Origin of the sequence: Mesorhizobium sp. M7A.F.Ca.CA.001.04.2.1, assembly GCF_003998485.1 — a bacterium.
Taxonomy (GTDB): domain Bacteria; phylum Pseudomonadota; class Alphaproteobacteria; order Rhizobiales; family Rhizobiaceae; genus Mesorhizobium; species Mesorhizobium ciceri.
Genome location: NZ_RZQT01000033.1, coordinates 1 through 54,851, shown reverse-complemented (window position 1 = coordinate 54,851; position 54,851 = coordinate 1). Strand labels below are relative to the sequence as shown.

At 64.6% G+C, this 54,851-nt stretch carries 54 protein-coding genes; 28 read left to right on the top strand and 26 right to left on the bottom strand.

Going from position 1 to position 54,851, the window contains the following annotated elements; translation table 11 throughout:
* Nucleotides 1-14: 14 nt before the first annotated feature.
* Complete coding sequence (locus EN955_RS13410) at nt 15-281, bottom strand: hypothetical protein (protein WP_013528900.1); 267 nt, start codon at nt 279-281, stop codon at nt 15-17.
* A gap of 130 nt (nt 282-411) precedes the next feature.
* On the opposite strand from EN955_RS13410, the gene gcvA reads away from it, so the two are divergent.
* Nucleotides 412-1,347, top strand: a complete 936-nt coding sequence (gene gcvA, locus EN955_RS13405) for a transcriptional regulator GcvA (protein ID WP_024505004.1) — start codon at nt 412-414, stop codon at nt 1,345-1,347.
* 139 nt (nt 1,348-1,486) lie between these two features.
* Here gcvA and EN955_RS13400 read toward each other — a convergent pair whose 3' ends face one another.
* From EN955_RS13400 to tsaD, 6 genes are read right to left on the bottom strand one after another with little or no spacing between them, the layout of a single operon-like run.
* On the bottom strand, nt 1,487-1,903 hold the full coding sequence (locus tag EN955_RS13400) for a DUF1761 domain-containing protein (protein ID WP_024503046.1): 417 nt from the start codon (nt 1,901-1,903) through the stop codon (nt 1,487-1,489).
* A gap of 51 nt (nt 1,904-1,954) precedes the next feature.
* Nucleotides 1,955-2,653, bottom strand: a complete 699-nt coding sequence (locus tag EN955_RS13395) for a methyltransferase (protein ID WP_174299057.1) — start codon at nt 2,651-2,653, stop codon at nt 1,955-1,957.
* Entirely contained in the window at nt 2,608-3,033 is a 426-nt protein-coding gene (locus EN955_RS13390; protein WP_024503045.1) for an EVE domain-containing protein, read from the bottom strand. The genes EN955_RS13395 and EN955_RS13390 overlap by 46 nt, the downstream gene beginning before the upstream one ends.
* 38 nt (nt 3,034-3,071) lie before the next feature.
* Nucleotides 3,072-3,368 (bottom strand): YciI-like protein, encoded by a 297-nt coding sequence (locus EN955_RS13385; RefSeq protein ID WP_024503044.1) that lies wholly within the window; start codon nt 3,366-3,368, stop codon nt 3,072-3,074.
* 31 nt (nt 3,369-3,399) lie between these two features.
* Nucleotides 3,400-4,422, bottom strand: a complete 1,023-nt coding sequence (locus EN955_RS13380; RefSeq protein ID WP_024503043.1) for an NAD(P)H-dependent glycerol-3-phosphate dehydrogenase — start codon at nt 4,420-4,422, stop codon at nt 3,400-3,402.
* Complete coding sequence (gene tsaD / locus EN955_RS13375; RefSeq protein ID WP_174299077.1) at nt 4,419-5,504, bottom strand: tRNA (adenosine(37)-N6)-threonylcarbamoyltransferase complex transferase subunit TsaD; 1,086 nt, start codon at nt 5,502-5,504, stop codon at nt 4,419-4,421. Before tsaD ends, EN955_RS13380 begins: the two co-directional genes overlap by 4 nt.
* 102 nt (nt 5,505-5,606) lie before the next feature.
* Between tsaD and hemC the strand changes: the two genes are divergently transcribed.
* The 6 genes from hemC (at nt 5,607) to EN955_RS13345 (ending at nt 11,693) form a co-directional block, all read left to right on the top strand.
* A complete protein-coding gene (hemC, locus tag EN955_RS13370; RefSeq protein ID WP_024503042.1) occupies nt 5,607-6,533 on the top strand; it encodes a hydroxymethylbilane synthase in 927 nt (308 codons plus the stop codon).
* A 1-nt stretch (nt 6,534) separates the two neighbouring features.
* A complete protein-coding gene (locus tag EN955_RS13365; RefSeq protein ID WP_024503041.1) occupies nt 6,535-7,251 on the top strand; it encodes a uroporphyrinogen-III synthase in 717 nt (238 codons plus the stop codon).
* Between the two features lie 109 nt (nt 7,252-7,360).
* A complete protein-coding gene (locus EN955_RS13360) occupies nt 7,361-8,833 on the top strand; it encodes a COG4223 family protein (RefSeq protein ID WP_024503040.1) in 1,473 nt (490 codons plus the stop codon).
* 10 nt (nt 8,834-8,843) lie between these two features.
* Nucleotides 8,844-10,448 carry a heme biosynthesis protein HemY gene (locus EN955_RS13355; RefSeq protein ID WP_024503039.1) on the top strand — a complete coding sequence of 535 codons (1,605 nt, stop codon included), beginning with the start codon at nt 8,844-8,846 and terminating at the stop codon, nt 10,446-10,448.
* 36 nt (nt 10,449-10,484) lie between these two features.
* Nucleotides 10,485-10,964 (top strand): TerB family tellurite resistance protein, encoded by a 480-nt coding sequence (locus EN955_RS13350; protein ID WP_013528912.1) that lies wholly within the window; start codon nt 10,485-10,487, stop codon nt 10,962-10,964.
* 15 nt (nt 10,965-10,979) lie between these two features.
* Entirely contained in the window at nt 10,980-11,693 is a 714-nt protein-coding gene (locus EN955_RS13345; protein ID WP_024503038.1) for a glutamine amidotransferase, read from the top strand.
* Between the two features lie 100 nt (nt 11,694-11,793).
* On the opposite strand, the gene EN955_RS13335 is transcribed toward EN955_RS13345, so the two are convergent.
* The 8 genes from EN955_RS13335 to EN955_RS13300 form a co-directional block, all read right to left on the bottom strand.
* Nucleotides 11,794-12,102 (bottom strand): NIPSNAP family protein, encoded by a 309-nt coding sequence (locus EN955_RS13335; protein ID WP_024503037.1) that lies wholly within the window; start codon nt 12,100-12,102, stop codon nt 11,794-11,796.
* A 51-nt stretch (nt 12,103-12,153) separates the two neighbouring features.
* Nucleotides 12,154-13,392, bottom strand: a complete 1,239-nt coding sequence (locus EN955_RS13330; protein ID WP_024503036.1) for an MFS transporter — start codon at nt 13,390-13,392, stop codon at nt 12,154-12,156.
* Between the two features lie 162 nt (nt 13,393-13,554).
* Nucleotides 13,555-14,655 (bottom strand): pyridoxal phosphate-dependent aminotransferase, encoded by a 1,101-nt coding sequence (locus EN955_RS13325; RefSeq protein WP_024503035.1) that lies wholly within the window; start codon nt 14,653-14,655, stop codon nt 13,555-13,557.
* 224 nt (nt 14,656-14,879) lie between these two features.
* Nucleotides 14,880-15,341 (bottom strand): MucR family transcriptional regulator, encoded by a 462-nt coding sequence (locus tag EN955_RS13320; RefSeq protein WP_013528917.1) that lies wholly within the window; start codon nt 15,339-15,341, stop codon nt 14,880-14,882.
* Between the two features lie 216 nt (nt 15,342-15,557).
* The gene (locus tag EN955_RS13315; protein ID WP_024504767.1) at nt 15,558-16,277 is read right to left on the bottom strand and encodes an ROK family protein; all 720 of its coding nucleotides are present in this window, start codon (nt 16,275-16,277) and stop codon (nt 15,558-15,560) included.
* A gap of 13 nt (nt 16,278-16,290) precedes the next feature.
* Nucleotides 16,291-17,667: a glucose-6-phosphate dehydrogenase gene (zwf, locus tag EN955_RS13310; protein ID WP_024504766.1), complete on the bottom strand. Its 1,377-nt coding sequence runs from the start codon at nt 17,665-17,667 to the stop codon at nt 16,291-16,293.
* A 22-nt stretch (nt 17,668-17,689) separates the two neighbouring features.
* Nucleotides 17,690-18,703 (bottom strand): phosphogluconate dehydrogenase (NAD(+)-dependent, decarboxylating), encoded by a 1,014-nt coding sequence (gnd, locus tag EN955_RS13305; RefSeq protein WP_024504765.1) that lies wholly within the window; start codon nt 18,701-18,703, stop codon nt 17,690-17,692.
* 34 nt (nt 18,704-18,737) lie between these two features.
* Nucleotides 18,738-21,170 (bottom strand): glucan 1,4-alpha-glucosidase, encoded by a 2,433-nt coding sequence (locus EN955_RS13300; RefSeq protein ID WP_024504764.1) that lies wholly within the window; start codon nt 21,168-21,170, stop codon nt 18,738-18,740.
* 325 nt (nt 21,171-21,495) lie between these two features.
* Between EN955_RS13300 and EN955_RS13295 the strand changes: the two genes are divergently transcribed.
* The 9 genes from EN955_RS13295 (at nt 21,496) to EN955_RS13255 (ending at nt 32,432) form a co-directional block, all read left to right on the top strand.
* A complete protein-coding gene (locus tag EN955_RS13295; RefSeq protein WP_024504763.1) occupies nt 21,496-22,776 on the top strand; it encodes a histidine kinase in 1,281 nt (426 codons plus the stop codon).
* On the top strand, nt 22,776-23,498 hold the full coding sequence (locus tag EN955_RS13290; RefSeq protein ID WP_127218946.1) for a response regulator transcription factor: 723 nt from the start codon (nt 22,776-22,778) through the stop codon (nt 23,496-23,498). The genes EN955_RS13295 and EN955_RS13290 overlap by 1 nt, the downstream gene beginning before the upstream one ends.
* A 114-nt stretch (nt 23,499-23,612) precedes the next feature.
* Entirely contained in the window at nt 23,613-24,581 is a 969-nt protein-coding gene (locus EN955_RS13285) for a YihY/virulence factor BrkB family protein (protein ID WP_224618920.1), read from the top strand.
* A gap of 195 nt (nt 24,582-24,776) precedes the next feature.
* Complete coding sequence (locus EN955_RS13280) at nt 24,777-25,667, top strand: SMP-30/gluconolactonase/LRE family protein (RefSeq protein WP_024504760.1); 891 nt, start codon at nt 24,777-24,779, stop codon at nt 25,665-25,667.
* A gap of 96 nt (nt 25,668-25,763) precedes the next feature.
* The gene (locus tag EN955_RS13275) at nt 25,764-26,777 is read left to right on the top strand and encodes an ABC transporter substrate-binding protein (protein ID WP_024504759.1); all 1,014 of its coding nucleotides are present in this window, start codon (nt 25,764-25,766) and stop codon (nt 26,775-26,777) included.
* 48 nt (nt 26,778-26,825) lie between these two features.
* A complete protein-coding gene (locus EN955_RS13270) occupies nt 26,826-28,295 on the top strand; it encodes a sugar ABC transporter ATP-binding protein (RefSeq protein ID WP_024504758.1) in 1,470 nt (489 codons plus the stop codon).
* 1 nt (nt 28,296) lies between these two features.
* Nucleotides 28,297-29,277: an ABC transporter permease gene (locus EN955_RS13265; protein WP_024504757.1), complete on the top strand. Its 981-nt coding sequence runs from the start codon at nt 28,297-28,299 to the stop codon at nt 29,275-29,277.
* A gap of 3 nt (nt 29,278-29,280) precedes the next feature.
* On the top strand, nt 29,281-30,228 hold the full coding sequence (locus tag EN955_RS13260; protein WP_127223425.1) for an ABC transporter permease: 948 nt from the start codon (nt 29,281-29,283) through the stop codon (nt 30,226-30,228).
* 137 nt (nt 30,229-30,365) lie between these two features.
* Nucleotides 30,366-32,432 (top strand): 3-hydroxyacyl-CoA dehydrogenase NAD-binding domain-containing protein, encoded by a 2,067-nt coding sequence (locus EN955_RS13255; RefSeq protein ID WP_024504755.1) that lies wholly within the window; start codon nt 30,366-30,368, stop codon nt 32,430-32,432.
* Between the two features lie 5 nt (nt 32,433-32,437).
* Here EN955_RS13255 and EN955_RS13250 read toward each other — a convergent pair whose 3' ends face one another.
* Nucleotides 32,438-33,244, bottom strand: coding sequence for a LuxR C-terminal-related transcriptional regulator (locus EN955_RS13250; protein ID WP_024504754.1), 807 nt, complete (start codon nt 33,242-33,244; stop codon nt 32,438-32,440).
* A 114-nt stretch (nt 33,245-33,358) separates the two neighbouring features.
* Here EN955_RS13250 and EN955_RS13245 point away from each other — a divergent pair, with 114 nt between their 5' ends.
* The 6 genes from EN955_RS13245 to EN955_RS13220 all read left to right on the top strand — a co-directional run bounded on the left by EN955_RS13245 (nt 33,359) and on the right by EN955_RS13220 (nt 39,205).
* A complete protein-coding gene (locus tag EN955_RS13245; protein WP_024504753.1) occupies nt 33,359-34,495 on the top strand; it encodes an ABC transporter ATP-binding protein in 1,137 nt (378 codons plus the stop codon).
* Nucleotides 34,476-35,639 carry a spermidine/putrescine ABC transporter substrate-binding protein gene (locus EN955_RS13240; protein WP_024504752.1) on the top strand — a complete coding sequence of 388 codons (1,164 nt, stop codon included), beginning with the start codon at nt 34,476-34,478 and terminating at the stop codon, nt 35,637-35,639. Before EN955_RS13245 ends, EN955_RS13240 begins: the two co-directional genes overlap by 20 nt.
* Nucleotides 35,640-35,712: 73 nt before the next feature.
* A complete protein-coding gene (locus tag EN955_RS13235) occupies nt 35,713-36,576 on the top strand; it encodes an ABC transporter permease (RefSeq protein ID WP_013528934.1) in 864 nt (287 codons plus the stop codon).
* Complete coding sequence (locus EN955_RS13230) at nt 36,576-37,388, top strand: ABC transporter permease (RefSeq protein ID WP_024504751.1); 813 nt, start codon at nt 36,576-36,578, stop codon at nt 37,386-37,388. The genes EN955_RS13235 and EN955_RS13230 overlap by 1 nt, the downstream gene beginning before the upstream one ends.
* Before the next feature lie 10 nt (nt 37,389-37,398).
* Nucleotides 37,399-38,160: a glucose 1-dehydrogenase gene (locus tag EN955_RS13225; RefSeq protein ID WP_024504750.1), complete on the top strand. Its 762-nt coding sequence runs from the start codon at nt 37,399-37,401 to the stop codon at nt 38,158-38,160.
* A 301-nt stretch (nt 38,161-38,461) separates the two neighbouring features.
* Nucleotides 38,462-39,205, top strand: a complete 744-nt coding sequence (locus EN955_RS13220) for a hypothetical protein (RefSeq protein WP_024504749.1) — start codon at nt 38,462-38,464, stop codon at nt 39,203-39,205.
* Between the two features lie 147 nt (nt 39,206-39,352).
* Here the strand turns inward: EN955_RS13220 and EN955_RS13215 are convergent, their stop codons facing one another.
* The 9 genes from EN955_RS13215 to EN955_RS13175 form a co-directional block, all read right to left on the bottom strand.
* The gene (locus EN955_RS13215) at nt 39,353-40,861 is read right to left on the bottom strand and encodes an aldehyde dehydrogenase family protein (protein WP_024504748.1); all 1,509 of its coding nucleotides are present in this window, start codon (nt 40,859-40,861) and stop codon (nt 39,353-39,355) included.
* Nucleotides 40,862-41,021: 160 nt separating this feature from the next.
* Nucleotides 41,022-41,366 (bottom strand): cupin domain-containing protein, encoded by a 345-nt coding sequence (locus EN955_RS13210; protein ID WP_024504747.1) that lies wholly within the window; start codon nt 41,364-41,366, stop codon nt 41,022-41,024.
* 23 nt (nt 41,367-41,389) lie between these two features.
* Nucleotides 41,390-41,731, bottom strand: a complete 342-nt coding sequence (locus tag EN955_RS13205) for a cupin domain-containing protein (protein WP_024504746.1) — start codon at nt 41,729-41,731, stop codon at nt 41,390-41,392.
* Nucleotides 41,732-41,748: 17 nt separating this feature from the next.
* Nucleotides 41,749-42,099 (bottom strand): cupin domain-containing protein, encoded by a 351-nt coding sequence (locus EN955_RS13200; RefSeq protein ID WP_024504745.1) that lies wholly within the window; start codon nt 42,097-42,099, stop codon nt 41,749-41,751.
* Nucleotides 42,096-43,370: a glycosyltransferase gene (locus tag EN955_RS13195; RefSeq protein WP_024504744.1), complete on the bottom strand. Its 1,275-nt coding sequence runs from the start codon at nt 43,368-43,370 to the stop codon at nt 42,096-42,098. Before EN955_RS13195 ends, EN955_RS13200 begins: the two co-directional genes overlap by 4 nt.
* A 13-nt stretch (nt 43,371-43,383) precedes the next feature.
* Complete coding sequence (locus EN955_RS13190; protein WP_024504743.1) at nt 43,384-44,457, bottom strand: ABC transporter ATP-binding protein; 1,074 nt, start codon at nt 44,455-44,457, stop codon at nt 43,384-43,386.
* Complete coding sequence (locus EN955_RS13185) at nt 44,454-45,248, bottom strand: ABC transporter permease (RefSeq protein ID WP_024504742.1); 795 nt, start codon at nt 45,246-45,248, stop codon at nt 44,454-44,456. The genes EN955_RS13190 and EN955_RS13185 overlap by 4 nt, the downstream gene beginning before the upstream one ends.
* Entirely contained in the window at nt 45,241-46,083 is an 843-nt protein-coding gene (locus tag EN955_RS13180) for an ABC transporter permease (protein WP_032899498.1), read from the bottom strand. Before EN955_RS13180 ends, EN955_RS13185 begins: the two co-directional genes overlap by 8 nt.
* A 103-nt stretch (nt 46,084-46,186) precedes the next feature.
* Nucleotides 46,187-47,251 carry a spermidine/putrescine ABC transporter substrate-binding protein gene (locus EN955_RS13175; protein ID WP_024504740.1) on the bottom strand — a complete coding sequence of 355 codons (1,065 nt, stop codon included), beginning with the start codon at nt 47,249-47,251 and terminating at the stop codon, nt 46,187-46,189.
* Between the two features lie 238 nt (nt 47,252-47,489).
* Here EN955_RS13175 and EN955_RS13170 point away from each other — a divergent pair, with 238 nt between their 5' ends.
* The 4 genes from EN955_RS13170 to EN955_RS13155 are packed head-to-tail and all read left to right on the top strand — an operon-like array spanning nt 47,490 to nt 52,411.
* Nucleotides 47,490-48,428, top strand: a complete 939-nt coding sequence (locus EN955_RS13170) for a GntR family transcriptional regulator (protein ID WP_024504739.1) — start codon at nt 47,490-47,492, stop codon at nt 48,426-48,428.
* A gap of 10 nt (nt 48,429-48,438) precedes the next feature.
* Nucleotides 48,439-49,722, top strand: coding sequence for a glycosyltransferase (locus EN955_RS13165; protein ID WP_013528948.1), 1,284 nt, complete (start codon nt 48,439-48,441; stop codon nt 49,720-49,722).
* A gap of 5 nt (nt 49,723-49,727) precedes the next feature.
* Nucleotides 49,728-51,107: a glutamine synthetase family protein gene (locus EN955_RS13160; RefSeq protein WP_013528949.1), complete on the top strand. Its 1,380-nt coding sequence runs from the start codon at nt 49,728-49,730 to the stop codon at nt 51,105-51,107.
* 2 nt (nt 51,108-51,109) lie between these two features.
* On the top strand, nt 51,110-52,411 hold the full coding sequence (locus EN955_RS13155; protein WP_024504738.1) for an FAD-binding oxidoreductase: 1,302 nt from the start codon (nt 51,110-51,112) through the stop codon (nt 52,409-52,411).
* 240 nt (nt 52,412-52,651) lie between these two features.
* On the opposite strand, the gene EN955_RS13150 is transcribed toward EN955_RS13155, so the two are convergent.
* A complete protein-coding gene (locus EN955_RS13150; protein WP_024504737.1) occupies nt 52,652-53,422 on the bottom strand; it encodes an IclR family transcriptional regulator C-terminal domain-containing protein in 771 nt (256 codons plus the stop codon).
* A 120-nt stretch (nt 53,423-53,542) separates the two neighbouring features.
* On the opposite strand from EN955_RS13150, the gene EN955_RS13145 reads away from it, so the two are divergent.
* Complete coding sequence (locus EN955_RS13145; protein WP_024504736.1) at nt 53,543-54,400, top strand: CoA transferase subunit A; 858 nt, start codon at nt 53,543-53,545, stop codon at nt 54,398-54,400.
* Nucleotides 54,397-54,851, top strand: a 455-nt coding sequence (locus EN955_RS13140; RefSeq protein ID WP_281034482.1) for a CoA-transferase, incomplete at its 3' end; no start/stop codon positions are given. The genes EN955_RS13145 and EN955_RS13140, both read left to right, overlap by 4 nt.

Here is a 54,851-nt window from a genome sequence, read left to right as displayed (position 1 = left end):
ATTCCCCTATTCCCCTACTCCCCTATTCCCCTACGGCCAGGTCTCTGCCAGCCGATGTCGAGCAGGCCCAGCCGGCCAAGCTCCTTGTCCATTGCGCGAGCGACATCACGGCGCGCGCCGCCGATATCGCGCAGTTGGCGGTCGGAGAGATCCTCGACGTTCTGGTAGGCAGTATCGCGGCGGGGGAGGCGTATCGCGACCCGGGCGTGACGCAACCAGTCGAGGGTTTCGGCCAGCCAGTTCGGACGATGTGCGGACGAATTCAAAACGATGATGGACATGGTGTGCTCCGTTCTCCCCGAATATCAAATCCGGCTTGATGATGTTTCGATGGACAGATCATGCCAGATTGAAATCTCTGTAGGAAACGAGTAGTTTTCTCTCGATCATCAAGTTTTCTTTGAGGATAGGATGGCTCGTCTTCTGCCTGGGACTCGTGCCTTGAGGACGCTGGAGGCGGCGGCCCGGCACCTCAATTTCACCCGTGCCGCCGACGAGCTTGGGCTGACACCGGCCGCCGTCAGCCATCAGATCAAGGAAATCGAGGATCAGCTCGGGCTGGTGCTGTTCACGCGCACCAGCCGCACCATCCGGCTCACCGAGGCGGGAACGGTGCTGTTAGACGCCTCGGCGGACGCGCTCGACCTGCTTGGCCGGGCTGTTTCGCGGGCGCAAAAGCTGACGCGCGGCACCGCTCTTTTGAAGGTAACGCTCGACGCGCAGTTCGCGTCAAAATGGCTGATGCGACGCGTCGACGATTTTCGCAAGCGTCACCCCGATATCGAGTTGCGATTCGACATTGCCTATGAAGTGCGGGATTTCGAACTCGACGACATCGATGTCGGCATCCGTTTTGGCGCCGGCAAATATCCGGGCCTTCGCACCCACCGGCTGTTCGACAACATCCTCATTCCGGTGTGCAGCCCGAGCCTTTTGACGTCCGGTCCGCCGCTGCGCGAGCCGCGCGATCTTTTCAACCATACGCTTGCGCATATCGAATGGTCGCGGCAAGGCGTGACATGGCCGAACTGGCGGATGTGGATGGCGGCGGCCGGCATCAATGATTTCGACGACAGCCGGACCGTCGTGTTCGGCAACTCCACGGATGCTGTCCAGGCAGCGCTCGACGGCAATGCCGTCGCGCTCGCCGATTTCGCCATGGTGGCGAACGACCTTTCCCAGGGCAGGCTGGTGCAGCCTTTCGAACTCGGCCTGCGGGTGGCGCCCGAGTTCGCCTATTTCCTGGTCTATCCCGAGAATACCGCCGACGATCCGCGCATCGTCGCCTTTCGCGAATGGATGCTAGAGGAAGTCGCCAAGACGCGGACCACGGATAAAGGGCAGTAGGGCAGTAGGGCAGTAGGGCAGTAGGGCAGTAGGGCAGTAGGGCAGTAGGGCAGTAGGGCAGTAGGGCAGTAGGGATAGGCGTCGGTGCCGTCTGCTCCCCTATTCCCCTACTGCCTTACTGCCCTACTCCCTTCTTGACTCAGCTTGCCACCGCGCCGAACCAGCCGATCACGGCGCCGATGATCAGCAGCACGCCGAGCCAGTGGCCGCCGTCGATGAGGGTCAGGTCCCAGCCGAAATTCTCGTAGCGATGGTTGACCGAGAGCGTCGTGGCGACGAAACCCAGCCAGAGCACGAAGCCGAAGACAAGTCCGGCGAGCCATGTCGGCTCGCCGCCGGTCATCGCGCCGACGACCAGCGCCATTATCGTGGCCATGACCAGTTCGGCGATGAAGCTGACGACGAAGGGCAGCGGCGACTTCTTCATCGTGGCCGGATCGAGCTTGGCGGCCTTCAGCCACGCCTTGCTCAGGCTCATGTACCAGGCGGCGCCGAACAGCCACGCCACGATTGCGGCAGCGACCACCGCCAGCCAGTTCACTGCTGAAAAATCCATGAGCTCCCCCCTCTGATTTGGATATGATGGAACGCCTGTTCGGCGATCGCGTCAAGCGAACCGCCAGACGGTCGTGCGCTTGACCAGCGCATCCTCCAGCGCCCGCGTGACGGCCACTTCATAGACCGCAAGCGGCTCCAGCCCTGTCTTCGGCAGATACGACCGGCCGGGATCGCCGACAAGGATTTCGGCGCCGCGCGCCTTCAGCGTTGCGAACCATGGCACCAGCCGGTCAGCGAAAGATTTGTCATAGAAAACATCACCGGCCAGGACCACGTCCCAACCTGCATCGGTGCCGATGCAATCCGTGCCGAGGAATTCGGTCCCGATACCGTTGATCTCGCTGTTGAGCCGGATCGCGGTGGCGCAGAACGGGTCGATGTCGGAGGCGATCACCTTGGCGGCACCGGCCTTGGCAGCGGCGATGGCGACAAGGCCGGAGCCGGAAGCGAAGTCGAGCACGTGCTTGCCACGCACCGTGCCGGAATTGTCCAGGACATAGCGGGCAAGGCCCTGGCCGCCGGCCCAGGCGAAAGCCCAGAAGGGCGGCGGCAGGCCGATTTCGACCAGCTCTTCCTCGGTCCGCTGCCACAGGTCATGCGCTTCGTCGGCAAGATGAAGCAGGATCTCCGGCACGTGCGGCGGCGCCATCAGCGCCGTGTTGTCGAGAATGAACTGTTTGGCACTGTTGGGCGTGAGCGCCGTCACGGAGCCGGCGTCAAGCCGCCCATGCGGCAGACTTCCTTCCATTCGGCCGGCGTCACCGGCTGCACGGAAAGCCGTCCGAGCCGCACCAGCGCCATGTCGGCAAGCCTGGGATTGGCCTTCACCTGTTCCAGCGTCGGCGGGTTCGGCACGTCCTGCACGGCGCGGATGTCGACGCATTCCCAGCGCGGATCGTCCGAGGTGGTGTCGGGATGGGCAAGCGCGCAGACTTCAGCGATGCCGACCACGTTCAGCCCCTCGTTGGAATGATAGAAGAAGCCGAGATCGCCGATCTGCATCGCCTTCATGTTGTTGCGCGCGGCGTAGTTGCGCACGCCGTCCCATTGCGTGCCGGCCTTGCCCTTGGCCTTCAGCATCTCGAAGGAGAACTTGAATGGCTCGGATTTGAACAGCCAGTAGTTCATGTCTTTCTCCTCCTTGGAATCGCGCGGGCGACCGGGATTTAACTAGCCGCCGGCTTGTTGAACGTCCAGTTCCACGGGCGGATTTCGACGCTTTCGAAGAGCCCGGCCTTGGCGTAGGGGTCGGCCGCCGACAGAGCCTGCGCACCTGCCAGGTCGGGTGCTTCGACGACCACAAGGCTGCCATTCGGCTTGCCTTCGGTGTCAAGGAACGGACCGGCGAATGCCAGCTTCTTGTCGCCGTTCAACCCCTCGAGAAAGGCAACATGCTCGGGCCGCGTGTCGAGGCGCACCTGCAGGCTTCCGGGCTTATCCTTGCAAATCACAGCAAACAGCATTTTTTCTCCTGATCGTTCAAAGTCGTGGGGATCAATCGTTGGTTTCGGTCTTCAGCGGCCGGGTCATCAACGCCGTCACGGCCTGCCGGACGGTGATGGTGCCATCCAGTATGGCGGCGACGGCGGCAATGATCGGCGCGTCGATGTTGCGCTCGGTGGCAATGCGGGCTGCGATCGCCGCCGTCGGCACGCCTTCTGCCAGCGGCAATCCGGCAAGCGGCTTGCCTTGCCCGAGCGCCAACCCATAGGCGAAATTGCGCGACTGGGTGGACGAGCAGGTCAGCAGCAGGTCGCCAAGGCCGGAAAGCCCCATCAGCGTTTCGGGCCTGGCGCCGAAGGCAGCGCCGATGCGGCGCAATTCGACAAAGCCGCGCGTCACCATGGCCGCCTGGGCGCTGGCGCCGAGACCCGCCCCGGTGACGGCACCTGCGGCAATGGCAAAGACGTTCTTCAAGGCGCCGCCGATCTCGACGCCGATCAGGTCGTCGTTCGAATAGCAGCGCAGATTTTCGGCGGAAAAGCGGGCGGCGAGATCGGCGGCCAATGCCTCGTCGCGGGCGGCGACCACAACGGCCGTCGGCAGGCCGCGGGCGACGTCGGTGGCGAAGCTCGGGCCCGACAAAACGGCAACCGGATTGAGCGGCAGGATTTCTTCGACAATCGCCGATAGCAACGCGCCAGTCTCGCTTTCGATGCCCTTGGCACACAGAACCAGCGGGATACCGGCCGGCATATGGTCCTTCGCGGCCGCCAGCGTCGCCCGCAGCGACTGCGCCGGCGTCACCGCCAGCACGCAATCGGCACCGTCGAGCGTGGCCTGGATGTTGCTCGTCGCCACGATGCCGGGCTGGAGCGTAATGCCCGGCAGGTAGCGTGGATTTTCGCCGCGGTCGATCGCGGCGACGGTCTCCGGATCGCGCGCGTAAAGGCGGACGAAATGGCCGGCGCGCAGCATGGCCAAAGCCAAGGCAGTGCCCCAGGCGCCGCCGCCGAGCACGGCAACGCGCCAGCCGCTTGGCGCGGTGTCTTTGCCGCTCATTGCCACCTCGTTCATGCCTTGGCTCCGCGCCGGCCGGAGCCGACCATCGGCGCCGAGATGCTGTCCAGCGGCCAGCGCGAGCGCGGCACGAAATCGAAGCCGTTCTCTTGCGCCATGCCCTCGCGCAGCCGCTCGATGCCGGCCCAGGCGATCATCGCCGCATTGTCGGTGCAAAGTTTCAGTGGCGGCGCAATGAAGGTGAAGCCGGTCTCGGCGCAGAGCCGCTCCAGCATGGCCTTGATCGTGCGGTTGGCGGCGACACCACCGGCAACGACGAGGGCTGGGTTCCTAGTGCCGGGAAATGTCTCGCGAAAGCGCGTCAGCGCGCGAGAAACACGGTCGGCCAGAGCATCGGCTACGGCTGCCTGGAACGAGGCGCAGATGTCGGCGACGTCCTGGTCGCTCAGCGGCGCAATGGCGCTCGCCGCCTGGCGCACGGCGGTCTTGAGGCCGGAGAAGGAGAAGTCGGGCTGGGCCGAGCCCTTCATCGGACGCGGAAAGGCAAAGCGCGAGGCGTTGCCGGCCTGTGCCGCCTTCTCGACATTCGGTCCGCCGGGATAGGGCAGGCCGAGCATCTTGGCCGTCTTGTCGAAGGCTTCGCCGAGCGCGTCGTCGATAGTCGTTGCCCAGCGCTGGTAGTCGCCGACACCCCGCACGGCGACGATTTGCGTATGGCCGCCGGAGACCAGCAGCAAGAGATAGGGAAAGTCGAGCCCGTCGGTCAGCCTTGCGGTCAGCGCATGGCCTTCGAGGTGGTTGATGGCGATCAGCGGCTTGTTCGCCGCCGCGGCGATTGCCTTGGCGGTCATCAGCCCGACGATCAGCCCGCCGACCAGTCCGGGGCCGGCGGTGGCGGCAATCGCGTCGATATCGGCTAGTGCTGTACCCGAATCGGCAAGCGCCGCCTCGATGATGCCGTCCAGCGCCTCGACATGGGCGCGCGCGGCGATTTCCGGCACGACGCCGCCGAAAGCGGCATGCTCCTCGATCTGGCTGAGCACGATGTTGGACAGGATTTTTGGCGCGGCGTCGCCGTCGATGGCCACCACGCTGGCGGCGGTCTCGTCACAACTCGTCTCTATGCCCAGCACGCGGATCAATTCGTCGCTGTCCCTAAAGATTGTATCATGGGGCTTTCCCCGTTAGGAGAACCCCGGAAAAGCCTCGCTTGCCGGGGGGGTTATCACGGACTGCGCGCCATGCAAACAATCTTGAGAATCGGAACACGCGGCAGCCCGCTGGCGCTGGCGCAGGCGCATGAAACGCAGGCGCGGCTGATGGCCGCGCATGGCATGCCGGCGGAGGCGTTCGAGGTGGTCGTCATCTCGACCAGCGGCGACCGCATTCAGGACCGGCCGCTGTCGGAAGCCGGCGGCAAGGGCCTGTTCACCAAGGAGATCGAGGAGGCGCTGCTGGCCGGCCGGATCGACATCGCCGTGCATTCGTCGAAAGACATGCCGACGCAACTGCCCGACGGCCTCGAACTGTCGGCCTTCCTGCCGCGCGAGGACGCACGCGACGCCTTTGTCGGCAAAGCGGCGAAGACGATCGCCGAACTGCCGCGCGGGGCGAAAGTCGGCTCGTCGTCGCTGCGGCGGCAAGCGCTGATCCGCCGGATGCGGCCGGATCTCGACGTGGTGATGTTCCGCGGCAATGTGCAGACGCGGCTGCGCAAGCTCGACGAAGGCGTCGCCGCCGGCACGATCCTGGCCTATGCCGGGCTGAAGCGGCTTGGGCTCGAGCATGTCGTCACCGACCTGATACCGCTCGATGTCTTCCCGCCGGCGCCGGGGCAAGGCGCGATCGGCATCGAAACTCGTATCGGCGACCGCGATGTCGAAAAGATGCTGGCGGCCGTTCATGATGTGCCGACCGGCCAGGCGTTGGCCTGCGAGCGTGCCTTCCTAGCGGCGCTCGATGGCTCCTGCCGCACGCCGATCGCCGGCTATGCGGCGATCGAGGCCGGAAAGCTGTCTTTTGCCGGGCTGATCATCTCGCCCGACGGCACGCAGTCGCACACGGTCGAGCTGCAGGGATCGGCGCAAGACGCCGCCCGCATCGGCGGCGAAGCGGCCCGGAGCGTGCGCGCCAGGGCCGGCGAAAAGTTCTTCGACGGCTGGCTCTGAAATGCTTCGCGTCCTGGTGACCAGGCCGGAACCGGGTGCTTCGCGCACAGCGCATCGGCTGGAGGAGGCAGGTTTCCAGCCGGTTCTTTTGCCCCTGACCGAAACAAAGGCGTTGCCCGCCGCTGCCGGACTGATCCCGGACGATGCCGTCGCGGTGGCCGTCACAAGCGCCAATGCCATGCGCCATGCGCCGGAAGAAATCATCGCGACGCTCGCCGCCTTGCCTTGTCATGCCGTCGGTAGGCGGACTGCGGAAGCTGCCCGCAAAGCGGGGTTTTTGTCGGTCAGTGAAGGCCCGGGCGATGCCGAGGCGCTGGCCGACGTTCTCGCCGCCGGTTTTTCTGGAAAGACGATTGTCTACCTCTGCGGGCGCGTGCGGTTTCCGGCGTTCGAACAGAGGCTCGGGACGGCGGGCGTTCGGGTCCACGCCGTCGAGACCTATGACACGCTGACGGTGGGTTATCCGGACGAAGTCACCCTCGAACGCCTGTCGGCGCAACCTGCCGACGCGGTATTGCTCTATTCAGCCAAGGCGGCGGCGGCGATGCAGATGTTGGCAAGACGGCCCGCTCTGCGCGGTCTCTTCGAAAAAACATGGGTTTTTGCGCTTTCCACGCGGATCGCCGCAGCCTTCGACGATGCCACCGGCGAAAGGATCCGCATTGCCGCGCAACCTGACGAGGAGGCATTGCTGGCGCTTTTGCAGGCGCCGCGCTGAGCCGCGTCATCACACCGCCCCTTTTCACCGCTTGGTGATGTGCTAGACCCTTTCTGAACCATCATGCGCCGCCAGGCGTTGAGACGAAGCGAATGTGCGGAGCCCAGGCATGGTCAAGACGCCGAAGATGCGACACTCGAAAAGCCGCCGCGAGCCGGTGACCATCGATCTCGAGCCGGGCGCCGTCTCACGCATCGCCGACGAGGACGCCGCCACGCAGGAGGCGCAGACAGACGAGGCGAAGGCCGAGGAAGCAGCGAACGCTTCGCAGCCCGAGGTTCCCGAAGAGCCGGTTCATGCCGACCAGACCGATCTCGAGCCGTGGGAGCATGCCGATGGCGCCGCAGGTGCGGAAGGGCAAGCGCCGGCGGATGGCGGAGCCAAAGCCGCCGAGCCAGAGCTGCCTTATCCCGGTTCGGATGCGCCGCCCAACCGCGCCAAAACCTTCGACTACGGTTTCGACGACGCGTCGGCAGCGCAGACCGACGGCAACAAGGCGAAAGCCGAGACACGGGACGAGAGAACGGCGCCAGCCCCTGAAAAGCGTGGCGGCCTCAACGGCATCGCCGCCGGCATCATCGGCGGCGTCATCGCGCTGGTCGGCGCCGGCGGGCTGCAATTTGCCGGCCTGCTCGGCGCGCCGGGTTCCGGTGCCGGCGTCTCGCTCGATGGCGTCAATGGCGACATCGCCTCGCTGAAGACCGAAATCGCCGGCTTGAAGGACGCCGGCGGCAATGGCGATGCAGCGGCGAAGATGGTCGGGCTGTCCTCGGGCCTGGAGCAGGTCAAGGCCGATGTCGCGGCGCTGAAATCGGCTGTCGAGAAAGGTGGAGCAGGCGACGCGGCCGGCGTCACCGCACTGGGCGACAAGGTCGCGCAGATCGAGACGGCGGTCGCCGCCCTCGGCAAGGCGGGCAGCGCGGCGCCGGTCGATCTTGGTCCGCTCACCGAAAAACTGGCAGGCCTCGACGCGCAGGTGAAGTCGGCCGGCGAGGCGGCGACCGCGCAGGATGGCCGGCTGAAAGCGCTGGAGCAGTCTGTGTCGCAGCTGTCCGGCAAGGTCGAGGCGGCGGCGGGACAGCCGAAGATCGCGCTTGCCATCGCGGCGTCGGCCTTGAAGGCGGCGCTTGAGCGTGGCGGGCCGTTTTCGGCCGAACTCGAAACCCTCGCCGCGATTTCGCCTGATGCGCCGCAGCTTGCGGCACTGCGCCCCTATGCCGAAAAGGGCATTCCAACCCGCGCCGAGATCGCATCGCAGGCTGATGCCGCCGCCAATGCTATGGTCACGGCGGCGACGCCTGTCGATGAGAATGCCGGCTTCGTTCAGAGCCTTCTGTCGAGCGCGCAATCGCTGGTCAAGGTCAGGCCGATCGGCGCCGTCGAAGGCGCCGGCGCACCGGAAACCGTCGCGCGCATGGAGGCGGCGGTCAACCAGGGCGACTACGCCAAGGCACTCAGCGAGTATGAAACGCTGCCCGAGGCCGCCAAGGCCGCGGGCGCCGACTTTGCCGGCAAGCTGAAGGCGCGCATCGAGGTCGAAACCCAGGTCGATGCGCTGATCTCGGGCGCGATGAAGGCATGAGGGCAACACAATGATCCGCCTGCTCGCCTTCCTCATCGTCGTTTTCGCGCTCGGGCTGGGCTTTGCCTGGCTGGCCGACCGGCCGGGCGACATGGTCGTCACTTTCAACGGCTATCAATACCAGGTCAGCCTGATGGTGGCGGCGGTGGCTGTCGTTGCCGTGGTCGCTGCGGTGATGATCCTGTGGTGGCTGCTCAAGGCGCTGTGGAACAGCCCCTACACCATCTCGCGCTATTTCCGTGTCCGCCGCCGCGATCGTGGCTATCAGGCGCTGTCGACCGGCATGATTGCCGCCGGCGCCGGTGATGGCGCGCTGGCCCGCAAGAAGACCAAGGAAGCCGCCAAGCTGATCCGTTCCGACCAGGAGCCGCTGATCCACCTGCTCGAAGCGCAGGCGTCGCTGCTCGAAGGCGATCATGAAGGCGCGCGGCAGAAATTCGAGAGCATGCTCGACGATCCCGAAATGCGGCTGCTGGGTTTGCGCGGGCTTTATCTGGAAGCCGAACGGCTCGGCGACCGCAACGCCGCCAGGCATTATGCCGGCCGCGCCGCCGCTGTGGCGCCGCAACTGGCCTGGGCGGCGGAATCGACGCTGGAAGAGCTGACCGCGCGCGGCGACTGGGACGGCGCCCTGAAACTGGTCGACGCGCAGAAAGCGACACGGCAGATCGAACGCGATGCCGCCAACCGCCGCCGCGCCGTGCTGCTGACCGCCAAGGCGCAGGCGCTTGCCGACAGCGATCCCGCCGCCGCCAGAACGGCCGCGATCGAGGCGAACAAGCTCAGGCCCGATTTCGCGCCTGCCGCCGTGGCCGCCGCGGCCGCACTGTTCAAGCAGAACGATGTGCGCAAGGGCTCGAAGATACTCGAGGCGGCGTGGAAGGCCGAGCCGCATCCGGAGATCGCCGAGCTCTATACCCATGCAAGGCCGGGCGACGCGGTGCTCGACCGCCTCAACCGGGCGAAGAAGCTGCAGGAGATGAAGAAGAACCACGCCGAATCGTCGATGACGGTGGCGCGCGCCGCGCTCGACGCGCAGGATTTCGCGACCGCCCGCCGCGAGGCCGAGGCGGCGATCCGGATGGACCGTCGCGAGGGCGCCTATCTGCTGCTCGCCGACATCGAGGAGGCCGAGACCGGCGATCAGGGCAAAGTGCGGCAGCTGCTGTCCAGGGCGGTGCGGGCGCCGCGCGATCCGGCCTGGGTCGCAGACGGCGTGGTATCGGAACGCTGGGCTCCGATATCGCCGATCACCGGCCGGCTCGACGCCTTCGAGTGGCGCGCGCCGATGGAGCGTCTTGGCCAGTTGATCGACAGCCATGATGACGCGCCAGCGGGTGCGGCACCGGTTATTGAAGCATTGGCAAAGCCGACGAGCGAAAAAAGGCCGATCGAAGTGATCGACGACGCCGGTGGCGAGACGTCGGCGGGCAAGCAAGCTGAAAGTCGCGAAGAAGATCATGTCAGGCCGATCACGGCAGCGGCCTTCGCCGCGGTGCCGAGCGATGCCGAAGGCGTCGAGCCGGCCGAGGAGCTTGCGCGGCTGCCGGACGATCCCGGCGTCGATCCGGACGAGGAAGCGGAGAAATCGCCGCGCCGGTTTCGGTTGTTTTGAGTTGGGCAGGCCGTCAGGCCGTTGGGGTATGGATCTATGTTTGAACGCGTTCTGTCGTTTCTCAGGGATTTGCCGGCCGGTGCCGGCACGCATGCCAGCACGGACGATCCGCGTGTCGCCGCCTCGGCGCTGCTCTACCATGTGATGAACGCCGATGGCGTGCGCCAGGATGTCGAGTGGGAGCGGTTCAAGGCGGTGCTGGCCGAGAGCTATTCGATCAGTGGCGCGGAACTCGAAGCGTTGGCCGCTGCCGGCGAGCGGGCCGACAATGAGGCGATCGATCTCTACGCCTTCACCAGCGTCCTGAAGCGCCATCTCGATGCCGATGCGCGCAAGGCCTTCATCGGCCTGATGTGGGAAATCGTCTATGCCGACGGCGAGTTGCACGAGCTCGAGGACAACACCGTCTGGCGCGTCGCCGAGCTGATCGGCGTCGAACGCCACGATCGCGTCGAGGCGCGCCGCAAGGCGGCGGCGCACGCGCCCGGCGCCACCGGAACATCGAGCGACGAATAGGATCTTCGCCTTCCCATGCCACGCCAGACGAGTTCGAAGCCAAAGATCCTGATCGTGCTGCATCAGGAGAGTTCGAGCCCGGGACGTGTCGGCCATATGTTGCTGGAAGAAGGTTTCGATCTCGACATCCGCCGGCCGCCGCTTGGCGACGCCTTGCCCGAAACACTGGACGACCACGCCGGCACGGTGGTGTTCGGCGGCCCGATGAGCGCCAATGACGACGACGAGTTCGTCCGCCGCGAGACCAACTGGCTGGAAATACCGCTGAGGGAGAACCGGCCATGTCTCGGCATCTGTCTCGGCGCGCAGATGCTGGTCAACTGTCTCGGCGGCAAGGTCGAGGGTCATGGTGAAGGGCTGGTCGAGGTTGGCTGGTATCCCCTGAAGGCGACCGAAGCCGGCAAGCAACTGATGCACTGGCCGGAGATGGTCTACCAGTTCCACCGCGAGGGTTTTTCGCTGCCCAGGGACGCGACGCTGCTGGCGACGGCCGAGACCTATCCCAACCAGGCCTTCCGCTACGGCGACAATGCCTGGGGCATCCAGTTCCATGGCGAACTGACCAGGGTGATGATGCAGCGCTGGGTGGTGCGCGGCGCGCATCGCTTCGAATTGCCCGGTGCCCAGCCCGGCCGCGATCATCTCGGCGGCCGGCTGATCTGGGACATGCATCTCAAGCGCTGGCTGGACGAGTTTTTGCGGATGATCTTCGGCAAGTCGAGCAGATAGCTAAACCGTCGTCTGAACGGATTTCAGGCGACCCGCTTTAGGTCTTTGTCTTCATGCATGTCGTTCTCCCAAAACCGGGGCCACTTTTGGGCGACATGCATTAAGGTTCGAGCACCGGCCGCAGGAAGCTGCGCTCGTAGCTGAGAATGCTGCGATTGCGTTTTTCCATTTCGAACACTTCCTGGCATTCCGGGTCGGCAGCCATCCGTTTGCGATAGTCCTCGTAGTCGGCAAGGCTCGGGAAGCTGAACATGGCATAGGCGATGTTGCTCGCCCCCTCGCTCGGAAGGAAATAGCCGTGATGGTTTCCGCCGAGGCGGTTGACCAGAGCTATCCAGCGACGACCATAATCTTCGAACTCGGCAAGCTTGTAGGGGTCGATGACGTATTTCAGGTAGCAAGTGATCATGAGAGCTCCTGTGGCATGGGCTAGGCATGTCGGCTGTCAACCGTGGGAAGATCAGTTGCGCCCGTTGAGGTGGCGCACCTTGCGCAATTGGGGGAACAGCACCATCCACAGGCCCGCGACGGCGATGGCGCCGATGCCGCCGATCACCACGGCCGGCACCGTGCCGATCAGCGCGGCCATCGTGCCGGCCCGGAATTCGCCGACCTCGTTGGAGGCGCCGACAAAGACCTGGTTGACGGCGTTGACGCGGCCGCGCACCTCGTCGGGCGTCCACAGCTGGATCAGCGTCTCCCTGATGTAGACGCTGAACATATCGGTGGCGCCAAGGAAGACCAATGCCACGATCGACAGCCAGGTGATGGTCGACAGGCCGAAAACCACGGTGAAGGCGCCGAACGAGGCTGCGGCGGCCAGCATGATCATGCCCGCGTGGTTGCGAAGTGGATGCCCGGCCAGCCAGATGGCGACGCAAATGGCGCCGATGCTGGGCGCCGAGCGCAGCAGGCCGAGGCCCCACGGGCCGAGCTGGAGGATGTCGCGCGCATAGACCGGTAGCAGCGCCGAGGCGCCGGACAGAAGCACGGCGAACAGATCGAGCGAGATGGCGCCGAGCACGATCTTCTCGCTCCAGATATAGCTGAACCCGCCGAGCAGGTGCTGCATCGTCGGCTTGTCCGACTCGGTGCGCTGCGACGGCTTCGGGATGGTGAAGATCAGCAGCCCGGACACAAGCATCAGGACAGCGGCGGTTCCGTAGGCCGCTTCCGGCGACACGCCGTAGAGCAGGCCGCCGGCGACGGGTCCGACGATGGTCGCCGTCTGCCAGGCCGATGAATTCCAGGCGATGGCGTTGGCGAAATCCTGAGGCGGCACCAGATTGGCGAACAATGACGCGGAGGCCGGACCGAAGAAGGCGCGGGCGACGCCGAACATGGCAAGCACGCAGAAGATCGGCAGCGGCCCGCTGATGCCGCGCAGCGCCAGGAACAGCAGCGCCAGCGCGCACATCGCCTCCACCACGACCGCCAGCGCCATGATCAGGCGGCGGCCGAAGCGGTCGGCGACGACACCGGTGACCAGCACCAGAAGCAGCGACGGCAGGAACTGGACGATGCCGACCAGGCCGAGATCGAGCGGGTCGCGGGTCAAATCGTACATCTGCCAGCCGACCGCGACGGACACGATCATGGTGGCGAATGTGGTGAGGAAACGCGCCGCCCAATAACTCAGGAAGGAGCGGTGGCGGAACGCGGCATAGCGCTGGTCCGGTGATATCTGTTCGGCGGTCATGATTTAAGAGGCCCCATTGCAGTGGCGTCAGCTGGCGGGGCACTTCCACGATGGGCGCTGGTCCGGCTGGCGGAACTTTTAGCTCAGTTCGCCGCGGATATGCGTCAAAATCAGTGCTGGATCAAGGAATTTTCAGCCTGCTCCATCGCCGGCACGCGGAAGTTACTGCCGCAGCGCGACGGAGATGGCGTCGAGGCCGCCGCGCAATTCGGCTTCCGTCGGCCAGCCAAAGCCGACGCGGAAGAAGCGTTTTTCCATCTCGAACCAGTGGCCGGGTCCGACATAGGTTCCATGGTTCTCCAGCAGGTTCGCATAGAACCGGTCGAGGTCGAAGCCGGGTTCGACATCGAGGCGCGGGAAGCCGACGACACCGCCTTCGGGCCTGATCCAGTCGATCAGCGGTTCGCGGTCGATCCAGGCCTGGACGATGTCGCGGCGCTTGGCCATTTCGGGCAGCAGTGTCGCCAGGAAGGCGTCCCGGCGCTCGAGCATGCCGCGGGCAATGCCTTCGTCGATGACGCTGCCGCAGATGCCGATCTGCTCCTTTGCGGCGAGGAATTTTTCCTGAAGCACCGCATCCTTGGTGATCAGCCAGCCGATGCGGATGCCGGGAATGCCGAAGGCCTTGGACAATGACGAGACGCTGATCGCCTTCGGGCTGAGCGAGGCAGCCGTCGGCAGCCGCCTGCCGTAGGAGAGGTCGCGATAGGTCTCGTCGACCAGCAGATGGCAGCCGCGAGCCTCGGCAAGCGCCACCAGCGCATCGAGCTCGGCTCGGCTCATCATCGTGCCGGTCGGGTTGTGGGGGCAGGTGACGCTGATCAGCTTCGTGTCCGGCCGAATCGCGGCCTTGACGCGTTCGACATCGATGGCGAAGCCTTCCTCGAATGCCAGGTCGACAAAGCTGATGGCGCAGCCGATCGCCCTTGGGGTTTCGATGTTGGTGGCGTAGTTGGGCCGAATGACGACGAGATGGTCGTTGGCCGACAAAAGCGAGGTCGAGATGATGAACAGTGCGCCGGCGGCACCGGCGGTGACCAGCACATCATCCGGCGAAATGCCCGCATTCTGCGCCGATATCAGTGCACGCAATTGCTTGTCGCCGCGATGCTCGCCATAGAAAAGCGTGAGATCGGGCAGCGACAGGCCGATGTCGGAGAGCTTCTGGTCGGCGATCGAGCTTTCGGAAAGATTGAAGCGGATACGGTCGTAGCCGTATTCTTCCGGCGCCTCTTTCTCGATCACCATCCTGGTGTAGTTCATGGCTTACTCCCCCGAGAGCAGTTCACCGTTTCACGGAAACGGCGACCCGCTCTAACTCCTTGTTTTTACGCAATTCCGGACGGAAAACCGTTTCACACTTTTCCTGGAATTGCTCTAGGAACCCGTCCACCTATCCAAGCCATAAAAATAGGAAGCCTGCCAAGGCGGATTCGCCGGCAGGCTTCTGTTCCAGTCGTCCTAACTGTTGGCTCAGGACTGAATGTTCAGGCCGAGGCCTTGGCCTTCCTGCCCTTGGCGGGCGCCTTGACGGGGGCGGCCTTGCGGCCGAGGCCGATCGACTTCGCCAGCAGCGAACGCGAGGCCGCGTAGTTGGGAGCGACCATCGGATAGTCCGACGGCAAGCCCCATTTGGCGCGATAGGCGTCCGGCGTCAGGCCGAAATGCACACCGATGTGACGCTTCAGCGATTTGAACTTCTTGCCGTCTTCGAGGCAGATGATGAAATCGGGCGTCACCGACTTCTTGGGATTGACCGCCGGGACCAGCGGGGCAGCCACCGGGACCGCAGGCTTGCCGAGCCCGCTTATCGACGCGCTGACGCTGGCGATGAGGTCGGCCAGGCCGGAGGCAGGCAAGCGGTTCTTCTCGACGTAAGCGGACACGATGTGGGCGGTCAGCTCGAGCAGATCGATGTCTTTACGGGCACTGTTGCTATCGTCGGTCACTCTATTTCTCCGTCTACAGCGAATGACCTGAAAATCGGATTCGACTTCCGGAAAGGATCATGCGCGAAATCAAAATGCTATGGCGTCCTTCGTGCGTCCACGGGACGAATTGGCGTTGTTGTAGCGCGGAATTCCTAGTCGGCAAATCTGCGTATTGCAACGACTTGATGGCAGGTCACACGTTATTTTGAACAACTATATTAAACAATAACAGTATCAGACTATCAGCGCCTTGTCGCGCCACAAACGAAACCCGCCTTCGAAGGCGCGTGTGTTGTCGCCGCGCCTGGAGTCGGCGGGCAATTCATCGAGCTTGTCGACGTTGCCGCCACCAATGACGACATAGTCAGGCTGCATGGCGGCACGGAGCCGGTCGACGACGTCGAAGACGTATTTGCGCCATTTCTTCTTGCCGCGCTTTTCCAGGCCGCGTTCGCCGACATAATCCTCGAAGCTCTTGCCCTTCTTGTAGGGCAGATGCGCGAGTTCCATCGGTTGGGCGACGTTGTCGGCAATCATCGCCGCACCGAGCCCGGTGCCGAGCCCGAGGAACAGCATGCGCCCGCCCTCGTAGCTGCCGATGGCCTGCATCAGCGCGTCATTGACCACTTTCACCGGTTTGCCGAACGCGCCCGCAAAGTCGAATCCAGCCCAGCCCTTGCCGAGATTGGCGGGGTCGGCGAGCGGCCTGTTGTGGTTGACCGGGCCGGGATAGCCCATCGAGACGACGTCGTAGGACAGGCCTTCGGCGAGCTCCTTCACGGTATCGATCATCTGTTGCGGCGTCAGCCCCGGCCCCGAATCGGCGCGGCGCTCCGCGCCGCCGGCGCTGGTGAGGATCTTGACGTGCGAGCCGCCGATGTCGATCGTGAGCACGATCTTTTCAGTATCTGGCGTCCCGGTGCCCGATGCTGGTTGCTTCACTGCCTTGGCCATCGCGTGGTTCCTCTCACTTCACCGGATCGATCCAGCCATTGGGTGGCCCGAACCCGGCCATGACGTCCGCCGGTCCCCATGTCAGCGGCTCGTAGAGGTGCGGCGGCGTGGTGTCGCCAAGCACCGGGCCGACGATGCGCCAGGCCAGTTCGCTGGCGTCCTGGCGGGTGAACAGCTGGCCGTTGCCGTTCATGGCGTCGCCTATCAAGCGTTCATAGGGCGGCATGTCGCCCTTCGAGTCGTCGAGCGCCGTCAGTTCGACTTGCTCGCCGATCATGTCGTCGCCCGGCGCCTTGCGCTGTGCTCCGATGGCGATCACCACCTGTGGGTCGATGCGGAAGCGGACGTAGTTCTGGTCGGCGGGCTTGATCGGATCGAAGACATCGAGCGGCGGCCGCTTCAGCCGCACCACCACTTCGGTGACATGCACCGGCATGTTCTTGCCGGCGCGGATGAAAAACGGCACGTCCTGCCAGCGCCAGGTGTCGACGAAGAAACGCACCGCCGCGAAGGTCTCGACGGGCGAGTTCGGCGCCACGCCGGGTTCAGTGAGATAGCCGGTGAACTGGCCGCGCACGACATCGTCTTTGGTCAGCGTCCTGATCGCGCGCAGCACCTGCACCTTTTCGTCGATCAGATCGTCGGCAGAGCGGCCGACAGGCGGCTCCATGGCAAGCAGCAACAGGATGTTGAGCAGATGGTTCTCGATGACGTCCCTGATGCAGCCGACATCGTCATAGAAGCGGCCACGTCCCTCGACGCCGAAATCCTCGGCCATGGTGATCTGCACGCTCTCGACGTAGTTGCGGTTCCAGATCGGCTCGAGGAAGGAATTGGCGAAGCGGAAATAGAGCAGGTTCTGGATCGCTTCCTTGCCCAGGTAGTGGTCGATGCGGAAGATCGACTGCTCGTCGAACACCAGATGCAGGACCCGGTTCAGCCAGCGCGCCGATTGCAGATCGTGACCGAAGGGCTTTTCCACCATCAGCCGCGCGCCATGCGCGGTGCCCGACTGCTCCAGCCCCTGGACGACGGTCTCGAACATGGTCGGCGGCACCGCCATGTAGTGCAGCGGCCGCTGTGCGGTGCCGAGCGCGCTCTTCAGCTTCTCGAACGTCGCTCCGTCGCGGTAGTCGCCGCTGACGTAGCGCAGCAGCGAGGCGAATTTGGCGAACGCTTTTTCGTCGATCTTGCCGAGCGCATTGACGATGCCGTCACGTGCGCGCGCCTGCAATTGCTTGAGGTCCCAGGCATCGAAGGCGACGCCGATCACCGGTTCGGTAAGCGTGCCCTTGGCGACCATCTGGTAAAGGGCTGGAAATATCTTCTTGTGGGCGAGGTCGCCGGTTGCCCCGAAGAGCACCAGCGTGTCGGACCGTTCCTGGCTCATGCGCGTGTCTCCCCCGCTGTCCTCACTTGCCGGCCTTCGGCTTCTCGACATGGCCGCCAAAGGCATAGCGCATGGCGGAGAGCAGCTTGTCGGCGAATTCGGATTCGCCCTGCGAGGAGAAGCGGTCGAACAGCGCCGAGGACAGCACCGGAGCCGGTACGCCGGTGTCGATGGCCGCCTTCAGCGTCCAGCGTCCTTCGCCGGAATCCGAGACGCGGCCGCCGAAATTCACCAGGCTCGGATCGCTTTTCAAGGCGCCGGCCGTCAGGTCGAGCAGCCAGGAGCCGATAACGCTGCCATGCCGCCAGACCTCGGCCACCTGGGGAAGGTCGATGTCGAACTGGTAGTATTGCGGGTTTTCCAGCGGGCTGGTCTCGGCGTCCGCCGTCCGTTGCCGCTTGCCTGCATTGGCCGATTTCAGGATGTTCATGCCTTCGGCATAGGCGGCCATGACGCCATATTCGATGCCGTTGTGCACCATCTTGACGAAGTGGCCGGCGCCGCTCGGTCCGCAATGCAGATAGCCGAAGGGCGCGGTCCCGGCATCCCTGGACGGATTGGAGCCGGCATCGGCGCCCGGCGCCAGCGTGGCGAAGATCGAATCGAGGTGCTGCACCGCCACGTCGGGACCGCCGATCATCAGGCAGTAGCCACGCTCCAGGCCCCAGACGCCGCCGCTGGTGCCGACATCGACAAGATGGATGCCCTTGCCGGCCAGTTTCGCGGCCTGGTCGACGGCGTCGTGATAATAGGAATTGCCGCCGTCGATGACGATGTCGCCGGGCTCCATCAGGGCCGCCACCTGGTCGATGATCCTGCCGGTGATCGCCGCCGGCAGCATCAGCCACACACAGCGCGGCTTGGCCAGCTTGCCGATGAATTCTTCCATCGAGGCCGCCCCTGACGCGCCGTCGGTCACCAGGGCCGCGACGCTGGCCGGGTTGATGTCGTAGACGACGCATTCGTGGCCGTCGCGCATCAGGCGCCGGACCATGTTGGCGCCCATCCGGCCCAGTCCCATCATTCCGATCTGCATGGTTTCGTCCCTGTTTTCTAGGAGATTTGCGGGGTTATCGAGGGAAGGTCTGCTGGCTGTCCTGGTCGCCTGAGATGACGGAGAAGTCGACATTCTCCCAATCGCCGGCCCCGGGCCAGAAAAAAGTGAAGGTCAGCGTGCTTCCCTTGGGAAGGCCAGAGACGGCCAGATCGGCAAGATGGATGCCGAAATCGTTCTCCACCGTCTGGCTATCGTGGGCGGTCGCCCAGTTGTCGGTGCTCCAATGGACTGTAGCCGGAGCCAACAGTTCGACGCGCAGTGTCTTGCCGGCCGGGACCGTGCGGATCTTGTTGTTGAACCGCCATGTCCGGAACGGCGACACTGTCTTGGCCTCGATATACCGCTTGACGCCTTGCGGCGGCATGTCGAAGACCGCGCCGTCGCGCAGCGAGCGCAACAGCTTGATATGCTCCGAATGCGCCCAGACCAGCGGCATGGCGCTGCCCGAGGGGCGGCCGTGCAGCAGTTCGCGCTCCGGCATATCGGCGCCGTCCCAGACCTGCTCCGGCAACAGGCCGCCCGGTCCGGCCGAGCCTTCCAGCGCTGCCAGCAGGCTGGCTGCCTTTTCCCTACGCCCGGCCGCCAGCTCATAGTGGGCGCGTTCGCCGGCCAGCAGCGGCCAGGGGCGACCCTGGCCGGTGCCGTCGAAAGGTGCGCCATCTTCATGCTCGCCATAGCCGTCGCCGTTGTAGCGATACCAGAGCGGCCCTTGCGGCAGATCGCAGCGCAATTGCGCGTCGATGACCTTGACCGTGTCTGTCATGCGCGGGTCGTCGGCCGCCCGCAGGCCGAAGCGGACAAGTGCAAGCGCATCCGGACTGACGATTTGCTCGGCCGGCCGGTTGGTGTCGCCGGGTGGCCGGTTCTTGATCGGGACATAGCCGTCCTTCGGCGAACCGGCCTCGGCGCTGTCGGGTGGTGCTATGCGGACATAGTAGCCTTCGACGCCGACTTGACCGCAGATCGCCGTGCCGGTGACGTAGGTCCAGCGCTCGACCTGGTCGTTCCAGACGTCTGATGTCTCGCGCAGATAGGTCGCCGCGTCCGGCTTGCCACAGGCGTCGAGCAGGTCGGCTGCGGCAAGCAGTGCGGCGATTTCGACGGCGAGCGTGAACGGGCTGTAGCCGGCATCCTCTTCCCAGCGGTCCTCGCCGGTGACCGGCCCGTTGCGCACGACGAAGCCGGCGGCGCGCTCGATCATCGGCAGAAAGACTGCGAGCCTGGCGTGCGGCAAATGGCCGGCGCGGTGCAAAGCTTCGGCCAGCAGCAGCGGAAAGGCGCATTCGTCCATCTGGATGCCGGGCCAATAGGCCGATCCGTCGAGCCAGGCGTTCTGCGGCCAGTGGCCATCCGGCTGCTGGATGGAGCCGAGATAGTCGAGGATTTGCAACGCCGAGGCGGCGTCGCCGGCAGCAAGAAAGCCGCCGGCCGTCTCGACCAGATCGCGCGGCCAGACCAGATGGTAGCCGCCGAGGTCGTCGTCGCCCTTGTCGAAGCCCCACGGGATCGACAGGCTGGCGACCGCGGCGCCCGGTGTGGCGATCGACCGGTGCGTCGCCAGTACCGCCGTCGAGACGCGATAGAAGTTGGTCCCGGGCACCGCGTGCCGGTCGAGCGGCAGCAAGCCCTTTTGCCAGTTGCGCCAGTTCTGGAGGTAAGAGTTCGCCGCGGGTTCAAAACCCTGCTTCAGGCTGGCGAAAGCATGTTCCGCAGCCTCCTCGGGCGTCGCGCCAAATCCCAGCGCCAGCAAAGCCTTGGTCCTGGCCGCGGAAAAGCCGATCTCGCCGGTCAGCGCGACATTGCCGTCCTCGGCCCGCTGGTATGCAGCATCGAGCTCGCCTGTGTTGTGCAGTTGCTGCCAACCGTCGGAAAAACCGACATAGCCGGCCGAGCCGGTCCGCCAGGGCAGCGACGAGGCCAGCGCCAGGCAGGAGCCGCGCCCCGAGGCGAACAGCACGGGCTTTCCCTCGTGCTCGCCGACCCAGGCGGTGTTGCCCATGCCGGCATTGACCAGATGCGGCGCCAGAAGCGCGTAGACGCGATAATCGTCAGCGGCGCCCCTCAGCGCCGTGAAGGTGATCTCCTGCAGCAGCGCCGGGCGCGCCGGATCGGCGAGGATGCGCTTTTCGATCCGCCAGGCGCCGTCGTTCGCCGTGTTGACCAGCCGGTAGGCGGGTACGCCGTCCTCGAACGGTTCGATGCTGTGCGTGGCATCGCGCTTCTCTTCCGAGAAATAGCCGGCGGCGCCGGTGACGATCAGGCCGAGGTCGCGGGTGCAGGCACTGTCGACGCGCGAATAGTAGATTTCGTTGAGGATGCCGTGGCTGATCGTGAACCAGATCCGGCCGGCCGGCGAAAGCGACGTTCCGACGCCGCTCTTGGCGCTTGACGTCCAGCGCGCCGGAATTCCCGGGGCGCCCGGAGCAACGTTTGGCGTCACTGGCATTCTGTTTCGGTCTCCTGGCCTCCTCCCTAGACCATGACGCGAACCCTTTACAATCATTGCACCGCAAGTTGATCGGCGGGCCGACGGCAGGGCAACGAACTAGGGCCAACGGGTTTCTTCGGAGCTTTCGCCTGCGCTGACGGAGCAGCAAACGAAAAACCCGCCAGTGCGGCGGGTCACCGGCGCAAATCAGCACCATGGACGAAAATGTACCATAGCTGAGGTCACCGGGTCAAGAAAAAATTCCTATGTCCAAAGGCGCCGTCGTTGACAGCGGCGGCGGCATGCGTCCACTATTTCCCGGCACGGGAGGATCGTGAAAGCAATGGCGGAAGTGTCCCTGGTCCTGATCGACCGGCTGCTGGCGATATCGCGGGCGCTTGCCGGCCATATCGATCCCGGCACGGCGTTCCGCGCGACAGCCATCGAGATCGGCTCGCTCATCCCGCACGACCACATGGATCTGGCGGTGCTGTCGCATGATGGGCGCCGGCACGCCTGTTACGAAGCCGGCTTCCACACCAGCTGGAGCGAGCTTGCCCAGCATCCGCTGCCGACCGAAGTCAGCCCGATCCGCTCGGTGCTGTGGGGCGAAGTCCCCTATCTGCTCGCCGACGACGCGCTGAGCGACGAGCGGTTCCATTTCGCCACCGCTATCGATGGTCCGATCTTCGCCGCCAGGCTGCGCAGCCGCATCGTCGTGCCGCTCAGGGCGCGCGGCGGCATCATCGGCGCGCTCAACATCAGCCGGCACGAGGTCGAATGCTACACGCTTGCCGACGTCGCGGTCGCGCAGCAATGCGCCGACCTGATCGCGCCCTACATCTTCGCGCTGATCCAGACCGAGGAGGCGCGCCGCGCCATGCTGGCCGAGAGCGAGGCGCGAAACCGCGTCGAGCTGCTGCGCGTCGGCGCCTCGCAATTGACCGAAGGCATGGAGCGCGAACGCCGGCGCATGGCCATGGACCTGCACGACCAGACGCTTGCCGATCTCGCCCGGATCGCGCGCCAGCTCTCGGCACTTCGCGGCCAGGGCGTGGCGCGGGCAGCACAGCTTGCCGATCTCGAGAAGGAGGTCGCCGGCTGCCTGACGGAACTGCGCCACATCGTCGACGACATGCGGCCGAGCGTGCTTGAACTGTTCGGCCTGCGCGATGCGGTCGAGGCGCATCTCAACCGCAGCGTCGCCAGGGCCAAGCCGCCGATCGCCGTACGCATCGCCGACACCAGCGACGGCGGCGCCGACACCCTGTCGGAGCCAGTGCGGACCGCGCTCTACCGGATCGTGCAGGAAGCGATCAACAATGCCGTTCGCCATGCCGCGCCGCACCGCATCGACGTGCTGCTGGCGTCGACCGCGAGCGTGCTGCGGGTGATCGTCACGGATGACGGCCAGGGCTGCGGCGCCGTTGACCCGGCCGCGTATGGCGGCATCGGCCATATGCACACGCGGGCAGCCCTTATCGGGGCGCGGCTGCGCATCGGCCAGGCCGGCCGCAAGAACGGCGGCACCCGTGTCGTCGTCGAGATCGACCGCCAGCCATCACGGGAACTGGCGGCGGCTGCAACAATGCCTGGCGAACTCGCCGTATCGGAGGCCATGTGATGCTTGTGATGATCGCCGAGAATGACGGGCTGCACCGTAGCTTCGCGCGGCGAACGGTGGAGCAATTGTGGCCCGGTGACGTCGAGGTGATCGAAGCGAGCGACGGCGAGGACGCCATCAACCTGGCGACTGAGCGCGAGCCACTGCATGTCGTGCTCGATTTGCAGATGCCGAAGGCGACGGGAATCGAAGTTGCCAGGGCGATCTGGAACCGCCGCGCCGGCACGCACATCCTGTTCTGGTCGAATTTCGCCGACGAAGCCTATGTGCGCGGCGTGGCGCGCATCGTCCCTCCCGGCTCTGTCTACGGCTATGTGCTGAAATCGGCGACGGAGGAAGGCATGCGGTCCGCCCTGCGCGGGGTTTTCCGCGAAGGCCACTGCATCATCGACCGCGAGATCCGCGGCATCCAGCATCGCGTTCAGGACAAGTTCGAGGGCATCACCGACGGCGAATATGAAAGCCTGATCGACATCGCGCTCGGCCTGACCGACCGGGCGATCGCGGCACGGCGCGGCCTGTCGATCCGTGGTGCGCAGAGCCGCATCAAGCACTGCTACGACAAGCTCGGCATCGTGCCGGCGGAGGACGGCGCCGGCGATGCTTCCGTGTTCAACTCGCGGACGCGGGCGATCTATCTCGCCATGGCGCGTGGCCTGATCAACATCGACGCGCTGCGCCGCGAACAGGACCGGCTCGATGCCTGGCTGGCGGAGCACTGAAACAGCGGCGGCCACAAGCCGGAACATCGGAAGGTCCGGTGCATTGCTAGTGAACGCCAACTCAACGCCTGCGGTACCGAAGTGCGACCCTCATTTGCAGATTCATGGCACCTGGTGCGTGAAAGCGTCGTCGGTTTCATCGACGACAATGCGCTCAGCCATGGTGCGGCGATGGCCTTTTATGCCGCCACCTCGCTGGCGCCGATCTTGCTGATCGTGGTTGCGATTGCTGGTCTCGTCTTCGGCCACGATGCCGCACAATTGGCCTTGTCCGCGCAGATATCAGGGCTGATGGGACCGGAAAGCGCCGATCTCCTCAAGACTGCGCTGGAAAGTGCATCCGGCAGGCTGTACGGCACCTGGGCCGCGATCATAGGGCTGGTCACCTTGCTGGTGGCCGCGTCTGGCGTCTTCGGCGAAATGCAGCAGTCGTTGAACACAATCTGGAAGATCGAACCGCAAGGCAATTCCCTGTCGCGTCTGGTGAGGGCACGGGCCGCCAGTCTGGGGTTGGTGGCCGCACTCGGGTTCCTGTTGCTGGTCTCTCTCATCGCAAGCGCCGCGATTTCGGCACTGGGCGCTTTCATCAACGCCCATCTGCCGTTCGGAACGATCATACTCAGCGGGATCAACGGCGTCGTTTCGTTTGCGCTTATCGCCGTGATGTTTGCCGCCATTTACAAGGTTTTGCCCGATCGAACCCTGGAATGGCGCGATGTGGCAATTGGCGCTGTCGGGACCGCGGCCCTGTTCACATTGGGAAAATCGCTTATCGGCTGGTATATCGGCACCAGCGCGATTGCGTCGTCGTATGGCGCCGCCGGCGGACTGCTCGTGATATTGCTCTGGGTTTACTACTCGTCGGAGATTTTCCTCCTCGGTGCCGAGTTCACGCGCGCCTATTCCGTTCGCCACGGCAGCCGGTCCGATCTGAAGAGGTTGGTTCACAGCCCTCTGCCCGCGCAGCACGACTCATTTCGCGCAGGGCAAAAATCCAACTCTGCCGGCGTTGTCGTGCTCGTGGCGGTGGCTTGCGCGAGCGCAACCTTGACCGCGCTTTTGCGAAGTGTTCGCCGGCCCTGATCTGACGTCGCCGGTATTCTACGCTCGATAGGCACGGGCGACTGTGCAAATGCACAGTCGCCCGTGCGCTTTGACCCGTATCGGCTCGTCGGGACCGCGCCTACGCTCTGCCCCAACAAGAAGACTGTATCGGGAAGCGCTCATGCCATTCGTCACCATGCGGAGTAGCACGGCTGTTCGCGCCGGGAGCCGATGATGTCGGTGCCGGCGCGTGCGCGTCATTCCGGTTTCGACGACGTCGTCGGCGATGCGACCATTGAGATGGTGGCGAGCGGCTTCGGCTTCCTCGAAGGGCCGGTCTGGCATCCCTATGAGAAATGGCTGGTCTTCTCCGACATTCCGGAAAGCCGGATGTATCGCCGCAGTGCCGAGGGCGAGATCGAGCTGTTCCGCGAGCCGAGCCACAAGGCCAATGGCAACACGCTGGACCGCCAGGGGCGGCTGGTCACCTGCGAGCACGCAACGAGCCGCGTGACCCGCGCCGAGCCCAACGGCAGCGCAACAGTGCTTGCCACGCACCATCAGGGCAAGCAGCTCAACAGCCCGAACGATATCGTCGTTGCCACCGGCGGATCGATCTACTTCACCGATCCGGGCTATGGCCGGAGGGAGTTCTATGGCGTGCCACGCCCGCAGGAGCTGCCGTTCCAGGGCGTCTACCGCATCGATGGCGACGGCGCCCGGCTGACATTGCTGGCCGACGATTTCGGGCAGCCGAACGGGCTGTGCTTTTCGCTGGACGAGTCGCGGCTGTTCATCAACGACACCGAACGCGGGCACATCAGGGTGTTCGGCGTCGAAGCCAATGGCGACCTCAATGGCGGCGCGGTGTGGGCAGTAACCGAGGGCGAGGGGCCGGGAGCGCCCGACGGCATGAAGATCGACAGCCGCGGCAATCTTTACTGCACCGGACCCGGCGGCATCCACATTTTCGACGCGTCGGGCACCATTCTTGGCGTCATCCGGACGCCTGAAGATTGCGCGAATTTCACCTTCGGCGACGACGATTTGCAAAGCCTCTACATTGCCGCGTCGACGTCGCTGTACCGGCTCAGGGTGCGCGTGCCGGGATTGAGACTGTTTTGAGCTCGCGACAATCCGTGCTCAAATCAGAGTTGGGAGTGAGGCCGGGGTCAAAGCCGGTGGGAATGCAGCAGTCAACACATCTGGGAGGATAACGACATGAAGAAACTGTTCGTTCTGGGCGCTCTGGCGGCAATGTTCGCTTCGGGCACGGCGCTGGCCGACACCAGTGGCAAGAAGATTGCTTTTTCCAACAATTATGCCGGCAATTCCTGGCGGCAGGCGATGCTCGACAGCTATGGCATCGTCACCAAGAAGGCGGTCGCCGACAAAGTGGTCGGCGCGGCCGACATCTTCACCACCGCCGACAAGGAGGTGCCGACGCAAGCGGCGCAGGTGCAGAACCTGATCCTGCAGGGCTATGACGCGATCGTCATCAACGCTGCCTCGCCGGATGCGCTCAACGGCGCCATCAAGCAGGCCTGCGATGCCGGCATCGTCGTCGTCTCCTTCGATGGCACCGTGACCGAGCCTTGCGCCTACCGCGTCGTCGTCGACTTCAAGGACATGGGCAAGCAGGAAGTCGAGCAGATGGCCAAGTTCCAGCCCAAGGGCGGCAATCTGCTTGAAATCCGCGGCCTTGCCGGCACCTCGATTGATGATGCCATCCATGCCGGCATCCTCGAAGGCGTCGCCGCCCATCCCGAGTTCAAGATCGTCGGTTCGGTGACCGGCGACTGGGACCAGACGACGGCGCAAAAGGCGGTGGCGACCATCCTGCCGTCGCTGCCCGACATCGTCGGCGTCGTCGACCAGGGCGGCGACGGTTACGGCGCCGCACAGGCCTTCGCCGCCGCTGGCAAGCCGCGCCCGACCATCATCATGGGCAACCGCCAGGACGAGTTGCAGTGGTGGAAGGAGCAGAAGGACAAGGACGGCTACCAGACCTGGTCGGCGTCGATCGCGCCCGGCGTGTCGTCGCTCGCCTTCTGGGTGGCGCAGCAGGTGCTCGACGGCCGCACCGACATCCCGCATGACCTGCTGGTGCCGTATCTGGCCTTCACCCAGGACGATTTCGAGGCCGAGCTGCCAAAGATCCCCAAGGGCGGCGTCGCCAGCCACGAATACACGCAGGAAGACGCGATCGCGGCCATCAAAGCCAACATCAAGTGAGTGTCGGCCAGCGTTGCCGTCCGTATAGCCAAGCGAGTATCGTTGAGCATGCCCAGGGATAACGCTGACATCATCAGACTGAACGGCGCCGAAAAGCATTTCGGCGCCGTTCGCGCTCTGGCCGGCGTGGATTTTCACGTCGGCCCCGGCGAGTGCGTCGGCCTCGTCGGCCACAATGGCGCCGGCAAATCGACGCTGATGCACATGGTGGCGGGCACGCTGGTTCCCGACAGCGGACAGATCGGCGTGCATGGCGCCATCGAGGACAATTATTCGGTGTCGCGGGCGCAGCAGCTCGGCATACGCTGCGTCTTCCAGGAGCTGTCGCTGTGCCCCAATCTCAGCGTCGCCGAGAACACACGCATCAACCACGCGTCGCTGCGCGGCTTCGGTTGGCGGCGAAAGGCGGCGGATCTGATTGCCGCCAAGCTCGACGAGATCTTTCCGGGCCACAGCATCTCGGCGTCGGACATCGTCGCCGACCTGTCGATCGGCCGGCGTCAGATGGTCGAGGTGGCGCGCGCCTTCACGGTCACCCAGGACCGGCTCGACCTCGTCATCCTCGACGAGCCGACATCGTCGCTCGACGCGCACACAGCCGGCCAGTTGCTGGCCTTCGTGCGCCGCTTCGTCGCCGGCGGCAAAAGCTGCATCCTGATCTCGCATGTGCTGGGCGAGGTGCTGCGCAACGCCGACCGCATCGTGGTGATGCGCGACGGCAAGGTGGTTGTCGCCGACGCCGCGGATGCATTCGACCGCGACCGGCTGGTGACGGCGATGGGCGGCGCGGAGGCGCGCCAGAAGATCGCGGCGCAAATCGCTGCCGCCAAGCCCGCCGCCAGTCCGCTGAGGGTCCGGGCGCGGCCCGCCGCGCAAAAGGACGGCACCGATCTTGTCGCATGCGCCGGCGAGATCATCGGCCTTGCCGGGCTTGCCGGACATGGCCAGACAGACCTGCTGCTGGCGATCTTTAGCGGGGCATCGCGCGCCCGGGCCGGCATCGAGGTGACAGCGCCGGTGGCGCTGGTGGCTGGCGACCGCCAGTCGGACGGCATCTTTCCGCAATGGTCGATTGCTGAGAACATCGGCATCCGCTCGCTGGCGCGGCTGCGCAGCGGGCTGCTGATCTCGCCGCAGCGTGAGGCCGAGCTTGCTGCATTCTGGCAGAAGAAGATCGGCATCCGTACGCCTGATATGAACAACAACATTTTCTCGCTATCGGGCGGCAACCAGCAGAAGGCGCTGTTTGCGCGTGCGCTCGGCTCGGATGCACAGATCGTGCTGATGGACGACCCGATGCGCGGCGTCGACATCGGCACCAAGCTGGAGGTCTACGACCTCGTGCGCGAGGAGGCTGCCCGAGGCCGTACCTTCCTCTGGTACACCACGGAAACCGAAGAGCTCGACAATTGCGACCACATCTATGTCTTCAAGAACGGCCGCATCGTCGCCAATCTGCGTCGCGACGAGTTGACCGAAGAGAAGATCATCCAGTCCTCCTTCGGCGACGCGGCCTGAGATGACGGCCGCCAGCCTCGACACCGCTGCCAGGACTTCCGCCGAACGTGGCGCGCTGGCCCGCGCCCGCCTGCTGCGTGGGCTGCTGCCGGCGCTGTCGCTGGCGCTGGTGCTGCTCGCCATCGCCTGGCTCAACCCGCGCGCCATCAGCTATTTCGGCTTCAGCCTGATGCTGAACCTGGCGATCCCGATCGCGCTGGCGACGATCGCGCAGATGTTCGTCATTGCCGGAAACGAGCTCGACCTGTCGATCGGCACTTTCGTCGGCTTCGTCGGCTGTGTCACCGCGACCTGGCTGAAGGACGCGCCGCTCATCGGCGCCGCCATCCTGCTCGGATCGATCGGCGTCTATGCGCTGCTCGGCGCACTGATCCATCTGCGCAACCTGCCGTCCATCGTGGTGACGCTCGGCATGAGCTTCGTCTGGCAGGGGCTCGCGATTCTCGTCCTGCCCAAACCGGGCGGCAAGGCGCCGGACTGGCTGCTCGGGCTGATGGCGTTCAAGCCGCCTTTCGTGCCGTTTCCGATCATCGCCGCGCTGCTGATCGGCCTCATCGTCCATTTCGGCCTGATGCGCACCTCCTATGGCGTGATCTTGCGCGGCTCGGGCGGCAATCCGGCGGCACTCGGTCGCGCCGGCTGGTCGCTGCTCCGAACCAAGATTGTGCTGTTTGCGCTCGCCGGCCTGTTCGGCGTGCTGTCCGGCATGGCGCTGATCGGCATCACCACCTCGGCCGATGCCAATATCGGCAATGGCTACACGCTGCTGGCGATCGCCGGCGTCATCCTCGGCGGCGGCGAATTCGTCGGCGGCCGGGTGTCGCCGATCGGTGCGGTGATCGGCGCGCTGACGCTGGCGCTGGCCGCCTCGCCGCTGCTCACCTTCATGCACATTCCACCCGACTGGCAGGTGGCCGCCAACGGCGCCATCCTGATCATCGTGCTGGCGGCGCGCGTGCTGATCAGCCGCAAGGAGAGGTGAGCGATGACATCGGTGAGATCGCTGCTTACCAAACCCTGGATCTGGTCGTTCATGGGCGCCTTGCTGGTGTGGCTGGCGACGATCGCCTTCACCGGCGGCTATGGCGGGGGTGGCATGGTGACGGCAGCCCTTTCGCTGGCGGTATTCACCGTCATTGTCGGCGTCGGCCAGATGTTCGTCATCACGCTGGGACCAGGCAATGTCGACCTGTCGCTGCCGGCCAATATCGGCCTTGCCAGCGCCGTCGCGATGAAGGTGATGGACGGCAACGATTCCATGATCGCGGTCGGGCTTTTGGCGGCACTTGCCTGCGGGGCGGCGATCGCCGCCGCCAACTACCTGCTGATCTGGGCGCTGCGCATCCCGCCGATCATCGCCACGCTATCGGCCAGCTTCATCATCCAGTCGATCGACATCAGCTATGGCCGCGGGCTGCAGATCAAGCCGCCGCCGGGCTTCGCCGATTTCGCCAACTGGCAGGTGCTGGGCATTCCGGTGCTGGCGATCCTCACGGTATTGTTCACCGTCGGCGCGGCCATCGCGCTGCAGCGTATGATCTATGGCCGCTCGGTGCTGGCGATCGGCCAGAACATTCGCGCGGCGTGGCTGGCCGGTGTCAATGTCGGCCGCATCCGCTTCCTCACCTACACGCTGTCGGGCGCGCTCGGCGGCATCGACGGCGCGCTGCTCGCCGGCTATTTCCGCGGCGCCAATGTCGACATTGGCAACGAATACCTGCTGGCCTCGATCGCCGTCGTCGTCATCGGCGGCACGTCGGTCGCCGGCGGCAAGGCCAATGTCCCCGGTGCCTGGGGCGCGGCTTTGTTCCTGGTGCTGCTTTTGACCATGCTCAACACGTTTGGGGTGAGCGCCGGGGTGCGGTTGCTGCTGACGGGGCTGATCATTGTCGGGGTGATCACGGCGGCGGGCGGGCAGAAGGCGCTGCGGTAGCCTCCGCCTTCGTCGTCCCAGACACCTTCAAGGCCTGTAATCATTGTGCCAGGCCGACATCCGGTTCCCTTCGACGTTATGGCGCTGTAAATCCCGTTCGCGTGGCCACGGCCGCTGAATAATGCTGGGAGGTTTGCGTGTCCGATTTTGTGAAGGTCAGCCGCGACGGCGACGTTGCCGTCGTCACCATCGACAATCCGCCGGTCAACGCGCTGAGCTTCCATGTCCGCGAACCGCTGATGCAGGCGCTGGTCGAATTGCGCGACGATGCGTCGGTTGCCGCCATCGTCATTGCATGCGCCGGCCGGACCTTTGTCGCCGGCGCCGACATCACCGAGTTCGGCAAGCCGATGCAGCAGCCCGAACTGCGCGCCATCGTGGCGACGCTGGAAACCATCGCCAAGCCGACGGTCGCAGCCATCCACGGCACCGCGCTCGGTGGCGGGCTGGAGCTGGCGCTGGGCTGCCATTTCCGTGTTGCCGATGCCGGCGCCAAGCTCGGCCTGCCGGAAGTCAAACTCGGCCTGCTGCCGGGTGGCGGTGGCACGGTACGGCTGCCGCGCCTTGTCGGCGCGGTGAAGGCGTTGAAGATGATCGTCTCAGGTGCGCCGATCGGCGCGACCGAGGCGCACGCCGCCGGTCTCGTCGATGCCGTCTTCGAAGGCGATCTGACCACGCATGCCGTGAACTTCGCTGGGGAAATCGCCCGCAAGGGCGGTCCCTTCACGCCGGTGCGCGATCGCAATGATGGTCTCAAGCAGACTGATCTCGCGGCGTTCGACGCCGGGGCTGCGGATCTTGCCAGGAAAGCGCGCGGCCTCGAGGCGCCGATCGCTTGCGCGCAGTCGGTGCGCAATGCCGTCACGCTGCCGTTCGATGCGGCACTGGCGGCAGAGCGTGCGCTGTTCGTCAAGCTGGTCGCCAGCGACCAATCGCGGGCGCAGCGCCATCTGTTCTTCGCCGAACGTGAGGCGGCAAAGCTTCCAGGAAAAGACGTCGTCAAGCGCAGGATCGCCCGCGTCGGCGTCATCGGCGCCGGTACGATGGGCGGCGGCATCGCCATGGCCTTCGCCAATGGCGGCTATTCCGTGATTTTGCTGGAAACCAGCCACGAGGCCCTGCAACGCGGCTTGGCGACCATCGACAGGAACTACTCGGTGTCCGTCACGCGCGGTTCGCTCAGCGAAGACGCCAAGCGGGAGCGGCTCGCCCAGTTCAAGGGCTCCACCGACTATGCCGATCTCGCCGATTGCGACCTGATCGTCGAGGCGGTGTTCGAGGACATGGCGGTCAAGAAGGAAGTGTTCGGCAAGCTCGAAGCCGTGGCGAAGCCCGGCGCGATCCTGGCCACCAACACCTCCTATCTCGACATCAACGAAATCGCTGCCTCGACCTCGCGGCCGCAGGATGTGCTCGGCCTGCATTTCTTTTCGCCGGCCAATGTCATGAAGCTCTTGGAGATCGTGCGCGCCGAGAAGACCGCGCCCGATGCGCTGGCGACATCAGTCGACCTGGCGAGGCGGATCGGCAAGGTGGCCGTCGTGGTCGGCGTCTGCCACGGCTTCGTCGGCAACCGCATGCTTGCCGCGCGGGGCTCGGAATCGGAAGCGCTTCTTCTGGAAGGCGCAACGCCCAGCCAGATCGACCAGGTGTTCACCGATTTCGGCTGGCCGATGGGGCCGTTCCAAATGGGCGATCTCGCCGGCCTCGACATTGGCTGGCGCAACCGCAAGGCACGCGGCCAGAAAGCCGTGATCGCCGACACGCTGTGCGAACAAGGACGCTTCGGCCAGAAGACCGGTCGGGGTTTTTATCTCTATGAGGCTGGCGCGCGCACGCCAGTGCCGGATCCCGAGGTTGAAGCGCTGATCCGCGACAAGGCCGCCGAGAACGGTATCGCACCGCGTGCGATCAGTGCGGAGGAAATCGTAGAGCGCACGCTTTACCCCCTGATCAACGAGGGCGCCAAGATCCTGGAGGAAGGCATAGCGGCCCGTGCGTCCGACATCGATGTCGTCTGGGTCAATGGCTACGGCTTTCCCATCGGCAAGGGCGGACCGATGTTCTGGGTTGGCCTTGAAGGTCCGGCCAGGATCATCGAGCGGCTCGAATACTGGCATCAACGGACGGGCAAGGATGTGTTCAAGCCGGCGCGGTTGCTGAAGCGGATGGCCGAGACCGGGTCGTGGGAAGCCGGCGGTTAGAGAGCCTACCGGATCCGTGCATCGATGATCTCGACGAAGCGCGCGAACAGGCCGGCCTGCGACTTGATCTTGAGCTTGCGGTAGATGTTGCGGCGATGGACCTTCACGGTTCCCGGCACGATGCGCATGGCGCGGGCGATCGACTCCGTCGAATGCCCCTGCAACACCAGGTCGACGACATGCTTTTCGCGCGGCGTCAGCGACAGGCTCTGCCAGATATGGGCGCGGTCGAACTCGTTGACCATAGCGGCCGTCTCGTCCTGCTTCGCTTCCGCCGTTTCGTCGGCCGGAAGAGCAGGCCAGCGCAACCTGATGAAGCTGATCACCGCGGGAGCCATGTCGCGCAGCAATCTGGCATCGGCGGTGCCGAAAGGGCCTGAAGCGCGCAGCCGCATCAGCGACAGCACCAGCGCATCCTTGCCCGGCAGCGGCACGAAGAAGCCGACCTCCTCGGCCAGCCTGGTCTGGCTGTAATAGGAGCGGAAATACTCGCTGGCATAGAAACGGTCCGGCGCCAGCTCGCGCATGCGCCAGAACCCTTCCTTGCGCTCGACCGCAGCGTGATGGAACGGATCGAGCAGATACGGCCCTTCCTGATAGAGCGCGACGAACACATGGCTCTCGGTGGGCGAGAAGGTCTCGAACAGCAGCGGCGGGCGCGAGGCGCCGCGATAGCCGAAGATCACGCAGTGGTCGAATCTAACGTGCTGCCGCAGCCACTCGACCAGCGCCTGGCCAAAGAGATCGCCGCTGGTCTCCCGCGTCGTCGCGACGAGCGTGGCGAGCCGGCTGTATTCGTCGCTGCGGGACAATGCATACCCCCTTAAACGAGAAAATAGACCAGATATACCACCTGAGAGGTATATACTAGCCGCCATTGGCTCTGGTAGCGTTCCGATATTGTCCTGTTGCTGGAGCCATCAGCCTTGACCGCAGTGCCCGACATCGAGTTTCGCGGCGTCACCAAGCGCTATGGCGCGGTGACCGCGGTCAGCGGCATCGATCTCGCTGTCCCGCCCTCCGCCTTTGTCGCGCTGCTCGGTCCCTCCGGCTGCGGCAAGACCACCTGCCTGCGCATGATCGGCGGCTTCGAACAGCCGAGCGAAGGCCAGGTGTTCATTCGCGGCCAGGACATGGCCGGCACGCCGCCCTACCGGCGGCCGGTCAACATGGTGTTCCAGCAATACGCGCTGTTTCCGCATCTCGATGTCGAGGACAATGTCGCCTACGGGCTGCGCCAGGCGCGGCCAAGGCTGTCTTCGCGCGAGATCGCCTCAAGAGCGGGCGAGGCGCTCGAAATGGTGCGGCTCGCCGGCTATGGCCGCCGCAAGATCCACGAACTGTCGGGCGGCCAGCAGCAGCGTGTGGCGCTTGCCCGCGCCCTGGTCAACAAGCCGGCGGTGCTCTTGCTCGATGAGCCGCTGGCGGCGCTCGACAAGAAGCTGCGCACCGACATGCAGATCGAGCTGCAGAACCTGCAGCGCGAGATCGGCATCACCTTCGTGCTGGTCACGCACGACCAGGAGGAAGCGCTGTCGATGAGCGATTTCGTCTGCGTCATGAATGGCGGCCGCATCGTCCAGCTCGGGCAGCCGAGCGAGATCTATGACGAACCGGCCGACCTGTTTGTTGCCGATTTCGTCGGCAAGACCAATCTCTTGAGCGGTACTGTCGCCGGGCATTCGGGCGATCTGGTGGAGGTGGCGCTCGCGGACGGCACCGTCATTGCGGCGCGCAAACGGACCGCTTTGCAGCAGGGCGAGGTCGTTTCGGTCAGCCTTCGTCCTGAATCGCTCAGTCTCGGCGCCCAGGCAAGCGGCCCATTCAAGGGCATCGTCCGCAACCGGATATTCCTGGGCTCGACGGCGGAATACGCGATCGAGGTCAAGGGCATCGGAACGCTGCTGGCCAAAGCCGATCACCTGATCGGTCACGGCAATCTCTTCAAGCCGGGTGAACCCGTCGCCATCGGCTTTGCCTCCGGAACGCCGCTGGCGTTTGCGGAGATCAAGAACAACGGGGCCAACCAGAGGGTAGATAAACATGTCGAAATCATATCGTGACGGACTGCCGATCAGCCCCGAGAATTTCGTCGACCAGCTGATGCGTTTGAAGCGCGGCTCGATCGGCCGCCGCGACTTCCTCGGCCTCACCGGCCTTGGCATTGCCACGGCGGTGATGGCGCGCGAGATCGGCATCATGCCGACACCGGCCTTTGCCGCGGAAAGCCTTGGCGATCGCATGTCGATCGCCACCTGGCCGAACTATCATGACCCGGCGACCTTCGAGAACTTCAAGAAGGACACCGGCGTCGCCGTCGAGGTCAACGTGTTCGGCTCCAATGAGGAGATGCTGGCCAAGCTGCAGGCCGGCGCCTCGGGCTGGAGCCTGTTCGTGCCGACCAATTACACGATCTCGACCTACAAGAAGCTCGGCATCATCGAGCCGCTGGAGATGGCGAAGCTGCCGAATTTCGACGGCTCGCAAGAGGATCCGCGCTTCACCTCGGAGGGCACGATCGATGGGACGATCTACGCCGTGCCGAAGAACTGGGGCACCACCGGCTTTGCCGTCAACACCAAGAAGCTGACCAAGCCGATGACGAGCTGGAAGGAGTTCTGGGACACCGCCATGGCGGAAGGCGACAGCCGCACCATGGTGCATGACTACCAGCTGACCACGATCGGCAATGCGCTGAAATATTACGGCTACTCGTTCAATTCGCTCAAGCAGGACGAACTGGCCAAGGCGGAGGAACTGCTGCTGAAGGTCAAGCCGCATCTGTTCGCGGTCTCCTCCGACTACCAGCCGGGGATGCGCGCCGGCGACGCGTGGATGACCATGTGCTGGACGAATGACGGCGCGCAGCTGCATCGCGACATTCCCGAGATCGCCTATGTGCTGGGCAAGGAAGGCGGCGAGATCTGGACCGATTTCTATGCCATTCCGAAAGACGCGCCGAACAAGCCCGCCGGTTACGCGCTGCTCAACTACCTGATGAATCCGCAGGTGGCGGTGAAGGAGCATTTGGCCAATGGTGCGCCGTCGACCGATGCGCGCGTCAACAAGCTGCTGCCCAAGGAGGTGCTCGACAACCCGATCCTCTATCCGGCAGCCGACCTGTTGACGCCGCTGGAATTCGGCGCGGCGGCAACGTTGACTGATCCGGGCCGCGCCGAATTGATGGCGCGCTTCAAGTCGGCCTGAGCGACGGCCTCAAATTCGACTCAGATAATTTGACCGGCGGGTTTATGCCCGCCGGCACCGGGGCAATCTTTCCATGCACGGCAGCCGTCTTCGTAGGAATTTTCTGACCGCCATGCTGCTCGGTCCGGCGACCGCGTGGCTGGTGGTGTTCCTGGTGCTGCCGTTCATCGCCATCGCCGTGTTCAGCGTCGGCGAACGCGCACCGGAAGGCGGCTATCAGGCCGCCTTTACGCTGGCGCAATATGCCAATCTTCCGGCGCGGGCGACCGCCTTCTGGAACACCATGGTGCTGGCGCCGGTGGGAGCGCTCGCCTGCCTGCTCGTCGCTTATCCCGTTGCCTACTATCTCGCCTTGCGCGCGCCGCAGCGCTGGCGGCTGATCCTGCTGGCGCTGGTCGTCATTCCGTTCTGGACCAGCCTGCTGATGCGGACCTATGCCTGGATGTACATTCTGGGCGGGCGCGGCATTCCGGCGCTGCTCGCCTTTGTCGGCATCGAGGATGTCAGGCTGATCAACACGCCGGGCGCGGTGCTGCTCGGCATCGTCTATGGCTACCTGCCGCTGATGATCCTGCCGATCTATGTCAGCCTCGAACGGCTTGACCGCAGGCTGCTGGAAGCCTCCGCCGATCTCGGCGCCACGCCATTATCGACTTTCCTGGGCGTGACCCTGAAACTGTCGTTGCCGGGCGTCATGACCGGCTTCTCGCTGGTCATGATCCTGCTGCTCGGCGAATATCTGATCCCGACGCTGCTTGGCGGCGGCAAGGTGTTCTTCATCGGCAATGCACTGGTCGACCTGTTCCTGCAATCGCGCAACTGGCCGTTCGGATCGGCCATCGCGATCACGCTGGTGCTGGTCTCGGTGGTGGTGCTGATTGCCGCCAACCGCATCTCGACCCGGGTTTCGGGCGCGCGCCGGGTGGATCTGATCTGATGCGGGCTTTCGTCATTGCGGTGTTCGCTTTCCTCTATCTGCCGATCGCGCTGGTGGTGCTGTTTTCTTTCAACGCCGGCCACCATGCCAGCGAGTTCACCGGCTTTTCGGTGCAATGGTACGGCAAGGCATTGGCGAACCCGTTCCTGGTCGAAGCGCTGAAGAACAGCCTGTTCATCGCCACCACCAGCGCCTTGCTGGCGGCGCTGTGCGGCACCGCGGCGGCACTCGGCCTGGCGCGCGTCGGCGTGCGGACCCGCGCGGTCTTCGACGCACTTCTGGGCGCCGCGATCGTCGTTCCGGGCGTCGTCATCGGCATTTCGACTCTGGTCGCGCTCGTCCAATTGTTCACCGTCGTCAATCCGTTCCTCGCCTCGATCTGGCCCGACGACCAGCCGCCGCGGCTAGCGCTCGGCTACGGTTCGATCATCGCGGCGCACGGGCTGTTCTCGATGGCGCTGGTGACGATGATCGTCGGCACGCGGCTCGGCAGCCTCGACCGCAATCTGGTCGAGGCGTCGAGCGATCTCTACGCGACGCCGTTGACGACGTTCCGCTCGATCGTGCTGCCGCAGATCATGCCGGCGGTCGTTGCCGGCTTCCTGCTCGCCTTCACCTTCTCCTTCGACGATTTCATCATCGCCTTCTTCGTCGCCGGCGCGCAGACGACGCTGCCGATCTATGTCTTCGCGTCGATCCGGCGCGGCGTGACGCCGGAGATCAACGCCATCGCGACGATCGTGCTCGTCGCTTCCGTGCTGCTCGTGGTGCTTGCCCAATGGCAGTTGCGCCAGCGCAAGCCGTCGAACTGAAAGCCGCATCATGATCCTCAAAGACCGCATCGCCGTGGTGACAGGCGCCGGCTCCGGCATCGGGCGCGCCGGCGCCATGATCATGGGCAGGGAAGGCGCGGTGGTCGTCATCGCCGACAGGGATCAGGCCGCCGGCGAAGCAACGGCTTCGGACATTCGGGCAGCGGGTGGACGGGCCGAGGCGATCAAGACCGATGTCGCTGATGATGCGGCGGTCGAACAGCTCATTGCCGGCACGCTCGACAGGCATGGGCGCATCGACATCCTGCACAATCACGCCGGCATCCAGGTCGGCGGCACGCTGACCGAAGTGGAGGTCGGCGGCATGGATGCCTCGTGGCGGGTCAATGTGCGGGCGCAGTTCCTGGCGGCCAGGATCGTCATGCCATCGATGATCGCACGAGGCGGCGGCGTCATCCTCAACACCGCCTCCAATTCGGGCGTGTTCTACGACCGCGAGATGATCGCCTACGCAACCTCCAAACATGCGGTGGTGGCGATGACACGGCAGATGTCGCTCGACTATGCCCGGCACAATGTGCGCGTCAACGCGCTCTGTCCGGGCTGGGTCGACACGCCGTTCAACGAACCGTTCATCGCCCAGATGGGCGGACGCGGGGCGATCGAAACCTATGTCCGCACCAAGATCCCGATGGGCCGCTGGGCCAGCGCCGATGAGATCGCCGAAGCGATCCTGTTCCTTGTCTCCGACCGTTCATCCTTCATGACCGGCCAGGCGCTGGTAATCGACGGCGGTGAAAGTATCGGCTGAGCCTTTTGCTTTCGCTATCAACTCCCCTGTTTTCAAAGCTTGTCCGATGTACCACGCAAAGACTTTCACCCATGCCGCTGCTTGCCGGCAGGACTATAGTCCTGCCGGCATGGGACTTCAGTGCCATGGCCGTCCAAGAGCGTGAATTTGTGTTTGATATCAGTCGGTTAAGTTTCTGGCCGGGTGCCAGATCGCGTATTGAGACAGCATTTGTCTAAAGTTTACTCTGCACTATTAGCAATTCCTCATAGGACGGTCGCTTAGCGGTCGGGCCAGGGCGACGATTCCCGAGGAGATTACCATGACAAACCGGAAAACTCTGCTGGCGGCGCTTGCCGCATTGGCGCTCCTGGCATCTCCGGCGCTCGCCGGCAATGGGCACGGCGGTGGCGGTGGCAATGCCGGAGGCAACGGGCACGGCAACGGCGGTAGCAATGCTGGCGGCAATGGCAATGGGGGCGGCAACGGCCACAACGGCAGCAATGGCAAGAGCGGCGCTTCGCACGGCAAATCTTCGTCGGCCCCGGGCCGGGCCAAGGCCAAAGCGGACGACACCACGGTCGACACAACCACAAAGGTTTCGTCGGTTCCCAAGGAGAAGAACATCCACGCCAAGCTTGGCCGGCTGAACTCACTGCAGCGCAACATCAATGCCTATATGAACTCGAAGAGCAAGAAATTCGCCGCCCTTCAGGCATTCGTGACGCAGTCCGCCAAAGCCAAGGTCGCTCAGGCCGCCGCCGACGCAGCACAGGCTAAGCTGGATGCGCTGACGTCCCTGACACCCGATCAGATTGCCGCGATGTCGCCCGAAGATCAGGCGGCCCTGCCTGGGAAGATAGCTGCTCTGCAGGCCGAGGTCGCTGCCGACAACGCTGCTGCTGCTGCGGCCGCGGTCGGCACCGATGATGCATCGCTCGACGCGGCATTGGCGGATATGGCCAACAAGCCCGTCGACGCTGCGGTCACGTCCTGGGCTCAAGACGTCCTTGCCGGCAAGATCGACCAGACGGCTGCCGCGATGCAGACGGAAACGACGCCGTAACGAACCGCCGCCGAAACGGTAGTGGTCAGTCAAAGGCAATGCCGCCGGGTTTCACTCGGCGGCATTGCCTTTTCCCGCTCATGGTCGGGCTGGCTATCCAGGGATAGCCACCGAGCTGGCGTCCAGGGATAGCCAGGCTCGAAACACTCAGACATGCTTGCGGCCGCCGGTCTCGCGAAACCAGCTGTCGGGGTAGGGGTACCACCAGTCCTGGATCGCAGGCTTGTGGTCAATGATCACCATCTTGGAGCGGCGGAAAGCGTCGAGGCCCTGGCGTCCGAGTTCGCGGCCGAGGCCGGAGGCCTTCCAGCCGCCGAACGGCAGGGCGTCATTGTCGATCAGCGGGTTGTTGACCCAGACCATGCCGGCTTCGAGCCGTTCCGCTGCCTCGTGGGCTTCGGCCAGATCCGATGTGAACACCGAAGCGCCGAGCCCGAACGGGCTGTCATTGGCAAGCCGGATCGCCTCGTCGAAATCCCTGACCCGGCAGATGGCGGCGACGGGTCCAAAACACTCTTCGCGCACGATCGCCATATCAGGGGTGACGCCGGTCAGGATCGTCGGTTCGTAGAACCAGCCGACATTGTACGCAGGCGGGATACGCCCGCCGGTGACTGCGACGGCGCCATGAGCGATCGCATCGTCGACAAGGCGCATGACTTTGGTCCGCGCGCTTTCGCTGACCAGCGGGCCGATCTCGGTCTTGTCCATGCCGTTGCCGATGCGCAGCGCCCGCGTCCTTTCGGCGAACAGCGCGACGAAGCGGTCATGCACGGAATCGACGACGAAGAAGCGCTCGGCCGAAGTGCAGACCTGGCCGGTGAGGTGGAAGGCGGCGGTGACGCTGCCGGCCGCCGCGATCTCGAGCGGGGCATGCTCGCTTATGATCAGCGGGTCGCTGCCGCCGGCCTCGATGACGCACGGCTTCATGCGTTCGGCGCAGGCCACCGCCACCGCCTTGCCTGCGGCGACCGAGCCGGTGAAGGCAACGGCATGGGTGCGGTCGGAGGCGATCAGCGCCTGCGCTGTGGCCGCTCCGCCGGGCAGGCAGGAGACCAGCCCCTCTGGCAGCGAGCGGAACACGGTCATGTAGTCCAGCGTCGACAGCGTCGTCGCCTCGGCCGGCTTGATGATGCAGGCATTGCCGGCGGCGAGCGATGCGGCGACCGTCCAGCACATCAGCAGGATCGGGAAATTGTAGGGCATGATGTGTACGGAGACGCCGTAAGGTTCGTAGCGCGCATACTGGAACGAACCGGCCTGCGTCGTGCCGGCGATCTTGCCGGCATCGTCGCGCGCCATCTCGGCATAGTAGCGGAAGATCGGCGCGCAATTGGCGATCTCGCCGATCGCTTCGGGGTAGGGTTTGCCCATCTCGCGCACCATCAGCTCGGCGCAACGCGTGAAGTCCGCCGCCTCGATGGCGTTGGCGACGGCATGCAGTTGCTTGGCCCGGCTCTTGGCGTCGAGCTTCTTCCAGGCGGCCTGCGCCCTGGTTGCCGCCGTGAGCACAGCGTCGATCTCGCCGTCGCCGGCGGCGGCAATGGCGCCGACGGTTTCCAGCGTCGCCGGATCGATCACCGGTTTTGCCGCGCCGGCCATCGACCGGTAGTCCGGATTGACGAAGAAGGTTGGCCGGTCAGGAGAGAAATCCATTTTGTCCTTCTCCATTTATGGAGCCTTTTTGAGAATTCGTCCTGCCGAGGCAGATGGCGTGGCTTTCGAGAACCGGAGCGCAGCGGACATTTAGTCCGTGAGCACCGGAAGCGCAGAAAGCCGCGTCAGGTGTCCGGCAGGGCAGAATTATCGAGAAGGCTCAGCGGATCATGTAGACCTTCTTGATTGTCTCATGGACGGTGCAGACGCCCTTCCAGTCCTGCGGGAAGAACGCTGCCGTATCCGGCTCGATCTCGATGACCTCGCCGGATTCATGCACATAGGTGCAGCGCCCTTCGAGGAAATGGCAGAACTCGTCGCGGGTGACATGGCAGTGCCATTTGCCCGGAGTGCATACCCAAAGCCCGCATTCGGAGCGGCCTTCCGGCCCCTTGTACAGCAGCTTGCCCGAGGTATGGGATTGGCCCTCGATCATGGTCGGGATGACGCCCCAGTCGACGAGGTCGGTAATGGTAAGCGGGGATTTCATGATGGGGGTTATCATATCGATTCCTTGGAAATGAGTGCTCAGCGGCACATGAAAGCCTTGATCAGCGTTTGCGTGATGATGGAGATGCCGGTCCAGCCGGCGGGGAAGAATACCAGCGTGCCGGCCTCGACCGCGATCTCCTCGCCGTCGTCATGGACATAGCTGCCGCGTCCCGACAGGAAGTGGCAGAATTCGTCGGCGCCAAAGGTGACCTTGCGCGTGCCCGGCGTGCACGTCCACAGGCCGCATTCGCTCGATCCGTCCGGGTTCTGCGCCAGGATCTTGCCCGAAGCGCGCGGCGAACGGGCGAGCGTGTTGCTGCCCGCGCCCCAGTCTTCCAATTCCACGGCCGAAGCCTTCGGCCAGTGCGGTGTCGACATGTCATCAAGCTCCGTGGTCACGCCAGCATGTAGACGTTGCGCATCGTCTCATGCACGGTGCATTCGCCTCTCCAGCCGGCAGGGAACATGACCACGGTGCCGGTGGAGACTTCTATCACCTCACCGACATCCGACCGGTAGGTCGCGCGGCCGGCGACGAAATGGCACAATTCGTCGCGCGGGATACTGAGGCGCCAGCGGCCTGGCGTGCAGACCCAGATGCCGGATTCCGGCTGGTTGTTCGGGCCTTTGTGCACGAGCCTGCCGGTCGAGTGCGAAGTGCCGCCGAGCGCATCCGGCTGGACGCCCCAGTCGACGAGATCGGTGCGGGTGGAGGCCTGGTGGAGGTGTGGGGCGGAGGAGGTCACAGCAACCCCTCCAGCAATCCTGCCGCCTTCTCCGGCCCATTCTGCGCGTGCATCTGCGCCGATGTCTTCGCCAGCTTGGCTTTCATCGCCGGGTCGGTCAGGCAGGTCTCGATCCTGGCAACCAGCTCGGCATCGGTCCAGTCGTAGCGCGGCATGCCGAAGCCGTGGCCGGTTTCCTCGACGCGGGTGGCGTTGTCGTGGCCGTCCCAGACATAAGGCATGATGATGGCCGGTTTGCCGAAATAGAGGCACTCGGTGAACGAGTTGTTGCCGCCATGGTGGATGACGGCATCGACCTGCGGGATGACCGAGGGCTGCGGAAACCAGCTGTCGACAATGACGTTACCGGGCACGTCCGTGTACTGGTCCTTGTAGCCGCCGACATTGACCAGAGCCCTGTAGCGCGTCTTGCCCAATGTCGCGATGATGCGCTTCAGCAGATCGACATCGCCGGCGCCCAGGCTGCCGAAGGAGACGTAGAGCAGCGGCCCGTCATTGTTCCTGGAGAAGGTCGGCACCGTGTACGGCTTTTCGTGCCGCACGCAGCCTTCGAGATACTGGAATTTTGCCGGGTCGAGCGGATGGCGGCGCTTGAATTTTGCCGCCTCGGGGTAGAGCAGCAGGTTCAAATAGGGCGAGGCTTCGAAGAACTGGCCGACCGGATAGGGCGCCTCGTGGTTGGCGGTGAGGAAGGCGTTGAAGTCGTCATGGATCGGCTTGATCACCGCATTGAAGTGGTCGCGGTAGCGCTGGTGGCCGGCATGGTCGTTCTCGCCGCAGCCGGAGAGATGGGGCGGGATGTCCTCGTCCTCGATCTCGTTTTCCGAACACGAGATGACGCGCACCCACGGCTTGCCGTACTGCTTGATGGCCGGGAACAGGATGACGTTGTCGACGCAGATCACATCCGGCTTGATGGCTGAGAGAACGCGCGGCAGATCCTTCTGCGCCCATTTGGCGCTGTCGACGATCGCCGTCCAGCAATCCTTGACGTAGTTGTCGACCTGGTCGTAGGGCGATTTGCGGAAGTTCGGGATATGGCCGTTGATGAAATCCTCCCAGAATTTCGCCATCTGCTCGGGCGGCATCGGCTCCGACAGGTTCACCGGATGCGCCTCGAAGCCGTAGCCCTTGTAGACATCGACGAAGCCGGGGTCGGACAGGAACACCGCCTTGTGGCCGCGCGCTTCGACTGCCTGGGCGATGCCGACGGAATTGAGCGCCGGGCCGTAGGCGGCTTCTGGAAAAAACGCGATCGTCTTCTGCGCCATCAGGCTTCTCCTGTCATTCTGCGAAAATTCTGACATCGGCGGCATCCCAGCCGAGTTCGACCTGGTCGCCCGACGAGACCGGCCGGCGGTCGGCGGCATCTGCGGTGACGCGCACCAGGAACGGCTTTGGCGACAGGGGCGTGCGGACATGCAGCTGCAGGTCCAGCCCCTGATAGGCCAGCGCCTCGACCGTGCCGGTGATGCGGTTGGCGGTTTCCGCCGATGGGAATAGCCGGATGCGCTCAGGGCGCACCGAAGCGACAGCGGATGCGCCGGGCGAGAGCGTTGCCGGAACCTTGCCTGATATGCGTGCGCCATTCGTGGCTACAACGCCATCGACGGCGGCTTGGCCCGGCACGAAATTCATCACGCCGATGAAGTCGGCGACGAAGCGATCGGCGGGGTGTTCGTAGATCGCGTGCGGCGTGTCGCATTGCAGCAATCTGCCGTCTTTCAGCACCGCCATGCGGTCGGCCATGACGAGCGATTCCTCCTGGTCATGGGTGACGATGACGAAGGTGATGCCGACCTCGTGCTGCAGGCGCTTCAATTCCAGCTGCATGGCGCCGCGCAGCTTCTTGTCGAGCGCGCCGAGCGGCTCGTCGAGCAGCAGCAGGCGAGGCCGCTTGACCAGCGCGCGGGCAAGCGCGACGCGCTGCTTCTGGCCGCCCGACAATTGCTCCGGCTTGCGGTCGGCGAAGGGGACGAGCTCGGTCGTCGCCAGGATGGCATCGACGCGGGAGCGGATTTCAGCTGTTGGCAAACGTTCCATCTCCAGGCCGTAGGAGACATTGGCGCGAACGCTCATATGCGGAAACAGCGCATAGGATTGGAACATCAGATTGACCGGCCGCTTGTTGGGCGGGGTTTTGGCGATGTCACGTCCGTCGAGCAGGATGCGCCCGTCATTGGGCGTCTCGAAACCGGCCAGCATGCGCAAGAGCGTGGTCTTGCCGCAGCCGGACGGGCCGAGCAAAGCGAAGAACTCGTTCTCGCGGATGTCGAGCGAGATGCCGTCGACGGCCATCACCCTGCCGAAATTCTTCGACACATGATCGATGGCCAGCAGAGTGCGGGGTTCGCTCATTGGCCGATGATCCCACGGTTGAGCCGCTGCGACAGGGTCAGCGCGGTGATCGAGACCGCCATGACGATGGTCGCCAGCGCGTTGATCTCCGGCGTGATGCCGAAGCGGATCATGGCGTAGATCTGCATCGGCAGCGTCGTCGAGGCGCGGCCGGCGCCAGCGGTGAAGAAGGCGATGATGAACTCGTCGACCGAGAGCGTGAAGGCGAGCAGCGCCCCTGCAATCACCGCCGGCGCGATGACCGGCAATGTCACCCGCCGGAAGGTGGTGAGCGCGGAGGCGCCGAGATCGGCGGAGGCCTCGACGATCGACCAGTCGAAACTCTTCAGCCGCGCGCGCACCACCGAGCAGACGAAGGCGAGGTTGAAGACGACATGGGCGAGGATGATGGTGTGCAGGCCCATGGTTAGATTGAGCATGGAGAAGAACGAGAGCAGCGCGATCGCCAGCACGATGTCGGGAATGATCATCGGTGCGAAAATCAGCGCTTCGAGAGCCTTGCCGTATTGCCGGCGCATCTCGATGCCGATCGCCAGCAGCGTGCCGAGCAGAGTGGCGATCGCGGTCGAGACCAGCGCCACGATCAGCGTGTTGAGGGCCGCGGACAGGATCGCCGAATTGCCGGCCAGCGAGGCGTACCATTTCAGGGAGAAGCCCGACCACGCCGTCGGCAGCCCGCCTTCGTTGAAGGACAGCGCCACCAGCACGGCGATCGGGATGTAGAGGAAAGCGAAGACCAGGCTGAGCACGAGCCAGAGCGTGCGCCGCGTGGCAGGGGAGCGCTCAGCCATCGGTGTCTCCGCCGGCTTGCGTGACGTGACCCGAGGCGCGATTGGCGGCCAGCGCTTGCGCCATCAGTACCAGAAGCATGATGGCAATCAGCGCCATCGCCAGTGCCGCCCCGAAAGGCCAGTCGTTGGCGGTCAGGAACTGGTCGTAGACGAGGTTGCCGATCATCTGGAAGCGGCCGCCGCCGAGCAGCGCGGGCGTGACGAAATTACCGATCGACAGCACGAAGACGAAGACCGCGCCGGCGGCGATGCCCGGTACGGTCAGCGGCAGGATGACACGACGGAACGTGGTGGCTGCCGAAGCGCCGAGATCACGCGAGGCCTCGGCGAGTTCCGGGTTGAGCCGCGACAGCGGCGCGTAGCAGGCGAGGATGACGAAGGGCAGGTAGTTATAGACCAGGCCGGCGATAACCGCGCCTTCGGTGTAGAGCATCGACGGCGGCTCGCCGGTGTAGCCGAACCAGCGCAGCAGCTGGGTAATCAGGCCTTCGCGGTTGAGCAGCACGATCCAGGCATAGGTGCGGATCAGATAGTTGGACCAGAACGGCAGCACGGCGACGAACAGGAACACTGGCTGCCACCGGCGCGGTGCCGCCGATATCGCGTAGGCGGCGGCATAGCCGATCACCACAGCGATTAGGGTCGCGGTGCCGGCGATGCGCGCCGAATTGAGGAAGATGCCGGCATAGAGCGGGTCGAAGACCAGGCCGAAATTCTCCAGCGTGAAGGTGTATTCGATGCCGCCATAGATGCCACGCCGGAAGAAGGCGAGCGCCAGTACCAGCGCGCACGGCACCACCATCAAGGCCGCGAGCCAGGCCAGCGCCGGGGCCATCAGCAAGGAGGAACGAAGTCTGGTTGAGGACACGATTGGGTACCGCATTCAGCGGCCGACGGCGGAAACCCGCCGTCGGCCGTGGTCTCTGATGTGCCGCCGCTTACTGCGCAGCCTTGATCTCGCTGACGATCTTCGAATAGTCGCGCTGGGCGTCGCCGACGTCACGCAACTGCTCGAACTTGACGAGATCGGCCACCGGCATCGCCATGTTGGGGAATTTTGCCAGGAAATCGGCCGGCAGGCTTTCCATCGCCGGCTTGTTCGGCACCTTGTAGTCGATGTTCTGCGCCGCCCAGGCGTGGTTCTTGGCGTCGAGCATGAAGTTGATGAACTGGAAGGCGGCGTCCTTGTTGGCGGAGGCCTTCATCACCACCATCGTGTCGACCCAGAGGTCCGAACCTTCCTTGGGAATGACGTATTTGATCTCCGGCTTTTCGGCGATGCCGTAATTGCACCAGCCGTCCCAGGCCTGCACCATCAGTGCCTCGCCGGACACCAGCTTGGAATAGAAGGTGGTGTCGTCATAGGCGAGCAGGGTCTTCTTGGCCGAGATCAGCAGATCCTTGACCTCGGCCATCTTGGCCGGATCGGTTTCGTTGACCGAATAGCCCTTGTCGAGCTGGCCGGCGGCCAGCAGCCAGCGGTCGGTCGCCAGCATGGTGGTCTTGCCCTTCAATTCGTCGGAGGGCGCGAGCAGGTCGCTCCAGCTGGCCGGTGCGACCTTCATCAGATCCGAGCGATAGCAGAGGCCGGTGGTGCCCCAGGTGTAGGGCACCGAGAAGGCATTGCCGACATCGTGCGGCAGCTTGGCTGCTTCCGGATAGAGGTTGGCGAGGTTGGGGATCTTGGCGTGGTCGATCGGCTCGGTCAGGCCGAGCTTGTTCAGCACCTCGGCGAAGGGTGAGGAGACAAAGACCACGTCATAGCCTTTGCCGCCGGCGGCGATCAGCTTGCCCATGATCTCTTCATTGGTGGCATGCACCACCACTTCGCCCGAAACGCCGGTTGCGGTCTTGAAGGTGGCCATGGCGTCGGGTGCCATGTAGCCGTCCCAGTTCGAAATGACGAGGTCGGCAGCCGTCGCCGGCGCGGACAGCGCCAAGGCCAGGCCAAGTGCGATCGAAGATGTTTTCAGCGCACGGCGCCGCAGGCTGGTAGCGGTCATGACAGACTCCCATTCGGTTGATCGTCGAATTTCATTCGCCGGACCAACGCTTGCGACCCTTGCCGCTGCCTCGATCCTGTTCCCTCGGTCTTTTTCTCGCCGATTGTGTTGACAGTACTATTGCAGAAAAAAGTACGTCAATCCATAATTTGCCAAACGACCGAGGAAACTGGCCGATTGCGTCCGTTCGGGCGATCGGTCAAATCAATGCGGTCATCCGTTTTCCGCTGGACCAGCCATGCAAGCCGCAGCCAGACGACCCCGCACCAACCATCTTGATCTGGCGCAGCGCATCCTGGATGTCGCGCGCCAGCGCGGCTTCGAGCCCGGTGCACGCTTGCCCGAGCAGCAGATCGCGTCGCTGTGCAATGTCTCGCGCACGCCGGTGCGGGCGGCACTCGGCCTGCTCGCGGAACGGGGCGTCGTGCGCTGGGAGGCTGACACCGGTTATCATCTGGCCATCGACCTCACCGCGCAGGCTTCGGTCGCCACGGAATTGCCCGCTGCCGAGGAGGACGAGTTGGCCGAGGCGATCCTGCGCGACCGCTCGGCGCGGCGACTGGACCAGACGGTGACCGTCGCGGGATTGATGCGGCGCTACAGTGCCGAGCGCAAGACGGTATTAAAAGCGTTGAACAAACTGACCGAAGAGAATCTGCTGGATCGTGCGCCTGGCCAGTCCTGGCTGTTTCGGCGCACGCCCGACGATCCGGAAGCGCAAGGCGACAGCTACGAGTTCCGCTTGCTGCTCGAGCCCGCGGCCATCCTGACGCCCGGCTTCAGGCTAGACGGCGCGCGGGCGGCGACGTTGCGCCAGGCTATGGAAGCGCTGGTGACGCTGCCGGACGCCGCCTTCGACACACGCGAGTTCCAGCGGCTGGACATCGATTTTCACGGCATGCTCGCCGAGGGCAGCGCCAACCGCTTCATCGCCGACGCGCTCGCCGATCACCTCAGGCTGCGCCGGCTGCCGGGCATCTATACCGGCGTCAACGTCTTCCGATTGCGGCAATCGCTGCGCGAACACCTTGTCATACTCGACCATCTTGAAAGCCTGCAGTATGAGGTGGCTGCCGATCTGCTTCGCATTCATCTGCGGCTCTCCCGCAACCAGCGACCGCAAGCGGCCAGCCGCGGGGCTCCCGCGCTGTTCGGCACGATCAGCCGGCCGGAATGACGAGGATTAATTGACGCGTAAAGCCAGCCCGACCATCGCGCTGTTTCCCGAAGCAAGCTTCGGCGCGGCGTTGAATTGCGTCGGCATCGCGCAGGCGCTGCGTGCGAAAGGCGCCCGGCCCGTCTTCATCTGCCATGCCGGTTTCTCCGGCGTCTTTGCCGATTATGGTTTTCAGGAATACCAGCTGCCAACCGACGAGCCGCTGAGCGAGAGCCAACGCCAGAGCTACTGGCAGGCTTTCGTGCGCCGGCACCTGCCGCATTTCAGGCTGAGCCCGATCGACCAGCTTGAGACCTATGTCGCTCCGACCTGGCAGGCCATCGTCGACACCGCGGTCAATGCCGAGGCGCCGCTGCGCCAATTGCTGGCACGGCTCAAGCCGGATGCCGTGGTGCTCGACAATGTCATCATGTTCCCGGCGATCGCCGCCGCCGGCTGTCCGTGGGTGCGCGTCGTCTCCTGCGCCGAGACCGAGCTGCCGGACGCCAATGTGCCGCCCTATCTGTCGGGGCTTGGGGTGGACGACCCGCAACGTGCGGCGTTCGAGGCCAGGTATCTGGCGGCTTGCGCGCCGGCGCATGACCGCTTCAACCGCTTTCGGGCGGATGCCGGACTGGGGCCGCTGCCGAAGGGTCAGTTCCTCGAGACGTCGCCCGATCTCAACCTGCTGCTGACGCCGACGATCGTGCGCCGCGAGCGTGCCGAGCCGCTCGACCCCGCGCGCTTCGTCTATCTCGAGGGCTGCGTGCGTTCTGAAGGGCCGTTCGAGGTGCCGGTGTTCCCGCGCAATGGCGGGCCGCTGGTCTATGTCAGCTTCGGCAGCCTGGGTGCCATGGATGTCGGCCTGATCGAGCGCATGCTGGTGGTGTTCGACAGGCTGCCGGCGCGCTTCATCGTCAATGCCGGCGGCCTGCGCGACGCTTACCGCGCGGTGCCGGACAATGTCTATCTCGACGCCTGGTTTCCGCAGCCCTCGGTGGTGGCGAAGTCGGATCTGTTCATCCATCACGGCGGCAACAACAGTTTTTGCGAAGCGCTGCGCTTCGGCGTGCCGTCGCTGATCATGCCCTATTGCTGGGATGGACACGACAACGCGCAACGCGCCGAAGAGACCGGCACCGGCGACCATATCGGCCGTGACGGCTGGACCGAAGGAGTGTTGGAGAAAGCCATTCTCGGCCTGCTGGCCGACGATGCCATGCGCGCCCGCCTGAAGGACAATGCAGCCCAAATGGCGCTGAAACCCGGAACGGATGCGGCCGCGCAAGCCATACTCTCTCTGATACGGATTTGAACGAAATGCCTGACAACAACACGAACATCTCGCTCTCCAGCGGCACCGATGCCAAGGCCTGGCTGACCCGGCACGGCATCAACGAAGTCGAGTGCCTGGTGCCCGACATGAACGGCGTCCTGCGCGGCAAGGCCTTGCCGACGGCCAAATTCCTCCAGGCGCTTGAAGACCGCGCGCTCTATCTGCCGAGCAGCGCTTTCCTGGTCAGCATCGACGGCCGCTATTCCGGCTCGATCGACGAGGGTTTTGCCTATTCGGATCCGGACATGCGCATGGTGCCTGATGTATCGACGCTCTGCCTGGCGCCGGGTGCCGCTCCCGGCAAGGCCTATGTCTTTGCCGATGCCTTTCATATGGACGACCGGCCCTGGATGGCCTCGCCGCGCCATGTGCTGCGCGCCGTGCTCGACCTCTACGCCAAGCGCGGCTGGCGGGCGGTGGTGGCGCCCGAGGTGGAATTCTATCTCACCGCGCCCAATCCGGATCCGGACCGGCCGCTGACCGCCCCGGTCGGCGCCAATGGCCGCGCCGAGACCGTGCAGCATCCCTACGATATGGCCGGGCTCGAGGAGTTCGAGCCGGTGATCCGCCGCATTTACGATTATGCGGCGGCGGCCGGCCTGCCGCTCGACACGCTGATCCATGAGTCGGGAACCGCGCAGTTGGAGATCAACTTCCTGCATGGCGATGCGCTGCCGCTGGCCGACAAGGTGCTGCTGTTCAAGCGGCTGACGCGCCAGGCCGCGCAGCAAAGCGGCATGCACGCCACCTTCATGGCCAAGCCGATCGCCGCACAGGCCGGCAGCTCGATGCATCTGCACATGTCGGTCATCGACGAGGCCGGCAGGACTTTGTTTGCCGGCAGCGACGATGCCGACACCGCAATGTTCGGCCACTTCATCGGCGGTCTGCAGAAATATGTCCCCGAAATCATGCCGCTGTTCGCGCCCAACGTGAACTCGTTCCGCCGCATCAGGCCGAACCACAGCGCGCCGGCCAACATCGAATGGTCGCATGACAACCGCTCCTGCGGCCTGCGCGTGCCGGCCGGCGGCCGCGCGGCGCGGCGGGTGGAGAACCGGCTTCCGGGTGCGGATTCCAATCCTTACCTGGCGATCGCCGGCTCGCTGCTTGCCGGCTATCTCGGCGTCGAGCAGAAACTGGCGCGCTCGCCCGAGGCGTCGGGCAATGCCTACAAGATCAAGAGCACGCTGCCGAAGACGATGGAGGAGGCGCTCGATCGTTTCGAGGCTTGCGGCCCGGTGCGGGAACTGCTCGGCGAGGATTTCTTCCAGACTTATCTGCGCGTAAAGAGCGTCGAGCTCGACCTGTTCCAGGGCGTGGTGACGAGCTGGGAACGCGACCACCTTCTGCTGAAGGTGTGATCATGGCTTCCAGTTCAACGGGCTTCAATTCGGGCCTCGATATCGCAAAATCCTATTATGTCGCCACCGCCAATCCGGCGCCGGACCATCCGGCGCTGGTCGGCGACGTCGACACCGACCTGGTTGTCGTCGGCGGCGGCTGCACCGGCCTGTCGGCCGCCCTTCACGCCGCCGAGCGCGGGCTGAAGGTGGTGCTGCTCGAAGGCGGCAAGATCGGCTGGGGCGCGTCGGGCCGCAATGGCGGCCAGATGATCCCCGGCCTGCGCAAGGGCGCCAAGGGACTGGTCAAGCTCTATGGGCCTGAGCGGGCAAAGGTACTGTTCGATCTTGCCTTCGAGGCGCGCGGGCTGGTGCTCGACATCATCGAGCGCCATGCCATCGATTGCGATCTCAGGCTGACCGGCCATCTGGTCGGCGCGGTCAACGGTTCCGACCTCAAGGATCTCGAGGAAGAGGTCGAGTGCCTGGCTACGGTGATGAAGTTCCCGCACGCCGAAATCCTGTCGGCGGCGGGAGCCCGAGCCAAGGTCGACACACCCTATCATGGCGCGATGTATGAGCCGCTCGGCGGCCACATGCATCCGCTGAACTACACGCTCGGCCTTGCCCGCGCGGCGATTGCTGCCGGCGTCGTCATCCATGAGAATTCGGTGGCGGTGAAGCTGGAGCGTGAGCCTTCGATCCGGATCTCGACGGCAAAGGGATCGGTGCGTGCAAAACATGTCGTGCTGGCCGGTGACGCTCTGCTCGATGGGCTGGAGCCGCGCGTCAACAGCCGCATCATGCCGGTTGGCAACTACATCGTCGCCACCGAGCCGCTGGAGGGCAAGCGCAATGTCATCCCGGCCAATGTCGCGGTGTCCGACACACGCTTCGTCGTCAACTATTACCGGATGTCGGCGGACGGCCGGCTCCTGTTCGGCGGCGGCGAGCGCTACACGCCGTCACCGCCGGCCGATATCGCCGGCTTCGTGCGGCCGCATATGGAAGCCACCTTCCCGCAACTTCAGAGCTGCCGCATCGATCACGCCTGGGGCGGGCTGGTGTCGGTGACGACATCCAGGCTGCCGCATGTCGGGCACTATGGCGAAGTCTATTTCGCGCATGGCTATTCCGGCAAGGGCGTCATCCTGTCGACGTTGTCCGGCAAGCTCCTGGCCGAAGCGATCACCGGCGACGCCTCGCGGCTCGATTTGTTCTCGACGCTGACCCCGATGCCATTCCCCGGCGGCACGGCGCTGCGCGGTCCGCTCTATGTGCTGGGCATGCTGTGGTATGCCATGCGGGATCGCATCAAGCATTGAGGGTCGGCGGGGCGGCGGCGAATTGCAAAACGCCGCGATCCTTCGCGCCCCCCTCAGTCCTGCCGGACATCCCCCCTCAAGGGGGGAGATTGGCAGATTGGTGGCTTCGCCCATTCCTGCGTCGTTGGAGATTGGCGAAAGCCGGCGTGACGTCCGATCTCCCCCCAAGAGGGGGAGATGCCCGGCAGGGCAGAGGGGGGCGCTGTCCCGCCGACGGTGAAGGTTGTTGGAGAAGGCCTCTTAAACCACAAAAAAATCTTCAATCCGCTGCCTGGCCTCCAGCAGCACCGGCAGAATCTCCCGTTCCATCTCCGCGACCGAAAACCGCGCCGACTGCGTCGAGACGTTGATGGCCGCGACCGTGCGCTCTGCCCGGTCGCGGATCGGCACGGCGATCGAGCGCAGGCCGAGTTCCAGTTCCTCGTCGACGATGGCAAAGCCGTCCGCTTTCGCCTTGCCGATGGCGTTGGCTAACAAACGCCTGTCGGTGATCGTCTTCGGCGTCCGTCTCTCGATCGTCGCCTGGCCGAGGAATGCGTCCAATTCCTGAAGCGTCAGACCGGCAAGCAGGATGCGTCCCATCGAGGTGCAATAGGCCGGCAGCCTGGTGCCGACATCGAGCGACACGCTGAGGATACGGCGGCCGGGAATACGGGCGACATAGACGACATCGGCACCCGACAGGATCGCCGCCGAACAGGCCTCGTTCAGCTGTGCGGCGACAGCGCGCATGATGGGTGCGGCGAAGGCCCAGAGCGAGGCGCCGCCGAGCCAGGTGCGGGCGATCGTCAGCAAGCGTGGCGACAGCGAGAACACGCGGCCGGCTTGCGTTGCATAGCCGGTGGCGGTGAGCGTCAGCAGAAAGCGGCGGGCGCCGGCGCGGGTCAGGCCCGCTTCCTCGGCCATTTCGGTCAGCGTCATGCCCGAGGGATGCCGAGCCAGGATCTCCATGACGGCAAGGCCGCGCTCGAGCGAGCCGACATGATCACGGGAAGCGGCTTCTTCGTCCATCTCAACTCCGCGGAACGCCATCGATGCCAGGATTGACTCCTCGCCCTCCTTCAGCGTACGAAGTATCGCATATAAAACATATGTTCGCAATACGAACTTTCTGAACCCGGAGCCGATGCGATGGTCAAGTTCCTGCCGCTCAAACAGGCCGTTGCGGAGAATTTGAACGATGATGACACGGTCGCCTTCGAGGGTTTCACCCATCTGATCCCGACGGCGGCGGCGCATGAGGCGATCCGTCAGGGGTTTCGCGACCTGACCCTGGTCCGCATGACGCCGGACCTGATCTACGACCAGATGATCGGTATGGGCATGGCGAAGAAAATCGTCTTCTCCTATGTCGGCAATCCCGGCGTCGGCCTGCTGCGGCGCGCCCGCGACGCCATCGAGAACGGTTTCCCCAGATCGATCGAGATCGAGGAGCACAGCCATGCCGGCATGGCCAATGCCTATGAGGCGGGCGCGGCCGGTCTGCCCTGCGCGGTGTTTCGCGGCTATCGCGGTGCTGGCCTCGCGGCGGTCAATCCGAACATCAAGTCTGTCACCTGTCCGTTCACCGGCGAGGTGCTGGCGGCTGTTCCTTCGATCAGGCCTGACGTCACCTTCATCCATGCGCAGAAGGCCGACAGACAAGGCAATGTGCTGGTCGAAGGCATCATCGGCATCCAGAAGGAAGCGGTGCTGGCGGCCAAGCGAGCGGTGGTGACGGTGGAGGAAGTGGTCGATAATTTCGACGATCTGCACCCCAATCTGACCGTGCTGCCGCGCTGGACGATCGCGGCGATATCCGTCGTGCCAGGCGGCTCGCACCCGTCCTACGCACATGGCTATTATGCGCGTGACAATGCCGCCTATCTCGAATGGGACCAGATCGCCGCCGACCGCGAGAAATTCCAGGCGTGGATGCAGGCCAACGTCATCGAGAAGAGCGCCGGCGATTTCGCGGCCCGGGTCGAGCATTTGAGGAAAGCGGCATGAGCGACAATCCATTGGGTTTCACCCCCAACGAGATGATGACGATCGCCGCCAGCAGGGCGCTCAGGAATGACGATGTCTGCTTCGTCGGCATCGGCGCACCGTCCGCGGCCTGCAATGTGGCGCGGCTGACACATGCGCCTGACATCACGCTGATCTACGAGAGCGGCACGATCGGCACCGCGCCCGACGTGCTGCCGCTGTCGATCGGCGATGGCGAATTGTGCGAGACCGCCGTCACCACCGTCGCGGTGCCGGAGATGTTCCGCTACTGGCTGCAGGGCGGCCGCATCTCGATCGGTTTTTTGGGGGCGGCGCAGATCGACAAGTTCGGCAACATCAACACCACGGTCATCGGCGACTATTTCCATCCCAAGACCAGGCTGCCCGGCGGCGGCGGCGCGCCGGAGATCGCGACCTCGTCGAAGCAGATCTACATCACAATGGCGCAGAC

Bases quoted from the DNA above. Each gene is read 5' to 3' on its own strand.
- gnd (WP_024504765.1), bottom strand. From the start codon at position 18,703: ATGCAGATCGGAATGATGGGACTGGGCCGGATGGGCGCCAACATGGTC.
- EN955_RS13395 (WP_174299057.1), bottom strand. From the start codon at position 2,653: ATGGAAGGAAGTCTGCCGCATGGGCGGCTTGACGCCGGCTCCGTGACG.
- EN955_RS13180 (WP_032899498.1), bottom strand. From the start codon at position 46,083: ATGGCCCCGGCGCTGGCCTGGCTCGCGGCCTTGATGGTGGTGCCGTGC.
- EN955_RS13170 (WP_024504739.1), top strand. From the start codon at position 47,490: ATGCAAGCCGCAGCCAGACGACCCCGCACCAACCATCTTGATCTGGCG.
- EN955_RS13295 (WP_024504763.1), top strand. From the start codon at position 21,496: ATGGCGGAAGTGTCCCTGGTCCTGATCGACCGGCTGCTGGCGATATCG.
- EN955_RS13275 (WP_024504759.1), top strand. From the start codon at position 25,764: ATGAAGAAACTGTTCGTTCTGGGCGCTCTGGCGGCAATGTTCGCTTCG.
- EN955_RS13190 (WP_024504743.1), bottom strand. From the start codon at position 44,457: ATGAGCGAACCCCGCACTCTGCTGGCCATCGATCATGTGTCGAAGAAT.
- EN955_RS13355 (WP_024503039.1), top strand. From the start codon at position 8,844: ATGATCCGCCTGCTCGCCTTCCTCATCGTCGTTTTCGCGCTCGGGCTG.
- EN955_RS13380 (WP_024503043.1), bottom strand. From the start codon at position 4,422: ATGAACGAGGTGGCAATGAGCGGCAAAGACACCGCGCCAAGCGGCTGG.
- EN955_RS13325 (WP_024503035.1), bottom strand. From the start codon at position 14,655: ATGAACTACACCAGGATGGTGATCGAGAAAGAGGCGCCGGAAGAATAC.
- EN955_RS13385 (WP_024503044.1), bottom strand. From the start codon at position 3,368: ATGCTGTTTGCTGTGATTTGCAAGGATAAGCCCGGAAGCCTGCAGGTG.
- EN955_RS13150 (WP_024504737.1), bottom strand. From the start codon at position 53,422: ATGGACGAAGAAGCCGCTTCCCGTGATCATGTCGGCTCGCTCGAGCGC.
- EN955_RS13215 (WP_024504748.1), bottom strand. From the start codon at position 40,861: ATGGATTTCTCTCCTGACCGGCCAACCTTCTTCGTCAATCCGGACTAC.
- EN955_RS13195 (WP_024504744.1), bottom strand. From the start codon at position 43,370: ATGGCGCAGAAGACGATCGCGTTTTTTCCAGAAGCCGCCTACGGCCCG.
- EN955_RS13205 (WP_024504746.1), bottom strand. From the start codon at position 41,731: ATGTCGACACCGCACTGGCCGAAGGCTTCGGCCGTGGAATTGGAAGAC.
- EN955_RS13270 (WP_024504758.1), top strand. From the start codon at position 26,826: ATGCCCAGGGATAACGCTGACATCATCAGACTGAACGGCGCCGAAAAG.
- EN955_RS13300 (WP_024504764.1), bottom strand. From the start codon at position 21,170: ATGCCAGTGACGCCAAACGTTGCTCCGGGCGCCCCGGGAATTCCGGCG.
- EN955_RS13315 (WP_024504767.1), bottom strand. From the start codon at position 16,277: ATGGCCAAGGCAGTGAAGCAACCAGCATCGGGCACCGGGACGCCAGAT.
- EN955_RS13240 (WP_024504752.1), top strand. From the start codon at position 34,476: ATGTCGAAATCATATCGTGACGGACTGCCGATCAGCCCCGAGAATTTC.
- EN955_RS13345 (WP_024503038.1), top strand. From the start codon at position 10,980: ATGCCACGCCAGACGAGTTCGAAGCCAAAGATCCTGATCGTGCTGCAT.
- EN955_RS13145 (WP_024504736.1), top strand. From the start codon at position 53,543: ATGGTCAAGTTCCTGCCGCTCAAACAGGCCGTTGCGGAGAATTTGAAC.
- EN955_RS13160 (WP_013528949.1), top strand. From the start codon at position 49,728: ATGCCTGACAACAACACGAACATCTCGCTCTCCAGCGGCACCGATGCC.
- EN955_RS13365 (WP_024503041.1), top strand. From the start codon at position 6,535: ATGCTTCGCGTCCTGGTGACCAGGCCGGAACCGGGTGCTTCGCGCACA.
- EN955_RS13260 (WP_127223425.1), top strand. From the start codon at position 29,281: ATGACATCGGTGAGATCGCTGCTTACCAAACCCTGGATCTGGTCGTTC.
- EN955_RS13225 (WP_024504750.1), top strand. From the start codon at position 37,399: ATGATCCTCAAAGACCGCATCGCCGTGGTGACAGGCGCCGGCTCCGGC.
- EN955_RS13390 (WP_024503045.1), bottom strand. From the start codon at position 3,033: ATGAACTACTGGCTGTTCAAATCCGAGCCATTCAAGTTCTCCTTCGAG.
- EN955_RS13410 (WP_013528900.1), bottom strand. From the start codon at position 281: ATGTCCATCATCGTTTTGAATTCGTCCGCACATCGTCCGAACTGGCTG.
- EN955_RS13400 (WP_024503046.1), bottom strand. From the start codon at position 1,903: ATGGATTTTTCAGCAGTGAACTGGCTGGCGGTGGTCGCTGCCGCAATC.
- EN955_RS13175 (WP_024504740.1), bottom strand. From the start codon at position 47,251: ATGACCGCTACCAGCCTGCGGCGCCGTGCGCTGAAAACATCTTCGATC.
- zwf (WP_024504766.1), bottom strand. From the start codon at position 17,667: ATGAGCCAGGAACGGTCCGACACGCTGGTGCTCTTCGGGGCAACCGGC.
- EN955_RS13335 (WP_024503037.1), bottom strand. From the start codon at position 12,102: ATGATCACTTGCTACCTGAAATACGTCATCGACCCCTACAAGCTTGCC.
- EN955_RS13350 (WP_013528912.1), top strand. From the start codon at position 10,485: ATGTTTGAACGCGTTCTGTCGTTTCTCAGGGATTTGCCGGCCGGTGCC.
- EN955_RS13185 (WP_024504742.1), bottom strand. From the start codon at position 45,248: ATGGCTGAGCGCTCCCCTGCCACGCGGCGCACGCTCTGGCTCGTGCTC.
- EN955_RS13220 (WP_024504749.1), top strand. From the start codon at position 38,462: ATGACAAACCGGAAAACTCTGCTGGCGGCGCTTGCCGCATTGGCGCTC.
- hemC (WP_024503042.1), top strand. From the start codon at position 5,607: ATGCAAACAATCTTGAGAATCGGAACACGCGGCAGCCCGCTGGCGCTG.
- EN955_RS13235 (WP_013528934.1), top strand. From the start codon at position 35,713: ATGCACGGCAGCCGTCTTCGTAGGAATTTTCTGACCGCCATGCTGCTC.
- EN955_RS13155 (WP_024504738.1), top strand. From the start codon at position 51,110: ATGGCTTCCAGTTCAACGGGCTTCAATTCGGGCCTCGATATCGCAAAA.
- EN955_RS13360 (WP_024503040.1), top strand. From the start codon at position 7,361: ATGGTCAAGACGCCGAAGATGCGACACTCGAAAAGCCGCCGCGAGCCG.
- EN955_RS13210 (WP_024504747.1), bottom strand. From the start codon at position 41,366: ATGATAACCCCCATCATGAAATCCCCGCTTACCATTACCGACCTCGTC.
- EN955_RS13265 (WP_024504757.1), top strand. From the start codon at position 28,297: ATGACGGCCGCCAGCCTCGACACCGCTGCCAGGACTTCCGCCGAACGT.
- EN955_RS13230 (WP_024504751.1), top strand. From the start codon at position 36,576: ATGCGGGCTTTCGTCATTGCGGTGTTCGCTTTCCTCTATCTGCCGATC.
- EN955_RS13290 (WP_127218946.1), top strand. From the start codon at position 22,776: ATGCTTGTGATGATCGCCGAGAATGACGGGCTGCACCGTAGCTTCGCG.
- EN955_RS13330 (WP_024503036.1), bottom strand. From the start codon at position 13,392: ATGACCGCCGAACAGATATCACCGGACCAGCGCTATGCCGCGTTCCGC.
- EN955_RS13280 (WP_024504760.1), top strand. From the start codon at position 24,777: ATGTCGGTGCCGGCGCGTGCGCGTCATTCCGGTTTCGACGACGTCGTC.
- gcvA (WP_024505004.1), top strand. From the start codon at position 412: ATGGCTCGTCTTCTGCCTGGGACTCGTGCCTTGAGGACGCTGGAGGCG.